Here is a 53,975-nt window from a genome sequence, read left to right as displayed (position 1 = left end):
CGATCGCCCAGACGCCGGGCGCCGAGGTCTTCCAATGGTCGGTGGCGATGAAGCCGCGCTGATCAGGGGTGATCCCGACGGTCTCCAGGCCCAGGCCGTTGGTGTAGGGCCGCCGGCCGATGGCCAGCAGCACGTAGTCGGCGTCGAGCGTCTCGGCCGCGCCGCCGGCGACCGGCTCCATGGTCAGGGTGACGCCCTTCTTGCTGGTCGTGGCGCCGGTGACCTTGGTGCCAAGCCTGAAGCTCATGCCCTGCTTGGTCAGCTCCTTCTGGAAGGCCTTGGCGACCTCGGCGTCCATCCCGGGCGAGATGCGGTCGAGGAACTCGACGACGGTGACCTCGGCGCCGAGACGGCGCCACACTGAGCCCAACTCCAGGCCGATGATGCCGGCGCCGATCACCACCAGCGACTTCGGCACTTCCGGCAGCGACAGCGCGCCGGTGGAATCGACGATGCGCTCCTGGTCGACCTCGACGCCCGGCAGGCCGGCCGGCTCGGAGCCCGTGGCGATGACGATGTTCTTGGCGGCGAGCTGGGTCACCTGGCCGTCTTCGGCGGTCACCTCGACCTGGCCGGGGCCGGCGATGCGGCCCGCGCCCTTCACCCAGGTCACCTTGTTCTTCTTGAAGAGGAACTCGATGCCCTTGGTCAGCGCGGTCACCGACTCGGCCTTCTGCTTCATCATCTGCACGAGGTTCAGCTTCGGCGTGACCTCGATGCCGAGATGGGCGAACTCGTGGTTGGCCGCCGCGTAGAGCTCGGAGGCGTGCAGCAAGGCCTTGGACGGCATGCAGCCGACGTTCAGGCAGGTGCCCCCCAGGGTGACCCGCTTTTCGACGACCGCCGCCTTCAGGCCCAGTTGGCCGGCGCGGATCGCGGCGTTGTAGCCGCCGGGCCCGCCACCGATGATGACGACGTCGTAGGAAGTGGGTTCAGACATGGTCGAACTTGCTCAGCTTGAATGGGCGCGCAGAGGCGACGCCAGATAGCGGACGCCCCTCCCGGCGGACCGGAAGGGGCGGAGGACTACGCGGATCAGATGTCCAGCAGCAGGCGCTGCGGATCTTCGATGGCGTCCTTGACGCGGACCAGGAAGGTCACCGCGCCCTGGCCGTCGACGATGCGGTGATCGTAGCTCAGCGCGAGGTACATCATCGGCCGGATCACCACCTGGCCGTTCACCGCCACCGGACGCTCCTGGATCTTGTGCATGCCCAGGATGCCCGACTGCGGGGCGTTCAGGATCGGCGTCGACATCAGCGAGCCGTAGACCCCGCCGTTCGAGATGGTGAAGGTCCCGCCCTGCAGGTCCTCCAGCGCCAGTTGGCCGTCGCGGGCCTTCTTGCCGAGGGCGCCGATGCCCTTCTCCACGCCGGCGAGGCTGAGCAGGTCGGCGTCACGCAGCACCGGCGTGACCAGGCCCTTCTCGGTGCCGACCGCGACGCTGATGTCGTAGTGGTTCTTGTAGATCAGGTCGACGCCGTCGATCTCGGCGTTGACCTCCGGCACCTGCTTCAGCGCGTGGACCACGGCCTTCACGAAGAAGCCCATGAAGCCGAGCTTCACGCCGTGGCGCTTTTCGAAGGCGTCCTTGTGCTGGTTCCGCAGCGCCATCACCGCGCTCATGTCCACCTCGTTGAAGGTGGTGAGCATGGCCGCGGCGTTCTGCGCCTCCTTCAGGCGGCGCGCGATGGTCTGGCGCAGGCGGGTCATCCGCACGCGCTCTTCGCGCTCGTGGACCGAGCGCGACGCCTGCGGCGCGGCGGCCGGCGCCGGGGCGCTGGCGCGGGATTCCAGCGCGGCCAGGGCGTCGCCCTTGGTGATCCGGCCGTCCTTACCGGAGCCGGCGATGGCGCCCGCGTCGAGGCGGTTCTCGGCGACCACACGCTGGGCCGAGGGGGCCAGCACCGGCTCGGCCTTGGCCGGAGCGGCGGCGGCCGGCGCCGGGGCGGCGGCAGGCGCGGGGCCGGCGCGGCGGCCGGCTTGGCGGGGGCCGCAGCGGCCACGCCGCCTTCGGTCACCCGGCCGAGCACCGCGCCCGGGGTCACCGTCGCGCCTTCGTCGGCGGCGATCTCGGCGAGCACGCCGTCGGCCGGCGCGGCGACCTCGAGGCTGACCTTGTCAGTCTCCAGCTCGACCAGGACTTCGTCCTTCTTCACCGCATCGCCGGCTTTTTTCGTCCACCGCGCCACGGTGGCTTCGGTGACGGACTCGCCCAGGGCAGGAGTCATGATGTCGGCCATGGGAAAGGGGCTCCTTAAGCTCTCGGTCGGCGTAGGTTCAGCGGGATCGTTTAGGCGAAGGCTTCCTTGAGGAAGGCTTCGAGTTCTTTCAGATGTCGGCTCATCAGGCCCGCGGCCGTCGAGGCCGAGGCCGGGCGGCCGACGTAGCGGGCGCGCTTGGCGGCGATGTTCAGCCGCTCCAGCGTGAGCTCCAGCCACGGGTCGACGAAGGTCCAACCGCCCATGTTCTTCGGCTCTTCCTGGACCCACACCAGCTCAGCGTTCTTGAACCGCTTCAGCTCCTTGGAGAGCGACTTCAGCGGCCACGGATAGAACTGCTCGAGGCGCATGATGTAGACGTCGTCGCGGCGGATCTCGGCGCGGCGCTCGACGAGGTCGAAGTAGACCTTGCCCGAGCAAAGCAGCACGCGCTTGATCTCGGCGTCCGGCTTCAGGGTGACGCCGCCGACGTCGCAGCCGGCTTCGGCCCCGTCCGGCATCACGCGGTGGAAGCTCGAGCCCTCGGCCAGGTCGGACAGGTTCGACACCGCCCGCTTGTGCCGCAGCAGGCTCTTCGGCGTCATGACGATCAGCGGCTTGCGGAACTCGCGCAGCAGCTGCCGGCGCAGGGCGTGGAAGTAGTTCGCCGGCGTGGTCGGATTGATCACCTGCACGTTGTCTTCGGCGCAGCTTTGCAGGAAGCGCTCAAGACGCGCCGAGGAGTGCTCGGGACCCTGGCCTTCGTAGCCGTGCGGCAGCAGCATCACCAGGCCGCTCATCCGCAGCCACTTGCGTTCGCCGGACGAGATGAACTGGTCGATCACCACCTGGGCGCCGTTCACGAAGTCGCCGAACTGCGCTTCCCACATGGTCAGGGTGTTCGGGTCGGTGAGCGAGAAGCCGTACTCGAAGCCCAGCACCGCCTCTTCCGACAGCGCCGAGTCCAGCACCTCGAAGTGCGCCTGGTTCGGACCCAGGTTGCGCAGCGAGAAGTAGGTTTCCTCAGAGGCCTGGTCGACGACGCCGGCGTGCCGCTGGGTGAAGGTGCCGCGCACGCTGTCCTGGCCGGACAGACGCACCGGATAGCCCTGGTCGAGCAAGGTGGCGAAGGCCAGCGCCTCGCCGGTCGCCCAGTCGAGGCCGGCGCCCGACTCGATCGCGTCGCGGCGGGCGTGGATCACCCGCTCGACGGTCTTATGAACGGTGATCCGCTCGGGGATGCTGGTGATCTTGCGGCCGAGGTCGAGCAGCTTGGTCTTCGGCACGCCGGTCACCCGGCGCTCGTCGCCTTCCGGCAGCCGCAGGCCCGCCCACTTGCCGTCCAGCCAGTCGGCCTTGTTCGGCTTGTAGGACTTGCCGGCGTCGAACTCGCGGTCGAGGAAGGCCGCGAACTCGGCGACCCAGCCGTCGACTTCGCCCTGGGTCGCCACGCCTTCGGCGACCAGACGGGTCGCGTAGAGCTCGCGCACCGAGGGGTGGCCCTTGATCTTCTGGTACATCAAGGGCTGCGTCATCGTCGGATCGTCGCCCTCGTTGTGGCCGAACCGGCGGTAGCAGAACATGTCGATGACCACGTCCTTGCCGAACAGCATCCGGTATTCGGTGGCCACCTTGGCGGCGTAGGTGACGGCTTCCGGATCGTCGCCGTTCACGTGGAACACCGGCGCCTCGACCATCAGCGCGACGTCGGTCGGATAGGGCGAGGAGCGGGAGTTCTTCGGGCTGGTGGTGAAGCCGATCTGGTTGTTCACCACGAAGTGCATGGTGCCGCCGACGCCGTAGCCCTTCAGGCCGGACAGCGCGAAGCACTCGGCGACCACGCCCTGGCCGGCGAACGCGGCGTCGCCGTGCAGCAGCAGCGGCAGCACGTGGCTGCGGCCGGCGGTCGGCGTCTCGCGCAGGGTGAAGGCCTGCTTGGCCCGAGCCTTGCCGATCACCACCGGATTGACGATCTCGAGGTGCGACGGGTTGGCGGTCAGCGACAGGTGGACGGTGTTGCCGTCGAACTCACGGTCCGACGAGGCGCCCAGGTGATACTTGACGTCGCCGGAGCCTTCGACGTCGGAGGGCAGCGACGAGCCGCCCTGGAATTCGTGGAAGATGACCTGGTAGGGCTTGCCCATCACCGCGGCCAGGACGTTCAGGCGGCCGCGGTGCGGCATGCCGACCACGATGTCCTGCACGCCCATCGCGCCGCCGCGCTTGATGATCTGCTCGAGCGCCGGGACCATCGACTCGCCGCCGTCGAGGCCGAAGCGCTTGGTGCCGGGGAAGCGACGGTGGAGGAAGCGCTCGAAGCCCTCGGCCTCGATCAGCTTCTTGAGGATCGCCACCTTCCCGTCCTTGGTGAAGGTGATCTCCTTGTCGCGGCCCTCGATCCGCTCCTGCAGCCAGGCCTTCTCCTTGGGATCGGAGATGTGCATGTACTGCACGCCGATGTTGCCGCAGTAGGTGCGGCGCAGGATCTCGAGGATCTCGCGCAGCGTCGCGGTCTCGAGGCCCAGCACATAGTCGAGGAAGATCGGCCGGTCGAAGTCGCTTTCGGCGAAGCCGTAGGTCGCCGGATCCAGTTCGGAGGCGTCGCCCGGGGTGGTGGCGATGCCGAGCGGGTCGAGATTGGCCTTCAGATGCCCGCGCATCCGGTAGGCGCGGATCATCATGATCGCGCGCAGCGAATCCAGGGTGGCGGCGCGCACGGCGTCGCCGGAGATTTCAGGCTGGCGTTCGGCGATCTTGGCGCCGACCTTGGCCTGCACCGCCGGCCACAGGCCGTCCAGGGCGGACAGCCATTCGGGCCGGGGCTGCGGCACGCCGGGCTTGTGCCAGGCGGGGTCGGCGACGGCGCGCTTCACCTCGTCGGCGCGGTCGCCGAGAGTCGAGAAGAAGGCGCGCCAGGACGGCTCGACCGAATTGGGATCGGCCGCCCACTTCGCATACAGGTCCTCTACGAAGGCCGCATTGCCGCCGTAGAGGAATGAGGTCTCAGCGAGAACCTCGTTGATCAGACCTGCGTCGTCCGCCATCTCGTCCGCCTTCCGGAGGCCGGCCGCGGACTTCTGATGAAAGGAGCCGAGGCGCGGACCGCCCTTACGCTAATTTGCCGTCTCAGGCGCCTTTCAGCACCTCAAGCAGGGTTTCGCCCAGCTTCGCGGGGGACGGAGACACGCGGATGCCCGCCGCTTCCATCGCCGCGATCTTGTCTTCAGCCCCGCCCTTGCCGCCGGAGATGATCGCCCCGGCGTGGCCCATATGGCGGCCCGGAGGCGCCGTACGGCCCGCAATGAAGCCCACCATAGGCTTCTTGATGGGTGAATTCTTGATGAATTCAGCCGCTGCTTCTTCCGCCGAGCCGCCGATTTCACCGATCATGATGATCGACTCGGTCTCGGGGTCGTCCAGGAACATCTGCAGCACGTCGACGAACTCGGTGCCCTTCACCGGGTCGCCGCCGATGCCGACCGCCGTGGTCTGGCCGAGGCCGACGTTGGTGGTCTGGAAGACCGCCTCGTAGGTAAGCGTCCCGGAGCGCGAAACAACGCCCACCGAGCCGCGCTTGAAGATGTTGCCCGGCATGATGCCGATCTTGCACTCGCCCGGCGTCAGCACGCCCGGGCAGTTCGGACCGATCAGCCGCGACTTGGAGCCCGACAGCGAGCGCTTCACCTTGACCATGTCGGCCACCGGGATGCCCTCGGTGATGCAGATGATCAGCGGGATCTCGGCGTCGATGGCTTCGAGGATGGCGTCGGCCGCGAACGGCGGCGGCACGTAGATCACGCTGGCGTCGGCGCCGGTTTCCCGGGCGGCTTCGCCCACCGTGTTGAACACCGGCAGGCCGATGTGCTTGGTCCCGCCTTTGCCGGGCGAGGTGCCGCCGACCATCTTGGTGCCGTAAGCGATCGCCTGTTCCGAGTGGAACGTGCCCTGCGAGCCGGTGATGCCCTGGCAGATGACGCGAGTGTCTTTACCGATCAGAACTGACATTAGGCGGCCCCCTGCACGGCCTTGACGATCTTTTCCGCGCCGTCGGAGAGATCGTTGGCGGCGATCACGTTCAGGCCGCTCTTGTTGATGATTTCCTTGCCGAGCTCGGCGTTGGTGCCTTCGAGGCGCACCACCAGCGGCACCTTCAGGCCGGTCTCCTTGACCGCGGCGATGACGCCCTCGGCCAGGATGTCGCAGCGGGCGATGCCGCCGAAGATGTTGACCAGGATGCCCTTCACGTTCGGGTCGGCGGTAATGATCTTGAACGCCGCCGTCACCTTCTCCTTCGTCGCGCCGCCGCCGACATCGAGGAAGTTCGCCGGCGCAGCGCCGTAGAGCTTGATGATGTCCATGGTGGCCATCGCCAGGCCGGCGCCGTTGACCATGCAGCCGATGGTGCCGTCGAGGGCGATGTAGGAGAGGTCGTGCTTGGAGGCCTCGATCTCCTTCGGGTCCTCTTCGCTCTCGTCGCGCAGCGCCTTGATGTCCGGGTGGCGGTAGAGGGCGTTGGGGTCGAACGACACCTTGGCGTCGAGCACCCGCAGCTGCTCGTCAGCGGTGACGATCAGCGGGTTGATCTCGAGCATGGCCATGTCCTTGGCCAGGAAGGCTTCGTAGAGCTGGTTGAGCAGCTTGGTCGCCTGCTTCGCCAGATCGCCCTTCAGGCCGAGCGCCTGACCGAGCGCCAGGCCGTGGTGCGGCCACACGCCCGTCGCCGGGTCGATCGTGAAGGTGATGATCTTCTCGGGCGTCGCATGGGCGACGTCCTCGATGTCCATGCCGCCTTCGGTCGAGGCGACGACCGAGACCCGGCTCGAGTCGCGGTCAACCAGCAGCGACAGGTAGAATTCCTTGGCGATCGCGGCGCCTTCCTCGACGTAGAGGCGGTTCACCTGCTTGCCGGCGGGACCGGTCTGGTGGGTGACCAGCACGCGGCCGAGCATCTCGGCGGCGTTGGTCTTGACATCTTCCACCGACTTCAGGACCCGAACGCCGCCCTTGGCGTCGGGGCCGAGGCCCTCGAACTTGCCCTTGCCGCGCCCACCGGCGTGGATCTGGGACTTAACGACAAACACCGGCCCACCGAGTTGCTCGGCTGCCTTGACGGCGTCTTCCACGGAGAACGCGGGATAACCGCGCGGAACGGCTACGCCGAACTCTTTGAGGACGGCTTTGGCTTGGTGTTCGTGAATGTTCATGAGGTCGCGGGCACTTGCCTATTGACATCGCCGGGTCGGCGAGTGGCGGGCGTTATAGGCGCCATGCCTGAGGCTGGCAACCGCGCGAGCGGCGGTTTTTGCCCCTCCCGGCAAGCTATTTGTGCGCTGCGGCGATGAGCTCTGCAGATGCATCGCCTCATCTTGCCGCGCTTCTGGGCGCCGGCCGTTTTTCGCGGTCCTTTTGCGCACTTAGCGGGCGCCTGGTCACTCCGCGGCCCCCACCGCCGCGGTGGCCCGCCGATCCAGTTTTCCCCAGCCGACCCGCGCCCCGTCGACCGCCGCGCGGATCGCCTTGACGACCACGAAGTACATCAGCTGGCGGTAGCCGAACCGCTGCACCGGCATCCACACGAGGTCGCCCCACGGGGCCCGCCGCTCCAGCGCCATGCCGAGCGCCCCTGCGGAGAGGTCGAGGAAAATGAAGGCGGCCCAGTAGAACAGCGGCCGCATCAGATCGTCCGACGACCACTCGATCGGATGGAAAGCCCAGCCGTACAGCGCCGACAGCGCGCTCCAGATGATCGCCAGGTCGACCAGCGGGGCCAGCGCGGCGAGGAAGATCTGGAACAGCCAGATCTGTGGAAGCGCCACAAAACCAAGCACCGGGCGGCGCGGGTCGAACAGCGCCGCGCGATGCTTCCATAGGCACTGGAGGGTGCCGAACGACCAGCGGAAGCGCTGTTTCAGCAGTCCGGCGACGGTCTCCGGGGCCTCGGTATAGGCCCCCGCCTCGGGGTCGAATTCGACCGTCCAGCCGGCCCGCTGGACGGCGATCGTCAGGTCCTGATCCTCCGCCAGGGTGTCCGCCGGATAGGCCGCCCAGCACCGCCAGAGCGGTGCTGCGCCAGGCGCCGACCGCGCCCGGAACCACCGTCACCGCGCCCAATGCGGCCAGCGCCCGCTGCTCCAGGTTCTGGGTGGTGACATACTCCAGCGCCTGCCAGCGGGTGATCAGGTTGCCGCGGTTGCCGACCACCGCGGCCCCGGCGACCGCGCCGACCTGCGGGTCGGCGAACCAGCGGACCAGCTTGGGAATGGTGCACGGCGGGAACAGGGTGTCGGCGTCGAGCGCGACGATCACCTCGCCGCGCGCCTCGGCCAGGCCGCGGTTCAGCGCCCGGGCCTTGCCGCCGTTCTCGAACCGCCGCAGCCGCACCCGCGGCTCGCCGGCGAAGGCCTCGGCGACGACCCGCGAGGTGTCGTCGGCCGAGCCGTCGTCGAGCACCAGCACCTCCAGGTTCGGCCAGTCCGAGGCGAGGATCTGGCGCACCGAAGGCCCCGAGCGCGACGATCGTGTGGGCCGGGTCGAGCTGCTCGAAGTCGCGCGACAGCCAGGTCTCGAACCAGTCCCGACCGGCGGGCGGGCCGGGATCGCCGCCGCCGTAGTGCTGGTCGTAGGCCATCACCACCACGGCGTCGGCGGCGGCCTGGATGCGCCGCAGCGGCCAGCCGCCCTCGAACGGCACGGTCACCCACCTTCCAACCGCTGGCTTGCAGCGCCGCGCGCGCCCGCGCCAGGAAGGCCGGATAGCGCTGCACCGAGGCCGGCGAGAGGCTCTCCAGGTCGAAGACGTAGCCGGCGAAGCCGCGCTTCTGCGCCTGCGCCGCCAGGGTGGCGATCAGCCGCTGCTGCGCCGCCGGGCCGGCGAGCAGGGCGTCGGCGGCCGCGCCGTCCCAGACCCCGTCGCGCGCATTGAACACCCCCGGCATGATCGACGGCGGGCGCTTGGCGGCGGCGATCGTCGCCCGGGCCTGCGGATCGGCGGTGATGCTCACCCGGCCGCCGCCGCCGCCCAGCTGCACCCACTGCGGCGAGACCACGTCGAGCTGGTCGATATGGTCGGCGAGCGACTCGCGCGAACTCTCGTCCCAGGAGACGTAGAAGCCGACCGACAGCGGCTTGGCGACGCCGCTGGCCACTGGCGAATGCGGATGCGGCGCCTTCGTCCAGGCCTGCCGGCCCTTGAGGCGATGGGCGGTCTCGGCGTGCAGCGCCTGCAGCGTCTGCGGGTCTTTCAGGGCGACCGTCGGCAGCCGCGGGGCGATCGCCAGGGTGGTGAAAAAGGCGGCGACCAGCAGCGCGCCCAAGGAGATCAGCACCCCGGTCAGCAGCCGCATCCGGCGCGCCCGCCGCCCCGTCGGGTCGTGGAAAACCAGCTCGTGCATCGGTCTTCGCTCGAAAGTCTCGCGGACGGCTGTAGCGCGTCGATCCGGGCGGAAGAGTGTCCGACGTCCGCCGGGCTCGGCGCCTGCGGCGGCCTGGACGGCTGCAGCAACGGCGAAGCTCTGGCGTTTTTGCCAAGATTGTGCCTCAATTGCGGCGGGAGAGCGTGCGGCGGGGCAGGTTCGGTCAGGGCGTGGCCGGACTCACTCTGTCGCGCGTCGAGGGGCCTCGCTGTCGTTGGGACCCCGCAAATGCCGTTCGATCCGTCGAAGGACCACGCCGCCGACCTGCTGGTCAGCCGGCCGCCGCGCATCTCGCCGCCGCTGATGGCCGCGGGCGTCGTCGGCGCCTGCGTGCTGGGCGCCGGCCTCGGGCTGTGGGCCCGGCCGTCCAGCCTCGACGGCGCTCCGCCGCCGCGTCCGGCCGCCGCCGCGCCGGCGCGGCCGCCCGCCCCGCGGCAGATCGAGATCCGCGTCGACCGGCCGCCCGCGCCCGCCGCCGCGCCGACGCCCGAAGCCCAACCCCAGCCCGAAGCTGCGGCGCCCCGCACCGAAGTCGCCGCGCCGGCCCGAAGCGAAACCGCACCGGCCGGACCGGCCGCAGAGCCCGAGCTGATCGCGCCGAAGCCGCGTCCCGACGGCCTGGTGAAAGTCCGCGCCGTCGCCCCGACACGGCTGGTCGACGCCGCGCCGCCGAAACCGGCGCCGGACGCGCGCAAGGCGGCTGCGGCGGCCGCACGCAAGAAGGCCGAGGCCGAGCGCGCCGCCCGCGAGGCGCGCGCCGAGGCCCAGGCGGAGGCCGAAGCTGCGGCCGCCGCCGCGCGCAAGCGCCGGCTGGAGAAGGCCCGCCTCGCCGCCGCCGAGGCCGAGGCGCACGAGAAGGCCCAGCAGACGGCGCGCGCCAAGACCGAACGTCGCCTCACCGAGAAGCGGGCCGCAGAGAAGGCGGAGATGAAGCTCGCGGAGAAGAAGGCCGCCGAGAGGAAGGTCGCCGAGAGGAAGGCCGCCGAGCGGCGGCTGGCCGAGCAGGCGGCAGAGGAGAAGGCGGCTGCGGAGAAGGCGCAGAAGCGGCGGCTGGCCGCGCAGCAGGCGGAGAAGCCGGTCCGCGCGGCCGCAGCGCCGGTGCAGACCGCCAAGGCCGCGCCGCGCTGCGCCTCGTCCGATCCCGGCGCGGCGCTCGCCTGTTCCGACCCGGCGCTGGGCGCCGCCGAGCGCCGGCTGAGCCGCGCCTACCGCCAGGCCGAGGACGCCGGCGTGCCGCCCGATCGGCTGGAGCGCCAGCAGCGCCGCTGGCTGCAGGCCCGCGCCAACGCCGCACGCCAGGCGCCCTGGGCGGTGCACGACATCTACCTCGCCCGCATCGCCGAGCTCGAGGACCAGGCACGCGCGGCCGAGCAGGACGACCGCGAGGACTATTGATTTCATCGCAGGCCCGGTCGTCGCAACCGTCGCAGCCGCTCGCGGATTAATCCCGCGAGGACGCGGCTGACGAGGCCTGCTCGATGCCGATCGACCGGAGCGCAGCTCGGGAAGAAGCCCTCTACGCCGGCTTGGCGGAAGACGCCCCGCGACCCTGGCCGCCGCGGCGCGCAGGGCGGTCGCGGCGCCGTCCCTGGCGGCGTGACATGATCGTTGGCGGCGTGGTGCTGACGCTGGGCCTGGGCATCCTGGCCGGCGCCCTGTCCCAGCCCGGGTTGACCGGCGCACGGCCCATCGCCCTTCCCGCGCTGCCCAGCCTGCCCGAGCTGCCCGCCCTGCCCGACCTCGCCGCCCTGACGCGCGCGCCGCCGCCGCCGCAGAGGGTCGCGACCCCCGCGCCGGCCGCGCCGCACCTGCCTGCGCCCCTGCAATCCGTCCTGCCGGCGTCGATCCCGGTGACCTCGGTGCTGCCCCAGGCGCCGCCCGACGCCGCCCCGGCCCCGGCCCCGCTCCCGGCCGCAGCTGCAGCCGCGCCGCCCGCCCCCAGCCGGATGCGGGTTGCGGTCGCCCCGACCCCACGACCGGCGCCCCTGCCCGAGACCGGCGGCCGACTGACCCTGCCGCCGGAGATGACCACACCGACCCCGGCGCCGACGGCGCCGCTGGCGGCGCCCGCGCAAGCCCCCGCAGCGCAGGTCACCGCCAGCTTCGACTGCGCCGCGGCGGGGCCCGGGGCGGCTGAGCAGATGGTCTGTTCGGATCCGGAGCTGGCGGCGGCGGACCGCGAATTGGCGAACGCCTATGGCCGCGCCAGGCGGTCCGGCGCCGTCGACCCTGCGGAGCTCGATCTCGACCAGCGGGATTGGGCGGCGCTGCGCGAGGACGCTGCGCGCTATTCGCGGCGGGCGCTGGTCTCGGTCTACGCCCACCGCATCGACGTGCTGAACGAGATCGCCGACGACGGCGCGCACGACGACGACCAGCACTAAGCCGGCCGGCAAAGAAAAGGGGCGCTCGCGGCCTGCGAACGCCCCTTCGATAGCGGCCCTCGGGTGAACCGAAGGCGTCGCGCCAGGCCTTAGCCCAGCATGTCCTTCACGGTGTCGCGCTCGCCGACCAGCTCGTCGTTGGTAATGGCGATCTTCGACTTGGCGAACTCGTCCATCTCGTAGCCGGTCAGGACTTCGTACGCGCCCGGGGTGGTGGTCTTCACCGGCATGCCGGCCCAGACGCCTTCCGAGAAGCCGTAGCGGCCTTCCGAGTTGACGGCCAGCGAGTGGATCGCGCCCGGGGTGGCCAGGTCGCGGACGTGGTCGATCGCGGCGTTGGCCGCCGAGGCCGCCGAGCTCAGGCCGCGGGCTTCGATGATCGCTGCGCCGCGCTTGCCGACGGTCGGCAGGTACTCGTTCTTCAGCCAGGCCTCGTCGCCGATCACCTCGGCGGCCGGCTTGCCGCCGATCTTGGCGTGGGTGAAATCGGCGAACATCGTCGGCGAGTGGTTGCCGTAGATGAACAGCTCGCTGACGTCGTTGATCGATACGCCGGCCTTCTTCGCCAGCTGGGCGCGGCCACGGTTTTCGTCGAGGCGCACCATGGCGGTGAAGCGGTCCGGCGTCAGGCGCTTGGCCTGGCTGGCGGCGATCATCACGTTGGTGTTGCAGGGGTTGCCGACCACGGCGACGCGGGCGTCGTCGGCGGCCACGGCGTCGATCGCCTTGCCCTGGGCGATGAAGATCTTGCCGTTGTCTTTCAGCAGGTCGGCGCGTTCCATGCCCGGGCCGCGCGGCTTGGAGCCGACCAGCAGCGACCAGTTGGCGTCCTTGAAGGCGACGTTGGCGTCGTCGGTGAGGACCATGTCCTGCAGCAGCGGGAAGGCGCAGTCTTCCAGCTCCATGGCCACGCCCTTCAGCGCCTTCTGGGCGCCTTCGGTCGGGATCTCGAGCAGTTGCAGGATGACCGGCTGGTCGGCGCCGAGCATGGCGCCGGACGCGATCCGGAAGAGAAGGGCGTAGCCGATGTTGCCGGCGGCGCCGGTGACCGCGACGCGGATCGGCTGCTTGGTCGCCATGGGTCTGCTCCAGTAGCTTAGAATGAGGTGGCCGCCGATGCGGTCGGCGGGTCACCTAGCTCACGTAAAGCCGTGCTGCAATGCCGCATGCGGGTGATTCGCAAGCGCTCGCCGCCCGGATTCAACGTTGGTGAGACCCGCTCATGTTCCAGCTCGATCCCGCCTTTTCCGCCACCTCGCAGCTGCTGGGCGAGCTGGCGCTCTGTCAGGCGCGGCTGCAGACCGACGCGCGCTTTCCCTGGATCGTGCTGCTGCCGCGCCGAGACGGCGCGCGCGAGCTGGAGGACCTGACGGCCGAACAGCGGAGCCTGCTGATGGACGAGATCCTCACCGCCGGCGACGCGGTCCGGGCCATCGGCGCGGCGCTTGGCCGGCCGGTCGCCAAGCTCAACGTCGGCCAGCTCGGCAACGTCACGCCGCAGTTGCACATCCACGTGATCGGCCGCCGGCCAGACGACGCGGCCTGGCCCGGGCCGGTGTGGGGACAGGGATCCGCCGAGGCCTATGCGGTCGATGCGCTGGAGGCCGCGCTGGCGGCGGGACGCCAGGCGCTGGGGCTCTGACCGAGATGCTCCCGCTCAGGGGGAGCCGTCGCGAAGCGACTGAGGGGGTTTCCGCTCAGACGCTGATCAAGCCGAACACCGGCCTTCTGAGCGGAAACCCCCTCCGGCCCTATCGGGCCACCTCCCCCTGAGGGGGAGGATCTAGCGCCGGCCCCTTCGGATTGCGCCGCAGCGTCACCGGGGTGCGCGCGCCGCCCTGCACCAGGTTGCCCCGCAGGTCGGGCCCGAGGGTGACGTCCACCCGCCGCTGGCCGCTCGGCCGGAAGCTCAGCACGAAGCCCGAGGCGTCGCGGCGCACCACGTCCAGCAGGCCCGAGCCCTGCGGATCGCCCTCGCGCTTAAGGTCGCGCCAGGCGCCTTCGACGTGGTTGCGCTTGTCGACCAGCTCGATGGCGTAGAGGTCGCCGCCGCTCGCGGCGGCCAGCGTCCAGCCGCCGTCGAGCGGGCCCTGGAAATCCTCCGCCGCCTCGGCCGAGGCGCGCAGCCGCGCGTCATAGGCCTGCTGCTGCGAGCTCTTCGGCGGCTCCGGCAGCGGCCCGGGGTCCTCGACCCGCGGCCCGGCGGGGCCACGGGCGGCGCAGCCGCCGACCACGAGAACCAGTCCGATCACCGCCAGCGCGCGTCTCATCCAGTCACCCTTGCAAGGCGGCGATCGCCTCCGAAACCGCGATCAACCGCTCGGCTTCGGCAAGATGCAGCCGTTCGACCATCTTGCCTTCCACCTTCAGAACGCCCTTCCCGGCGTTTTCGGGCGCCGCGAAGGCGTCAACGACGGTGCGCGCCCAGGCCACCGCCTCGGCGGCGGGGGTGAAGGCGCGGTTGGCGATCTCCAGGTGGGTGGGGTGGATCAGGCTCTTGCCGTCCATGCCGAAGTCCAGCCCCTGCTCGCATTCGGCCTGCAGGCCGTCGAGGTTGGGGATGTCGTTGTAGACCCCGTCGAGGATCGCCAGGCCGCGCGAATGGGCGGCCATCACCGCCAGCGACAGGGCCGGCGCCAGCGGCGCGCGGTCGGGCCGGGCGCGGCAGCGCATCTCCTTCACCAGGTCGTTGGCGCCGACGATCCAGACGTCGTTCTTCGCCGCCTCGGCGGCCCGGGCCAGGGCGTCGAGCTGGAAGACGGCGGCGCAGGTCTCGATCATCGCCCACAGCCGGGTCTTGCCGCCCAGCGGGGCGGCGTAGTGCGCCAGGTCCTCGGGAGTCGAGACCTTCGGCGCCAGCACCGCGTCGGCGCCGGCGGCGGCCGCCGCGCCGAGGTCGGCCGCGCCCCACGGCGTGTCCCGGCCGTTGACGCGGATCACCACCTCGCGGCCGCCGAAGCCGCCGGCCCTGACCGCCTCGACCGCCAGCTGGCGGGCTTCGACCTTGGCGTCCGGGGCGACGGCGTCCTCCAGGTCAAGGATCACCACGTCGCAGGGCAGGCTTTTGGCCTTCTCGATCGCGCGGGCGTTCGAGGCCGGCATGTACAGCGCGCTGCGGCGGGGACGGTTGGCGGTCATGGGGCTTTCGCGCTCCTGCGAGACATGGCGGACGTCCCGTCTAAGCGGTTAGAATGGATCTATGAACACCCGTTATGACGCCGGCGCGAAGAACGTTCTGGGCCGCGAACTGCAATCATGCTCGACCGAGCCGGTGACCGGCTTCTTCCGCAACGGCTGCTGCGAGACCAACCACGCCGACCAGGGCATGCACACGGTCTGCGCGGTGATGACGGCGGAGTTCCTCGCCTACTCTCGCTCGGTCGGCAACGACCTGTCGACGCCGATGCCCGAATACAACTTCCCCGGCCTCAAGCCCGGCGACCGCTGGTGCCTGTGCGCGCCGCGCTGGAAGGAGGCGCTGGACGCCGGCGCCGCGCCGAAGGTGGTGCTGGAAGCCACCCACGAGGAGACCCTGGCGATCGTCACCCTCGGCATCCTCAAGGACCACGCGGTCGAGGCGTGAGCCCCTCCCTCCCCATTAAGGGAGGGACTTACAGGGCGTACTCCGCCTCCAGCCGGTACTGCGCGCCGTCGCTGGCGAGGAAGCTGGAATAGAGGCCGAAGCGGTCGACCCAGATCGGCGGCGATTTCAGCAGGTTGTTGGCCTGGATCCAGTGGGCGACCCTGTCGGGCTCGGCCCGGCGCAGGTAGGCCAGCGTGACATGCGGCCGGAAGTTGCGGGTCTCCGGCTTCAGGCCGGCCCGGCGCGCGGCGGACTCGCAGCCCTTGGCCAGCCGTTTGAGCGGCTCGCTCTCGGCGATCCCGGCCCAGACGGCGTTGATGTCCGCGCCCTCGCCGAACGCCCCGGCGCCCTCGAGCATGATCGCGAATGGGGCGCCGCCGACGGTGGACAGCTCGGCGTCGAGGTCGCGGGCGACGTCCTCGCGCACCTCGCCGAAGAACCGCAGCGTCAGATGCATCTGCTCGGCGGTGCGCCAGCGGGCGCCGTTCAGGCCGGTCTGGCGGCGGGCGAGCGCCTGGGCGATCTCGGCGGGGACGGCGACGGCGGCGAAGAGGCGGATCATGGTCCTAAGACTAACGCGCAGCGGCGCTGCGCGCCCACCCAAGCCACGCCGTGCATTCGCGCCGGCGCCGCCAGCGGCGAGTGGTCCGGCGAAAGCGCAGCCGCCAAACGGCGCAGGTTAAATCGCGTTAATGTGTAGGCTCTTGCTTCGCCTCACGCAGAACACGATATTCGCGTTGCGTCCGACCTGGGCGCTTGACCAAGGGCTCGTCTCAATGAGCGACTTCAACCGCGGCTACACGCGCTCGATCCCCGCCGATCGCGCCGACATGTCGGTGGACGCGGGTCTTCGCAGCTTCATGCTCGGCGTTTACAACAAGATGGCGCTGGGCCTCCTGTTGTCCGCCGGCTTGGCCTGGCTGACCGCCGACTTCGCGCCGGTGACGCAGCTGCTTTATGTGACCACGCCGGACGGCCGCCTGGCCGGCTTCACCCTGCTGGGCACCATCGTCCGCTTCGCGCCCCTGGCGGTGCTGCTGGGCGCGATGTTCATGCGCAACCCGAGCCCGCGCGCGGCCGGGATCATCTACTGGTCGGTCGTGACCGCGATCGGCGCCGGCCTCGGCGTCTGGCTGCTGGCCTACACTGGCTCCTCGGTGGCGATGACCTTCCTGATCACCGCGACGGCGTTCGGCGGCCTCAGCCTGTTCGGCTACACCACCAAGAAGGACCTGTCGGGCTTCGGCACCTTCCTGATCATGGGCCTGTGGGGCCTGATCATCGCCTCGCTGGTCGGCATGTTCTGGAACCCGCCGGGCTTCAGCTTCATCATCAGCGCGCTCGGCGTGCTGATCTTCTCGGGCCTGATCGCCTACGACACCCAGAACCTGAAGATGACCTACTACCAGCTGGGCGGCGACCAGAACTCGATGGCGGTGGCGACCAACTACGGCGCGCTGAGCCTGTACATCAACTTCATCAACCTCTTCCAATTCCTGATGGCGTTCCTCGGCAACCGCCGCTAACCGCACCAGGATCTCCGAGAGACCGGAAGCCCCGGCGGGAAACCGCCGGGGTTTTTGTTTGCGCCCCAGCCAACGCCCCCTCCGTCTCGCGCCTGCGGCGCGATCCACCTCCCCCGCTTCCCAGGGGAGGAGCGGGCGCACGCTGCTCCCCCGCGTGCGGGGGAGCTGTCAGCGAAGCTGACTGAGGGGGCGTTCTGCAGCGGCTAGTCCACGACCTTGAAGCGGCCCTTGTCGAAAAACCGCAGCACCTGCTCCAGCTCGTGGCCGCGCTTCAGGATCATCTCGCCGTGACCGATCACCGCCCAAGCGCCCTGTTTGCGAGCCAGCGCCGGGCGCTTCTCGATGCGATAGAGGGGCGCTTCGGAGGCGCGGCGGAAGACGGAGAAGACCGCGGCGTCGTGCAGCCCGTCGATGGCGTAGTCGCGCCATTCCCCCGCCGCCACCATCCGTCCGTAGAGGCGAAGCAGCCGCTCCAGCTCGCGGCGCTCGAAGAAAGTACGCGCCCCGCCGGGCGCGGCGTAGGACGGGTCGAAAGCCATCGACCACCAGCCTAAACCGAAAATCGGTCGGATGGCGAGCGCGGCGCGCGGGCCACACTATGAACCCGACGTAATTTTGCGCCCTGAAATCACCTTATTTCGGGCACCTGCGGGACAGAACCCAGGTGTTTTATGACCAGTGTCGGTTGGCCGCGCGCGTCGGTCCCGGATCCTGAACAGCCCCCCCAGCCCCCCAGGATCGATGAGCTGGTCAGCCGACACACAGATCCCCCTCTACTTGAGCCCGCGTGGACCTCTCCAGCCACGCGGGCTCTTGTATGTCTGGGACGGACTTGCACGGGGCGGGCTTGTCGGCCTGAGGATGCAGCTCAGCTTTTGCGAGCGACGCCGAGCACCCGGCCGCCGCGGGCGCCCTGGACGATCACCACCGTGACCAGCCCGCTCTCCGCGGCCTTCGGCAGGCGATAGGCCTGGGCGCGGCCGCGCCAGGGGCCCAGCCGCTTCATCTCGCGCACGACGTTCTTCTGCACGACGGTCTGGCCGCGGTTGTCGCCGCTCTTCACGGCGACCTCCTGCTCGCGCGGGTCGTAGCGCACCATCCAGACCTCGGCCCCGCCGCGCGGCGGACGGCCGGTGCCGACGTCGACGCGGCGCGGCCCCATAAAGCGGATCTGCGGGGGATCAGCCGGCGCCTTGGCCGCGTCGCGCACCAGCTTGTCGACCTTCTCCGGACGCAGGCCTGGCGCCTGGGCGCGGCCGTCGACGATCACCTGTGGGGTGTAGGGCTCGTTCAACGCCAGGCGCGCGACATAGGCCTTCTGCCGCTCGGCGTACTCCGGCCTAGCGAAGGTGTCGGGCCAGCCGAGGTAGTCCCAATAATCGACCGGGAAGGTGAGCAGCAGCACGCCCGGCCGCTCGGCCAGCTTCGCGGCGTAGCTGTTGGCCTCGGTGCACGAGGCGCAGCCCTGCGCGGTGTACAGCTCCACCACCACTGGCGGTTTCGCTGCGGCGACCGCCGGCAGGGCGAACAAGATCAAACTGAAGAGCGCGCCCTTCCGCATCGTGGCGAGGCTTAAGCGCAGTTCCCCGCGCTGTAAATCACAAGAAGGCGTGAGCGTAATCGCTCCTCCCCCGTAACACGGGGGAGGTGGATCGGCGCGCAAGCGCCGAGACGGAGGGGGCGCTCTACGCTAGCTTCACCAAACGCGCGCAACCAGCCGCACCCGTCGTCTTGCGAGAGACCTCCGAAGCCGCCTGAGCCTTCCCGAGAAGCTGCTCTGGCGGCGGCTGAAAACGAGCGGCTTCGTCGATGGCCCGCGGTTTCGCCGACAGCATCCGGTTTCTGGATTTCTACTGCACGCAGGCGCGGCTCTGCATCGAGATCGATGGGGCGGCGCGATCGATATCTCAATGATCTAGGGGTCGCCGTGGCCCGGATTTCAGCGAGACGCGTCCTCGAGGACCCGGACGCAGTCGCGATGTGGATGCAGCAGCTGGCGGAAGACCGGATCGGGGCACTGGCCGCTGCGGAGCGCCCCCTCAGTCAGCTTCGCTGACAGCTCCCCCGCACGCAGGGGAGCAGCGAGGCCGCGCCCCTCCACGGAGGGCGCAGCCGGTAGAAAAAACGGAGGAGGCGTCGCCGCCCCCTCCGCCTCAGATCAGCCCTGGCTCGCGAGGTTGCGCAGAACGTAGTTCAGGACCCCGCCGTTCTTGAAGTACTCAAGCTCGGTCGGGGTATCGATCCGGCAACGGACCGGGAAGCGGGCGATGCGGCCGTCGGTCGGACGGTACATCTCGACGATCAGCTGCTTGCGCGGCGCGAGATCGGTCAGGCCACGGATGGTGACGATCTCTTCGCCGTTCAGGCCCAGCTTGTGCCAGCCTTCCTGGGTGAACTGCAGCGGCAGCACGCCCATGCCGACTAGGTTCGAGCGGTGGATGCGCTCGAAGCTTTCGGCGACGACCGCGCGGACGCCCAGCAGCTTGGTGCCCTTGGCCGCCCAGTCACGCGACGAACCGGTGCCGTATTCCTTGCCCGCGAAGACCACCAGCGGACGGCCTTCGGCCTGGTAGCGCATGGCCGCGTCGTAGATCGACATGGTCTCACCGGACGGGAAGTGCTTGGTCACGCCGCCTTCGATCTCCGGCGTGATCTTGTTGCGGATGCGGATGTTGGCGAACGTGCCGCGCATCATCACTTCGTGGTTGCCGCGGCGCGCGCCGTAGGAGTTGAACTCCGAGGTCGGCACCTGATGCGCGCTCAGGTAGACGCCCGCCGGCGAGCTGGCCTTGATCGAACCGGCCGGCGAGATGTGGTCGGTGGTGATCGAGTCGCCGAACACGCCGAGGACGCGGGCCTCGACGATGTCCGTCACCGGCGCCGGCTCCATCTGCATGTCCTGGAAGTAGGGCGGGTTCTGCACGTAGGTGGAGCCCGTGTCCCAGGTGTAGGTCTGGCCACCGGCGACCTTGATGCCCTGCCAGTTCTTGTCGCCCTTGAAGACGTCGGCGTAACGGGTGGCGAACATCTTGTTCGTCACGTGCTTGCGCTGGAGGGTGGCGACCTCTTCGCTCGTCGGCCAGATGTCCTTCAGGTAGACCGGCGCGCCGTCCTTGCCGGTCCCGATCGGGTCGTTGGCGAGGTCGATCTGCATCGAGCCGGCCAGGGCGTAGGCGACCACCAGCGGCGGCGAGGCCAGGTAGTTGGCGCGCACGTCCGGATTCACGCGGCCTTCGAAGTTACGGTTGCCCGAAAGGACGCTGACCGCGACCAGGTCGTTCTTCTGCACCGCGTCGGAGATCGCTTCCGGCAGCGGGCCGGAGTTGCCGATGCAGGTGGTGCAGCCGTAGCCGACCAGGTTGAAGCCGAGCGCGTCCAGCGACTTCGTCAGGCCGGCGGCCTTCAGATAGTCGGTGACGACCTGCGACCCGGGGGCCAGCGACGGCTTCACCCACGGCTTCACGGTCAGGCCCTTCTCGACCGCCTTCTTGGCGACCAGGCCCGCGGCGATCAGCACGCTCGGGTTGGAGGTGTTGGTGCACGAGGTGATCGCGGCGATCACCACGTCGCCGTTGCCGACGTCGAACTTCGCGCCTTCGACCGGATAGCGTTGGGTCGCGGTGTCGGCCTTGCCGAAGTCGCCGGCCAGGGCGGCCTTGAACTCGGCCGCGGCGTTCGACAGCAGCACCCGGTCCTGCGGACGCTTCGGGCCGGCCAGCGACGGCTGCACCGAGCCGATGTCGAGCTCGAGGGTGTCGGTGAACACCGGTTCCGGATCGGTCGGCTCGCGCCACAGACCCTGTTCCTTGGCGTAGGCCTCGACCAGGGCGACGCGGTCGGCGTCACGGCCGGTGGCGCTCAGGAAGTCGATGGTCGCGCGGGTGACCGGGAAGAAGCCGCAGGTGGCGCCGTATTCCGGAGCCATGTTGGCGATGGTCGCCTGGTCTTCCAGGGTGAGGTTGGCGAGGCCTTCGCCGTAGAACTCGACGAACTTGCCGACCACGCCCTTCTTGCGCAGCATCTGGGTGACGGTGAGCACCAGGTCGGTCGCGGTCGCGCCTTCCGGCAGCTTGCCGTCGAGGCGGAAGCCGATGACTTCCGGGATCAGCATCGGGATCGGCTGGCCGAGCATGGCTGCTTCGGCTTCGATGCCGCCGACGCCCCAGCCCAGCACCGCCAGGCCGTTGATCATGGTGGTGTGGCTGTCGGTGCCGACCACGGTGTCCGGGTAGGCGACGGTCTGGCCTTCGTCGTCATTGGTCCAGACGGTCTGCGCCAGGTACTCGAGGTTGACCTGGTGGCAGATGCCGGTGCCCGGGGGCACGACGCGGAAGTTGTTGAAGGCCGAGGAGCCCCAGCGCAGGAAGCGGTAGCGCTCGATGTTGCGCTCGTACTCGCGCTCGACGTTCTCGCCGAAGGCCTTGGAGGTGCCGAAGTTGTCGACCATCACCGAGTGGTCGATGACCAGGTCGACGGGGTTCAGCGGGTTGATCTTTTCCGGGTTGGCGTTCAGCGCCACCATGGCGTCGCGCATCGCGGCCAGGTCGACGACCGCCGGCACGCCGGTGAAGTCCTGCATCAGCACCCGCGCCGGGCGGAAGCTGATCTCGTGCTCGACCGCGCCCTTGTTCTCGACCCAGGCGGCGATCGCCTTCAGGTCTTCCGGGTTGACGGTGTCGCCATCTTCGTTGCGCAGCAGGTTCTCCAGCAGAACCTTCATAGAGATCGGCAGGCGGGAGATGCCCGAAAGTCCGGCTTCCTCCGCCGCGCGAAGGCTGTAGTAAGCGTAAGTCTTATCGCCCACCGCGAGTTCGCGGCGGGTTTTCAGGCTGTCGTTAGACGCCATAACGAGGGATCCTCTCTCTGTTCCCAGCCGCCCAAAGACACCCTCGGGGATCGCGCGCTTCAGAAGGCGGACACACAGGTTCCGCCCCCGCGCGGCGTACGTCCCCCAGGGCGACGACGGCCGGGCGCTTCATAGACCCCGGATCTCCCCCCGTCCATGCACGCGCGTTCCTTAGCTGCGCCAGGGACCGGATATGGCGGTGATCGGGCAGCTGCGCCTGGCGGACGTCGCCATCCGCCGCGGCGGCCGGCAGCTGTTCGAAGGCGTCTCGCTGGGGCTCGCGCCGGGCGAGGCCTGCGCGCTGACCGGACCGAACGGCGTCGGCAAGACCAGCCTGTTGCGGGCGGTCGCCGGCCTGGTGCGGCTGGAGGCCGGCGAGATCGCCTTCGGCGACGCCGACCCGGCCGAGGCGCGCGCCGCAGGCCTGCATTTTCAGGGCTACCAGGACGGGCTGAAGCCGGCGCGCACGGCGCGCGAGGAGCTGGCCTTCTGGGCCCGCTGGGACGGCGCGCCCGAGGGCGGCGCCGCCAAGGCCGCCCAGGCGCTGGAGCTGGAGACCCTGCTCGACCTGGAGATCCGCCGGCTGTCGGCCGGCCAGCGGCGCCGGTTGGCGCTCGCCCGGCTGCTCGCCGCCCCGCGGCCGCTGTGGCTGCTCGACGAGCCGCTCAGCCCGCTCGACGCCGGCTGGCGCGCCTGCTTCGGCGAGCTGATGGCCGCCCACCTCGACGGCGGCGGCCTGATCCTGGCCGCGGTCCACGACCCGCTGCCGGTTCCGGCCAAGACGCTGGAGCTGGCATGACCATGGCCGCCGTCCTGCTCCGCCGCGGAAGCGGCGGCCCCCTCCACCGCTTCGCGGTCCCCCTCCCCCAACGGGGGAGGAGAGGCGCCGCTGCAGCTTCGTTCTCCTCCCCCGTTGGGGGAGGGGGACCCCGAAGGGGTGGAGGGGGCTCGCAGCCGACGCGGCGCCTGAAGGCGCGCCCATGAGCCGCTTCACCGCCCTGCTCGCCCGCGAGACGACGCTGGCCTGGGGCCGCGGCGGCGGGCCGCTGGTCAGCGTCGGCTTCTACGCCGGGGTCGCCACCCTGATGCCGCTGGCGATCGGCCCGGAGGCGCAGCGGCTGGCCGCTGTCGCCGCCGGCGTCGCCTGGGTGGCGCTGGCGCTGGCCTCGCTGCTGTCGCTCGAGCGGCTGTTCGAGCGGGACTACGAGGACGGGGCGCTCGACCTGCTGGTGCTGTCGCCGGTGCCGCTGGAGCTGACCTGCGCCGCCAAATGCCTCGGCCAGTGGCTGGCGGCGGGCGCGCCGCTGGCGCTGGCCGCGCCGGTGGCGGCGCTGGGGCTGGGCGCGCGGGTCGAGCTGGCGCCGCTGATCTTCGCCTGTGCGCTGGCCGGCGGCCTGGCGTTCGCCTTCGTCGGCGGGATCGGCGCGGCGCTCAGCCTGGGCGCGCGGCGCGGCGGCCTGCTGACCGCGGTGATCGTCCTGCCGCTGTTCGTGCCGCCGGTTATCTTCGGCGGCGGCGCGCTCGACGCCCTGGCCGGCGGCCTGCCGTGGCAGGCCGGCTTCGCGCTGCTTTGCGCCTACGCCGCGGCCGCGGTCGCGCTCGGTCCGCTGGCGATGGCGGCGGCCTGCCGGAACGCCCTGTCCTAGCCCCGACCCCAGTGGTTTGGCCTGGGACAAGCCGGGCCGTGACGAAATTGGGGCGGTTGGCGACGGAAGGTCGCCGGCCTCGCGTGAAAGCTCGCGAGGGACAGCGCACGAGGACCTTTCGATGAAACTCTCCACCCTGGCGCTCGCAGGCGCGATCGCGCTGACGGCGACCGCCGCGAGCCTCGCCCAACCAGCGCCGACGCCCGGCCCGGCGCCCGCCGACGGCCGGGGATGGCAGCGCCCCGACCCGGCGCAGATGGCTCAGCAGCGCAGCGAGCGGCTGCGCGCGGTGCTGCAGCTGCGTCCCGACCAAGAGCCGGCGCTGCGCAGCTTCGTCGACGCCATGCGGCCGGATCCGGCGCAGATGGAGCGTCGCCGCGCCGAGCGGACCTCGGCCGACACCCTGACCACGCCGCAGCGGCTCGACCGCATGCAGGCGCGGATGGCCGAGCGGCAGGCTCAGTTCGCCCGCCGGGCGGAGGCGACCAAGCGCTTCTACGCCCAGCTGTCCCCGGCCCAGCAGCGCGCCTTCGACGCCCTGCATGAGGAGCGCGGCGGCCACGGCGGCGGCCATGGGCGTGGCGGTCACGGGCATGGCGACGGTCCGGGCAAGCGCTTCGGCTAGCTTGACGGCGGGCGCCCTTGCCGCCTCCGCTGCGGGGAGCTAAGCCCGCAGCATGATCCCGGCGCCCGCCTTCCTCGCCAACCCCGAGCGGTTCATGGCGTTTTCGCGCTGGGCCGCGCCGTTGCTGGGCGCGCTCGCCGTCGCCCTGGCGCTGGCCGGCCTGTGGTTCGGCCTGACCGCGCCGGAGGACTACCAGCAGGGCGCCACCGTCAAGATCATGTTCATCCATGTGCCGGCGGCGATCATGGCGATGTTCGTCTACGTCTGCCTCGGCGTCGCCAGCCTGCTGGCGCTTGTGTTCCGCCATGCACTGGCCGACGCCGCCGCCCAGGCCTGCGCGCCGATCGGCGCGGCGCTGACCTTCCTGGCGCTGGTCACCGGCTCGCTGTGGGGCCGGCCGATGTGGGGCGCCTGGTGGGTGTGGGACGCCCGGCTCACCTCGGTGCTGGTGCTGTTCCTGTTCTACATCGCCTATCTGGCGCTGCGGGCCTCGATCGACGACGAGACCAAGGGCGCGCGGGCCGCCGCGATCCTGGCGCTGGTCGGCCTGGTCAACCTGCCGATCGTCCACTTCAGCGTCTACTGGTGGAACACCCTGCACCAGGGTTCGACGATGATGACCAAGGGCGCGCTGGCGCCGGTCTACGCCGCTCCGCTGTGGCTGATGAACCTGGCCTATCTGACCGGCTTCGGCGCGCTGTGGCTGGTGCGGATCCGCGGCGAGGTCTGGCGCCGCCGGGCCGAGGTCGCGGCCGTCCGCGCGGCGAGAGCCTGACCCCGATGCCCGACCTCGATTTCGGCAAGTACGCCGCCTACATCTGGCCGGCCTATCTGATCACCGCGGCGGTCTTCGCCGGCCTGATCGTCAGCGCGCTGGGCTACGCCCGGCGCTGGCGCCGTCGCGCCGAGGAGCTGCAACGCAAGTGACCCGCTGGCTGACCCTGCTGCCGCTGGTGGTGCTGATCGGCCTGGGTGCGCTGTTCGCCTTCTATGGCCTCAAGCACGACCCGCAGGTGCAGCCGAAGGCCCTGGTCGGCCGGCCGATGCCGGACCTCGCCCTGCCGGCGCTGGAGGATGGCAAGCCGGTGCAGCTGCGCGAGCTGACCGCGAAGGGCCCGGTGATGGTCAACTTCTACGCCTCCTGGTGCGCGCCCTGCGAGGTCGAGGCCCCGCAGCTCAACGCGCTCGCCGCCCAGGGCGTCCGCATCGTCGGCGTCTCCTACAAGGACGCGCCGTCGAAGACCCAGGTCTTCCTCGCCCGGGTCGGCGACCCCTACGTGCAGCGGCTGGTCGACCACGACGGCCGCGCGGGGATCGAGTTCGGCGTCACCGGCGTGCCGGAGACCTTCCTGGTCGGCCGCGACGGGGTGATCCTCGACAAGCACACCGGCCCGATCACCCAACTCGACGTCGACAAGCTGGCGGCGCGGCTGCGTTAACCTTTCGCTAACCATAGCGGCTCAGACGGTAAGCCTAGGTTAACCATGATCGGGGCCGCCGGTGACCGCCATCCGCCCGAACCTTCCGTCGCTCGGCCACCCGGCCGCCACGCCGCAGCCGGCCGGCGCCCGGTCGGCCGCCCGCGCCTTCTTCGACCTCGCTGCCGGCAATCCGCCGGCTGCCAGCTCCGCCGCGGCGAGCGCCGCCGCCCCTGTACAAAAGCGGGTTCAGGCCCCTGTCGAGCCGCCCGCGCGCCCGCTGCGTCCGGGCTCGCTGCTCGACATCCGGGTCTAATCTGCGGCCAAAGCGTAGCTAATGCGCGGCTAACGCGTTCAAATTTAACTTTCTTTAACGCGGAACGCTGTTCCATGGGCGGGAGTTAGCCTGCCCGTGATCCATAGGTGGTTCCCATGAGCAGCCGCACTGCGCGGATCGAAGCGGAAGCCGCGGCCTTGTGGCGTGAGCTTTGCGACGAAGCGCCCCCGGCCGAGGCTGAGGGCGGCGAGATGCTCGAACTCATGCTGCGCCGACTGCCGCCGGTCTCGTACGATCGGCTGAACTCGCCGTTCTTGAGCCGCTCCGCGGTGAGCTGGCCGAAGCGGGCTGGCCGCGCCGGCTGAGACCGGGCCTCAGGCCGCTTCCTTCTTCGCCTTCTTCTTCTTCTTCTTCAGCAGCGCCTCGACCGAGACCACCTCGGCACCCTCCGACTTGGCCCCGGCGACCGGCTTGGTTTCCGCCTTGCCGCGCTTGCGCGCCTGCGCCTCGGCCCCGGCGATCAGGTCCTGCAGCAGGCCGACGAACGCCTGGCGCCGGCCGCCGCCGGAGATCAGCTTCAGCAGCCGGGCGTCGGCCGCGGCCATCTTCGGCCGCGCCGCCTCCAGCGTCGCCCGTCCGGCGTCGGTCAGGCTGACCGCATTGGCGCGGGCGTCGAACGGCGAGCGGCGGCGCTCCAGCAGCCCCTTGGCGATCAGCCGGGCGGCCATCTCGGCCATGGTCGAGCGGTCGATGCCGGTGAGCCGGACCAGGTCCGTCTGGGTCGCGCCGTCATGCTCGGCGACGGCGGCCAGCACCGCGAACTGGCGCTGGGTGATCGCGCCCGCCCCCATTTCCTCGGCGTAGACGTCGAGCGCGAGTTGCACCGCGCGATGCAGCAGGTGGCTGGGCGAGCGCTCGAGCGCGGATGCGTCCTTCGCCGACTTGCTCTTTGCCATGCGTCGCCGTCCTCTGCTGACGCCCGCCAAGGTAGTGGTTCAATGCGTCTGTTTGACGACAGATGATCTCCGCGCCGCAACGTAAGCGGCGCGGCGCCTATTCCACAGGCGGCGGCGGCAGCTCGGCGCCCTTGACGTACTTCATCAGGAACGGCGCCTGGGTCAGGCTGAACACCAGGGTGACCAGCATCAGGCCCGGGAAGCGGAACAGCACCCAGGTCGCCTCGGTCTGGGTGCGCCAGACGAATTCGTTCAGCCCGGCCAGGGCGGCGAAGAAGACGCCGTAGCGCAGGGTCAGCTTGCGCCAGGCCGCCTCCGGCATCTCGAAGGCGTCGCCCAACAGCAGCTTCAGCGGGTGCTTGCGCAGCACCAAGCCGCCGAACATCAGCCCGGCGAACGCCAGGTTCATCACCGTCGGCTTCATCTTCAGGAAGCGGGCGTCGTGGAAGATCAGCGTCAGCCCGCCGAACAGCAGCGCCGCGCCGCCGGCCAGCGCCGGGAACGGCGCGATCCGCCGCTCGACGGCGAAGCCGACGATCAGCGCGACGGCCGAGCCGGCGACCAGCGCCCAGGTCGCCTGCTGCAGGTCGCGGCCGGTGGCGAAATAGCCGATCAGGAAGGCGACCAGCGCGAAGTAGTCGACGAAATAGGTGATCCAGCTGCGACTTTGCGCGGTCATTGCGCCGGCTCCTCGAGCCCGACCAGCGAGCGGGCGAATGCGTGGGCGTCGAACGGCTGCAGGTCGTCGATCCCCTCGCCCACCCCGATCAGTTTGATCGGCGAGTCCGAGGCCTGGGCGACCGGCACCAGCACCCCGCCGCGCGCGGTGCCGTCCAGCTTGGTCATGACGATGCCAGAGACGCCGATCTGGTTGCCGAAGATGTTCTCCTGGGCCAGCGCGTTGCGGCCGACCGTGGCGTCGAGCACCAGCAGGGTCTCGTGCGGCGCGTCCGGATCGAGCTTCTTCACCACACGGATGATCTTCAAGAGCTCGTCCATCAGCCCTTGCTTGTTCTGCAGCCGGCCGGCGGTGTCGACCAGCACCACGTCGTAGCCCTCGGCCTGGCCGCGGGCGACCGCGTCATACGCCAGGCCCGCCGCGTCCGAGCCGGTCGGGCGCGACATGAAGTCGGCGCCGGCGCGGTCGGCCCAGACCTTCAGCTGCTCGACGGCGGCGGCGCGGAAGGTATCGCCGGCGGCGATCAGCACCTTGGCCCCGCGGCCGGTCAGGTCGGCGGCGATCTTGCCGAGCGTGGTGGTCTTGCCCGAGCCGTTCACGCCGATGAACAGCACGATGTAGGGCTTGGTCCCGCCAAGCGGCTCGAAGTCGCCCTGGCGCAGCGCCAGCTCGTCGCCGATCGCCTGGGCCAGCGACTCCTTGATCTCCTGCTCGTCGACGCTCTTGCCGAACTTCTCGGCGGCGAAGCGTTCGGTGATCCGCGCGGCGGAGTGCGGGCCGAGGTCGGCCTCGATCAGCATCTCCTCCAGCTCGTCCAGCTTGGCCTGGTCGAGCGGGATCTTCTGGGTGAAGACGCTGGTGATCTGCTCGCCCATCTGCTTGGACGAGCGCGACAGCCCTTGCGTGAGCCGCTGAAACCAGCCGCGTTTGGGTTCGGTCATGGGGGCGTTCTAGCGCTTCCTCATCAACTGTCATCCCGGAAGCCGCGAAGCGGCTGTCCGGGACCCATGAACACCCGATCCCGCAAGCGCGTCGCGATCATCGAGCCGCGCCGGCCAGCGCCGTGTTCATGGGTCCCGGTCTTCGCTGCGCGAAACCGGGATGACAGATGGGCGGTCACGGCCACTGCGCCGTGTCGTGGTCGGGGTGCTGGAAGGAGACGACGCCGGCGTCGTGCGCCGCGCTCGCAGCGCTGTCGCCCGCCGGCAGGTTGGCGACGCCGGCGGCCCAGGCCGGCTGCGCCGCGGCGCGCAGCTGGACTTGCGGCGCAACCGCATCGGGCGTGTCGAAGGCGCAGATCGCCAGGTCGATCTTGGCCGCGTCCCACTCGAAGGTCAGCGGCGTGCCGCAGGCGTTGCAGAAGCCGCGCGACACCTTGTTGGAGCTCTGGAAGCGGCTGCGCGCGCCGCGGGTCCAGACCAGTTGCTCGGCGCGCACCGTGACCAGGGCGGCGTAAGGGGCGGCGAAGGCCTTCTGGCACATCCGGCAGCTGCAGAGGCTGGCGCGGCCGAGCTCGCCCTCGACGCGGAAGCGTACGGCGCCGCACTGACAGCCGCCGGTGAGGCTCACTCCGCCGCCTCGCGCAGCGCCAGACGGGCCAGCGCCCGCTTGCCGTCGTGGCCGGTCACCTCCAGCGCGACCAGCGCGCCGGGTTGGGCCTCGCCGTCGAAGGCGATCTCGGTGAAGTCCTCGGCGCGGGCAACGCCGGCGCGCTCGACCAGCGCCGTCAGGGAGCGGCCGACCTGGCGCGCGAGGTGCCGCTCCAGCGCCGCCTCGCCGGCGGCGCGCAGCCGCGCGGCGCGGTCCTTGACCACCGCGCGCGGCAGCTGCGGCATGCGCGCGGCTGGGGTGCCTGGGCGGGGGCTGAACGGAAAGACGTGCAGGAAGGCAAGTTCCGCCTGTTCGACCAGCGCCAGGGTGTTGGCGAACATCGCCTCGTCCTCGGTCGGGAAGCCGGCGATCAGGTCGGCGCCGAAGGCGGTGTCCGGCCGCACGGCGCGCACCTCGGCGGCAAGTTTCAGCGCGTCGGCGCGGCTGTGCCGGCGCTTCATCCGCTTCAGGATCATGTCGTCGCCGGCCTGCAGCGACAGGTGCAGATAGGGCATCAGCCGCGGCTCTTCGCCCAGGCAGCGCAGCAGGTCGGGATCGATCTCGGCGGCGTCGATCGACGAGAGCCTCAGCCGGGGCAGCTCGGGGACCAGCTTGAGGATTCGCGCGACCAGCTGGCCGAGCGTCGGCTGGCCCGGCAGGTCGGCGCCCCAGCTGGTGATGTCGACGCCGGTCAGCACCACCTCGCGATAGCCCTGGGCGGTCAGCCGACGGACCTGCTCGACCACCTCGCCGGCGGCCGCCGAGCGCGAGTTCCCGCGGCCGTAGGGGATGATGCAGAAGGTGCAGCGGTGGTCGCAGCCGTTCTGCACCTCGACATAGGCCCGCGCCCGGTCCTTCAGCCCGTCGATCAGATGACCGGCGGTCTCGCGCACGCTCATGATGTCGTTGACCCGCACGCGGCCGGCCTCCGGCGTCGCGGCGTAGGCGCCGGCCTGGCTCTTCTCGGCGTTGCCCAGCACCAGGTCGACCTCGGCCATGCCGGCGAAGGCGGCGGGGTCGATCTGCGCGGCGCAGCCGGTGACGATCAACCGGGCGTCCGGCCGCTCGCGCCGGGCCTTGCGGATCGCCTGGCGGGCCTGGCGGACGGCCTCGTTGGTCACCGCACAGGTGTTGAACACCACCGCGTCGGCAAGCCCGTCCTCGGCCGCGCGCTTGCGGATGACCTCGCTCTCGTAGGCGTTCAGCCGACAGCCGAAGGTGACGATGCGGACGCCGTCCGCCTCGTCTTCCCGGACCGGCGCGTCGGCGACGGATCCGGTTTCCGGCCCATGGCTGTGCTCGGTCACTTGAGCTCGCCCGCGAAGTCGACGGCCGCCGGGCCGGTCATGATCACGTGGCCGTCGTCGCGCAACTCGATGAGAAGCTCGCCGCCGTCCAGCTCGAGGGTCGCGGCCCGGTCGACGAGGTCGCGGCGCGCCGCGGCGACGAAGGCCGCGCAGGCGCCGGTGCCGCAGGCCTTGGTCAGGCCCGCGCCGCGCTCCCAGACGCGCAGGCGGATGCGGTCGCGGTCGATCACCTGGGCGAAGCCGACATTGACCTGCTCGGGAAACAGCGGATGCCGCTCGACCACCGGGCCGGCCTCGGTGACCGGGGCGGTCGCGATGTCGGGGACGAAGAAGACCACGTGCGGATTGCCCATCGACACGCAGCCGGGGGCCGCGTCGAGCGCCGGATGGTCGAACAGCTTCACGTCCAGCGCGCGGGTGTCATGCTCTGCGGCCAGCGGGATCTGCGCCCAGTCGAGGCGCGGCTCGCCCATGTCGACGCTGACCAGCCGCTCGCCGGCGCGGCTGGCGTAGAGCCGGCCGGCCTTGGTCTCCAGCACGACCGCGTCCTTGCCGCTGGACTGCATCAGCAGCCAGCCGACGCAGCGCGTGGCGTTGCCGCAGGCTGAGACCTCCTCGCCGTCGGCGTTCCAGAAGCGCACCCGCGCGTCCACGCCGTCGGCCTCGGCGTCCGGCGGCTGGATCGCGACCAGCTGGTCGCAGCCGACGCCGGTCGTCCGGTCGGCGATGGCGCGCACCTCCGCCGCCGTCGGATCGAAGGGCGCGGTGCGGGCCTCGACGACGACAAAGTCGTTGCCGAGCCCGTTCATCTTGAGGAACGGACGGCTCATGGTCGCGGACATATAGGCGAGAACCGCGCCGAAGGCACGCCGCGCGGGGGTCGCGGCCTCAGGCGGCGGAGCGGGCGGCGGCGAAGTCCCGCTCGGCGGCCGCGGCGCCGAGCGTGGCGTTGATCACCGCCACCAGCTGCGGCAGCTGAATCGGCTTGGGGGCCAGGCCGTCCATGCCGACCCCCAGGTAGTCGGCGGCCTGCGGCGCGGTGGCGTCGGCGGTCACGGCGATGATCGGAGTCCGCGGCCGTCCCGTCGCTGCCTCCTCGGTGCGGATCGCGCGGGTGGCCGCGACCCCGTCCACCCCCGGCATGCGGATGTCCATCAGCACCAGGTCCCAGGGCGCTTCGCGCCAGGCGGCGATTACCTCGGCGCCGTCGCCGACGATGTGCACCGCGACGCCGAGCTGCTCCAGCAGCGTCTTCAGCACCAGGCGGTTGGTCGGATTGTCCTCCGCCGCCAGCACCCGCAGCCGCTCGCCGGCCCGCCACAGCTCGGCCGCGAGCGGAACCGTCAGCGCCGCCGGCTCGACGACGTCTTCAGCTTCCGGCAGGGCGAGACGCGCGGTGAAGACCGAGCCCTCGCCGAGCTTCGAGCGCACCGTCACGTCCCCGCCCATCAGTTGCGCGAGGCCGCGGGCGATCCCCAGGCCGAGCCCGGAGCCGTCCTGCCGCCGACCGGCCGAGGCGTCGCTGGCGTCGAACGGTTCGAACAGCCCGTCGATCCGTTCGGCGCTCATTCCGGGACCGCTGTCGGCGACCTCGAAGGTCAGCCCGCCGGCGTCGCCGCGGATCGTCACCGTCACCGCCCCGGCGGGGGTGAACTTGATCGCGTTGCCGACCAGGTTGTGCAGCACCTGGCGCACGCGCGTGGCGTCGCCGAGCCGCGCGGTCGTCGCGGCGGAAGCGTAGTCCACCCCGAACGCCAGGCCCTTGGCTTCGGCCAGCGGCCCGAAGACGGTGCAGGTCTGGCCCCCCAGCGCGGCGACGTCGATCGGCTGGCGATCGAGCTTCAGCCGGGCGGTGTCGATCTGGGCGATGTCCAGCACGTCGTTGAGCAGCAGCAGCAGGCTCTCGCCCGAGCGGCGGAGCACGCCGAGCCGCTCGCGTTGGTCGGGGCTCAGGTCCTCGGCGGCCATCGCCTGGGCCATGCCCAGCACCCCGTTCAGCGGCGTGCGCAGCTCGTGGCTCATCACCGCCAGGAAGTCGCTTTTGGCGGCGCTGGCGATTTCGGCCCGTCGCCGCTCGCCGCGGGCCGCGCGCAGGGCGCGCTCGAGCTTGCGCGCGCTGCCGATGCTGCGCCGGCCGGCCGCCGCCAGGTGCGCGACGAACAAGGTGGCGGCGAAGGCGGTCATGCCCATCACGCCGCGCTCGGCTTCGGGAGCGGTGGCGATCGAGATCAGCGGCAGGAGCTGCAGCATGACCATGAACGGCGCGGCGCCGACCCACAGCAGCCGGGCGTTGGCGCCCGCCTGCAGGGCGACGTGCAGCGCGCCGCCGGCCATGATGATCACCGCGAACAGCCGCCCGCCCCAGCCGCAGAGGAACCAGAACAGGGCGCCTGCGCAGGCGAAGATGGTGGCGCTGAGCGCAACGCAGGCGAGTATCGCCAGTCGGCGCCGCGGCGAAGGGATGAAGCTCCGGTCGCGCAGCACCGGCCGGGCGACGACGTAGGTGGTGACCTGCGCCGCAGCCGAGGCGACGAGCCAGATCAACGGCCAGGCTGCGCCCTTCTCGGCGATCACCCCGGCGAGCGCGATGAACACCGCGAACACCAGCCGCATACGAATGTCGCCGGCGCGTATCGCCGCGACCTCATGCCAGCCGCCGGATGAGCTGCTCCCCATATTGGGTAGGCTGCAACCCCAGGAGTTAATTAAGGCTGATGACGTCCGGAGCCCGACGTCAGGCGGCGCGCAGGGTTTCCGCCAGCAACTTGCCTTCAACGCCGCGGTTGGAGCCGGCGCGCCAGGCGACGACGATCTCCCGGCTCGGGTGCTCGGCATCGATCGGACGCACCGTAATCGGCGCGGCCCGCGCCAGGCCGGCGTCCACCGCCATCGCCGGCAGGAAAGTCACGCCCAGGCCGGAGCCGACCATTTGCACCAGGGTCGGCAGCGAGGTGGCCGCGAAGCTCTCTTCCTCGGCGGCCTTCGGCGGCTTCAGGCCGCAGGCGGCGAGCGCGTGCTCGCGCAGGCAATGGCCGTCCTCCAGCAGGATCAGGCCCTCGCGCTCCATCGCCTCCGGCGAGGCCGACTCCTGGCGCGCGAGCGGGTGCGAGGACGGCACCGCGGCCATCAACTCGTCCTCGCCGACGTGCGCCCAGTTGAGCCCGGCCATGTCGTAGGGCAGCGCGATCAACGCCGCGTCCAGCTGGCCGGCCTTCAGCGAGGCGATCAGCCGCTGGGTCAGGTCCTCGCGCAGGAACAGGCGCAGCTTGGGAAACTGGTCGCGCAGCAGCGGCAGGGCGCGCGGCAGCAGGAACGGGGCGATGGTCGGAATGACGCCCAGACGGAACCGCCCGGTCAGCGGCTGGCCGGCGTTCTTCGCCGCCTCGACCAGTTCCTCCGCCTCGTTGAGGATGACGGTGGCCCGGCGCAGCGCCTCCTCGCCGACCGAGGTCAGGATCACGCCGGAGCGCGCCCGGTCGACCACCGGAGCGCCGAGCGTCCGCTCCAGTTCCTGGATGCCGGCCGACAGGGTCGGCTGGGTGACGTGCGCCGCCTCGGCCGCGCGGCCGAAGCTGCCCTGCTCGGCGAGCAGCTTGAGGTACTGGAGCTGGCGCAGTGTTGGAAGCATCAGCCAATATAGGATCGATCTATCGATCCGCCAAAAACAATCGAGCGCTTTTTCGCGCCCGATTAAGGTGTCCGGAGGGCTGTCAACAATCTGTGATAAAATCCCTGCGCGGCTTACGCCTCGCCGGCCAGCCCCAGGATCGTCGCCCATTCCTCCGCACGCACCGGCGCGACCGACAGCCGCGACTGGCGCACCATCGCCATCTCGGCGAGCTTCGGCTCGGTCTTCATCTCGGCCAGGGTGACCGGGCGCTTCAGCGGCCGCACGGGCGCCAGCTCGACGGCGACGAAGCGGCCGGAGGGATCGGACGCGTCGAGAAACGCCTCCTTCGCCACCTTGGCCACGCCGACCACCGCGAGGCCCTCCTGCGAGTGGTAGAAGAACACCTCGTCGCCGACCTTCATGGCCTTGAGATGCAGGGCCGCGGCGTTGTTGCGCACGCCATCCCAGACGGTGCGGCCGTCGCGCTCCAGATCGGCGTAGGCGTACGTCCCCGGTTCGGACTTCACCAACCAGTAGGCCATCGGCTTCTCCTGCCCTCGACGGCCGGATAGCACCGCCTTCCGGCCCGCCGTTCAAGCGCGGGATGAGGTCAGGCCGCCTCGAAGGTCAGGGGCGCGCCCCAGAAGGTCTCGACCAGGCTGTGCTGAGCGCCCGGCTTGCCGGTGGTCAGGAAGCGGCGCGACCCGCCGGCGCCCGGCTCGATCTCCGGATGCCGCTCGAGGTAGCCGGCCAGCGCCGCGGCGGTGGAGTCCGGCTGGTGGATCAGCGGCGTGCCCGGCGGCAGGGCGGCGCGGAACATGTCGGCGACGATCTCGTAGTGGGTGCAGCCGAGGATCGCCCGGTCCGGCGCGCGGCCGATCCGCGTCGCCAACGCCTTGGCGTGGGCCTCGACGCACTGGGCCAGCTCGACCGCGCCGGCGCCGCTCTCGATCAGCCGCGCCAGCTCCGGGCAGGGCTCGGAGAAGACGGCGACGTCCTGCCGGCGCTTGTCGATCTCGATCTCATAGACCCGGCTACTGCAAGTCGCCGGGGTGCAGAAGACGCCGAGGACGTCGAGCTTCTCGACCTTGTCGCCGCGACGCTCGGCCTCGTGCTCCCAAGGCAGGCCGGTCGCCGCCTCGATGGTCGGCACGATGATCCCCAGCACGTTGACCGGCCGGCCGAGCTCGCGCCGGTAGCCGGGCAGCCAGGTCTGCTGCAGCCGGCGAAGCGCCACCGCCGCAGCGGTGTTGCAGGCCAGCACCACGAGATTGCAGCCCAGGTCGAACAGCCGCTCGCAGCCGGCCCGAGTGAGATCCACGATCTCCTCCCCGGGCCGCCCGCCGTAGGGGGCGTTCGCCTGGTCGGCGAGGTAGACGAAATCGGCGGTCGGGAACCGCTCGACCAGACGGTGATGGACGGTCAGCCCGCCCACGCCGGAATCGAAGACGCCAATGGCCATGCCCTGGTGTTAGCTGCGCCGCGCGGCCACGCCTAGGCGCCGCGGCGGCGCAGCCCTTCATTCCCTGTGAAGCCGCACCCACTGCCCGCTCATCCCCGCGAAAGCGGGGACCCAGGCTTTTTGAACCACGAAGGACACAAAAGGCGCGAAAGCGGTTCAGCTCGAACCACCCCCAGCTCCGGCGTCGTCGGTCGAACCCTTCGTGTTTTTCGTGTCTTTCGTGGTTCGCTTAGCTCCCTAGAGCACCGCGCCCCAGGCGGCCGAACGCGGGTGCAGCACTTCGGCGGCGAACTCGATCACCGCCCGCACCCCGGGCAGCCGCCCGCGCCCGGCGGTGAAGACCATGTGCAGGATGCCCTGGCGGGCCGCCCAGTCGGGCAGCAGGCGCACCAGCCGGCCGTCGGCCAGCGGCTCGCGGCAGGTCCACTCCGGCAGCATGGCGACGCCGACGCCCTGCAGCACCGCCTCGTGCAGGATCGGAAAGGCGCTGGCCGACAGCCGCGGCTCGTGCTGCACCACCGTCTCCTCGCCCGCGGCGTTCACCAGGGTCCAGCGGTCGAGCCCCGGCCGGTCGCCGTGGCCGAGCGTCGGGAACCTCGGCAGCTCGCCCGGCGTGGCCGGTTCGCCATGGGCGGCGATCAGCGCCGGACTGGCGACCAGCATCAACCCCGAGCGGGCGATGGTGCGGACCTGCAGGTCGGGATCGGTGTCCAGCCGGTCGCGCACCCGGATCGCAATGTCGACGCCTTCCTCGATCAGGTCGACGCGGCGGTTGCCGACCATCACCTGCACCCGCAGCTGCGGATGGCGCGCGAGGAAGGCCGGCAGCGCCGCGCCCAGCACCCGGTCGGCGTCCAGAGGGCAGCTGATCCGCACCAGTCCCTGCGGCTCGGCCTTCAAGCGCGAGACCACCTGCTCGATGGCCTCGGCCTCGCCGAGCGCGGCGCGCGCGTGGCGATAGACGTCCTGGCCGACGTCGGTGACCTTGAAGCGCCGGGTCGAGCGCTCGATCAGTTGGACCCCGAGCTGGGCTTCCAGCGCCGCGACCCGGCGGCTGATCCGCGACTTCGGCACGCCGGTGGCGCGGGCCGCGGCCGAGAAGCCGCCGTTGGCGACGACCGCGGCGAAGAAGCTGAGGTCGTTGAGGTCTCGCATCGCGCACCGTTCCGAAAACGCAACAAAGCGTCCTGGCTTAGCTCACTACCCGCTTCATTGTCGCAGCTCTAGGTGTGGAGCCGTCATTTCGATCCCACCTGAGGGGAACACCATGAAGCTGCTCCACATCGACGCCGGCATCACCGGGGACGCCTCGGTCAGCCGCCAACTCTCCGCCGCGATCGTCCAGGCGGTGCGCGACCTGAACCCAGGCGCGCAGGTCGCCCGCCGCGACCTCGACGCCGAGCCGATCCCGCACCTCGACAGCCGCAATCTCGGCGAGCTGGCGACCGACGACGGCGCGATCCTGCGCGAGTTCCTCGACGCCGACGTCGTGGTGATCGGCGCGCCGATGTACAATTTCGGCATCCCCTCGCAGCTGAAGGCCTGGTTCGACCGCGTGCTCGTGGCCGGCAAGACCTTCCGCTACACCGCCAATGGGCCGGAGGGCCTGGCCGGCGGCAAGCGGGTGATCATCGCCTCGGCCCGCGGCGGCCTCTACGCCCCGGGCACGCCGCAAGCGGCGATCGACTTCCACGAGCCGCACCTGCGGGCGCTGTTCCGCATGATCGGCATCGACGAGGTGACCATCGTCCGCGCCGAAGGCGTCGCCATAAGTCCCGATCACCGCGCCGCGGCGCTCGAGGCGGCCCTGGCGGCGCTCCCGGACGTGGCGGCGGAGTTCACCCAGGCCGTCGCCGCCTGACGGCGACGGTCGATCCGCAGCGGCTTTCAGGCGTTTGGCCCAGGTCGGGCGCGGGGCGCATGTGCCCCGCGCCCTCGACCTTGGTCCGGGAGCCCGAGCCGTGAAGCAGGTGGCCGTCCTGGTAGGCTCGCTGCGCCGCGAGTCCATCAACCGCAAGTTCGCCGACAGCGTCGCGCGCCTCGCCGCCGACCGCTTGCGCTTCGTGTTCAGCGAGATCGGCGACCTGCCGCTCTACAACGAGGATCTCTGGGAAAACCCGCCTGAGCCGGTGCTGCGGATGAAGCGCGAGCTCGCCGCCGCCGACGGGGTGCTGTTCGTCACCCCGGAGTACAACCGCTACTTCTCGCCGGCGATCAAGAACGCCATCGACTGGGGCACGCGCCCCTGGGGCGACAATTCCTGGGAAGCCAAGCCCGCGGCGATCATCGGGACCTCGCCCGGCGCGCTCGGCACCGGCGCGGCGCAGAACTCGCTGAAGGCCCTGCTCACCGTCTGCGACATGGTGCTGATGGGCCAGCCGGAGGTGTACTTCGTCTACAAGCCGGAGTTGTTCGACGCCGCCGGCGACGTCGCCGACGAGAAGACCCGCGCCTTCCTCAACCGCTGGATCGACCGCTTCACGCTGTGGGTCGAGCTGACCTCGGAAGCCCGCACCGACGCCCAGGCGGGGCCGTAGTCTCGCTCACACTGTCGCGTCATCCCGGCCGGAGCGCAGCGCAGAGCCGGGGACCCAGGAGCCGTGCGCCCTGGGTCCCGGATCGGCCTTGCAGGCCGTCCGGGATGACGATGATGAGTTACAGCCCCAACCGCCGCGCCCGCGAGGCGATGGTCAGCGCCAGTCGCTCGGCGATCAGATGGTCGGGCGAGCCGGTGGTCTTGCAGGCGCGATCGGCGGCCAGCACCTCCGGCTGGATCCGGTCGAGCTCCTCGAGGCTCCAGCTGCGCGCCTGGCGCAGGAACTCGCGCTCCTGCTTCCAGAAGACGCCGGAGGCCTTGGCCGCCTCCTGCAGGCCGGCGCCGCTCTTGTGCAGGGTCAGCACCCGGCGGAGCTTGCCGAGGTACTGGCCGATGGCGCGCACCGCGGCCGGCCCGGCCTCGCCTTCCTGGCGGGCGCGGCGGATGCCGGCCTGGGCCTCGGCGAGACGGCCGCCGAAGGCGTCGGCGGCGGCGTCCGACAGCGAGGCTTCCGGCTCGACGCCGAGGAAGGCCTCGAGATCGGCCGGCGTCGCGGTCATGCCGCTGCCCGGGCCGAGGTAGAGGGCGAGCCGCTCGATCTCCTGCCGGGCGACGCCGCGCTCCTTCGGCATGCGGGCGACGAACAGCGCCAGCGCATCGGCGTTGAGCGAGAGGTTGTCGCGGCCCAGGGTCTCGCGCACCAGCCGGGCGACGTCGCCGGGTTCGTCCTCGTAACAGGGGATCACCGCCGCGCCGGCGGCCTTCTCGGCCGCCTTGCGCAGGCCGGATTCGCGGCCGAGCGCGCCGGCCTCGATCAGGAAGAAGGCGTCCGGGTTGAGCTCGCCGGCCGCGTGCCGCACCAGCGCCTCGGCGGCGACCTTGTCGGCGCTGGCCTTTTCGCCGCCGAAGCGCAGCCGCACCAGCCGGCGGCCGCCCATCAGCGACTGCGACGCCAGCTCGCCCTCCAGCCGGGCGGGATCCTCGCCAAGGTCGCCGTCGGTCAGCTGGGCGACGTCGAACGGATCGTCCGGCCGCTCGACCAGCTTGCCAGCCAGCTGGTTGGCGCGGTCGCGCACCACGCCCATGTCGCGGCCGTAGATCAGGGCGGCGCGGATCTGCGGGTCCGGCCGGCCGAGGAAGCGCTCGATATCCGGGCGTTTCGAGAGGATCACGGACGGATCCTTATTACGACGCAGACCCCGCGGCGAGCCAGGCGGCGAGTTCGAGCTCGATGCGGCGGGCGGCTTCCTGGGCGGCGCGGTCCTGGGCGTCCTGTTGGGCGGAGATCGCCGAATAGGGCTGGTCGGCGGAGTCGTAGGTCAGCTCCACCCGCACACGGCCGCGCTTGGCCACCGCGCCGGACGGCACGGTGCTGACCACATAGTCGGCGATCAGCACGTATTCGTAGCGAGTGGCGACGTTGTCGATCCGCACGCCGCGCGGGTAGCGGTTCTCGCTCAGCGACAGGTTCATTCGGTAGCTGGGCGCCTGGCTGCGGTTGACCCCGAGCGCATCGTCGAGGTGCTCGCGGATCAGGAAGCCGGCGCGTCCGTTCGGAGCGACGACGTCGACCGACGCCAGGCTGGAGACCACGCCGGGCTGGCCGTAGAGCGGCGCGAAGCCGCAGCCCGACAGGCCGGCCGTCGCGGCGAGCAGCAGCCCCGCCGCCAGAATCTTAGACTGCCTCAGCACAACCAGCCCCCCGTTCGCCGCCTCAGGGTCATCCCGTCAGGCGGCCACGATGTTGACGATGCGATCCTTGACCACGATCACCTTGCGGATCGTCAGACCCTCAAGGCGCCGCGCGATCTCGGGATCGTCAAGCACGATCTTCTCGACGTCGGCCGGTTCGGCGCCGGCCGGGGCGGTGATCTCGCCGCGGCGCTTGCCGTTGACCTGCACCGGCAGAACCTTGACCGCATCCTCGGTCAGCGCCGGGTCGAACTCCGGCCAGGCCGCCTCGACGACCATCCCTGCGCCGCCGATCCGCGTCCAGCATTCTTCGGCCAGGTGCGGCACGAACGGGCCGATCAGCCGCGCGAACGCCGACAGCGCCTCGCTCCGGGCCGCCAGCAGCGCCGGCGAGGCGCCCTGAGCCGGATGGGCCTTCAGGATGTTGAGGAACTCGTACAGCCGGGCGATGCCGGAGTTGAAGCGGAAGCTCTCGATCGCCTCGGTGACCTGCTTGACCAGCTTGTGCGTCGCGCGCCGCAGGGCGGTCGCCGCCTCCTCGTCGCCGGCCGCGGCCGCAGCGTCGGCCGGCTGGCTGTCGAACTCCTCCCAGACGCGGTTGACGAACCGCCAGGCGCCCTGCACCCCGCCGCTGGTCCACTGGGTGTCGCGTTCGGGCGGGCTGTCGGAAAGCACGAACAGCCGCGCGGCGTCGACGCCGTAGACCTCGAAGATCTCGCCGGGCGCGACGGTGTTCTTCTTGGACTTCGACATCTTCTCGACGTCGCCGATGACCAGCGGCTCGCCGGTGGCGACCAAGGTCGCGCGGCGCTGATTGCCTTCGGCCGCCAGGTCGACGTCGCCCGGCTCGACCCATTCGCCGCTCTGCTTGCGATAGGTCTCGTGGGTGACCATGCCCTGGGTGAACAGGCCGGCGAACGGCTCGCGCACCGACAGCATGCCTTCATCTGCCAGCGCCTTGGTGATGAACCGGGCGTAGAGCAGGTGCAGCACGGCGTGTTCGATGCCGCCGATGTACTGGTCGACCGACATCCAGTAGTCGGCCGCCGCCTTGTCGATCGGATCGGCCGCATCCGGGTTGGCGAAGCGGGCGAAGTACCAAGAGCTGTCGACGAAGGTGTCGAGCGTGTCGGTCTCGCGCGTCGCCGGCCCGCCGCAGGTCGGGCAGGTGGTGTGCTTCCAGGTCGGATGGCGGTCGAGCGCGTTGCCCGGCTTGCCGAACTCCATGTCGTCGGGCAGCGCCACCGGCAGGGCGGTGCGCGGCAGCGCCACGACGCCGTGGGTCGGGCAGTGCACCACCGGAATCGGGCAACCCCAGCCGCGCTGGCGGGCGACGCCCCAGTCGCGCAAGCGGTAGACCTTGGCGCCCTTGCCGAGACCGAGCTCCTCGATCCGCTGGGTCGCCTTGGCCTTCGCCGCCTCGACCTCGAGCCCGTTCAGGAACTCGGAATTGAACAGCGTCCCGGGGCCGGTATAGGCCTCGTCCTCGATCGTGAAGGTCGCCGGATCGGCGCCCGGCGGCAGCACCACCGGCTTCACCGGCAGGCCGTACTTGCGCGAGAAGTCCAGGTCGCGCTGGTCGTGCGCCGGGCAGGCGAAGACCGCGCCGGTGCCGTAGTCCATCAGGATGAAGTTGGCGATCCAGACCGGCAGCTGCCAGTTCGGATCGAACGGATGCTGCACGCGCAGCCCGGTGTCGTAGCCGATCTTCTCCGCCGTCTCGATCTCGGCTTCGGAGGCTCCGCCCTTGCGGCACTCGGCGACGAAGGCCGCGACCTTCGGATCGGCGGCGGCCAGCTGCTCGGCCAGCGGGTGGTCGGCGGCGATGCCGACGAAGCTGGCGCCGAACAGGGTGTCGGGCCGGGTCGTGTAGACCTCGACGTCGCTATGGCCGCTCGGCGCGGCGCCGGCGAACGGGAACCTCAGGCGCGCCCCGGTGGAGCGCCCGATCCAGTTCTCCTGCATGGTCCGGACTTTTTCCGGCCAACGATCGAGCGTCGCCAGATCGTCGACCAGCTGGTCGGCGTAGTCGGTGATGCGCAGGAACCACTGGTTCAGCTTGCGCTTCTCAACCACCGCGCCGGAGCGCCAGCCGCGGCCGTCGACCACCTGCTCGTTGGCCAGCACCGTCTGGTCGACCGGGTCCCAGTTGACCGTGGCTTCCTTCCGGTAGACCAGGCCGCGCTTGTAGAGCTCGAGGAACCAGGCCTGCTGCTGGCCATAGTAGGCCACGTCGCAGGTGGCGAACTCGCGCGTCCAGTCGATCGACAGGCCGAGCTCTTTCAGCTCGTCGCGCATCCGCGCGATGTTGTCGTAGGTCCAGGCCTTGGGGTCGACGCCGCGCTCCATGGCGGCGTTCTCGGCCGGCAGGCCGAAGGCGTCCCAGCCCATCGGGTGCAGCACGGAGAAGCCGCGGGCGCGCTTGAAGCGGGCGATGACGTCGCCCAGCGAGTAGTTGCGCACGTGGCCCATGTGCAGGCGTCCCGACGGGTACGGGAACATCTCCAGCACATAGTACTTCGGCTTCGACGGGTCCTGGATCGCGCGGAAGGACTGGGCCTCGGCCCAGGCCTCGCGCCACTTCGGTTCGGTCTCTTTGGGATTGTAGCGGGCCATGGCAGGCGGCCTTTGGACTGGAGCAGGGTTCCGGTCAACGGGCCTTCGCGCAAAGCCGCGCCGACTTATCGAACGTGTCGCGGGTGTTTAGCCGCGGACGTTCGACAGTCGAAGCTGGCGGGCGCGCGTCAGGATGGCGTTCTCGATGTCGGTCTCGGTCTGAGCCGCCGTCGGCGAATCCACCCAGGCGCCGCCCGGGTCGCGCGTCTGCTTGAACACCGAGACCTTCAGGCCATCGGCGCGCAGCCGCGAATCCAGAATGTAGACGGTCGCCTTGAAGCGCTCGTCCGGCTTCTCCGGGTTGGAGTACCAATCGGTGATCACCGTGCCGCCGTACGGATCGGCCGAAGCCAGCGGCATGAAGGCCAGGGTGTCGAGGGTCGCGCGCCACAGGTAGCCGTTGACGCCGATGGAGCCCGGTGCGGTCGCCGCCGGCGGCGGATCCTTCTTGCCGACGACGGGAACGTGCGAACAGCCGGCCAGGCCCGCAAGCGCCAGCGCCGTGGCGCCGACCGAAACGCGCCGCATCCAAACTCCGCGCACAAACGGCATATCCATGCGTCTCCCAGTGATTTGTGGGCGCGATTCCGCGCGCTACGGCGTCGCCCCGCGCCGGGCCCTCTATAACAACGCCGCTGTCGACGCCAAACAGGAATCGCGTGGCCCGTCCGCAACAGCGACGAAGGAACTCACGGCGACTGATCAAGAGTCATCATGGAGTCGGTTGACCCCGGCTTGGGCTGGTCTCTAATCGAACCTCGACCATTCGCAAAACCGTCACCGCGGGATGCGAATGGGGGGTGTAGGGGTTATATGTTTGTCATGTCGGGCCGCCGGATCAGCCTGTTGATCGCCGCCACCGCGCTGCTCAGCGCGGCCACCGGCGTCGCGCACGCCGCCGACAAAGCTGACAAGGCCGAGAAGGCCAAACCGCCCCAAGTCGATCTCACCGTCCGCAGCGACACCACCTCGTCGATCCCCAACGCCGGCATGCGCTCGCTGAAGTGGGACGCCCGCAAGGGCCGCTGGGGCGTGACGCTGAACATGGAGCAGTCGGAAGTGCGGCCGCAGTCGCTGAACGACGTCCAGGCCGGCGCCTACTACCACATCACTCCCAGCCTGCGCGTCGGCGGCGCGGTCGCCCTGCGCGACGAGCAGGTGACCCCGGGCCCCAAGAAGATCGGCGCGGAAGAGAGCCAGCCGCGGGTGCGGCTGGAGTCGTCCTTCAAGTTCTAAGGCCGGCGCAGCCCTCGCCGGCTACCGCTCCCCAGCCCTGAACCCTTCGACCGCGGCGAGCCCCGCCAGCGGCAGATCCCGCAACCGTCCCGCCGTCGCGTCGTTGACGCCGCCCAGCGCATAGACCGGCAATCCGGCCGCGCGGACGAGCTGCGCCAGCCGCAACGGCCCGAGAGGCGCCCCGGCCGAGGGGCTGCGGCTGGGAAACACCGCCGAGACCACGGCGGCGTCCGCGCCCGCCGCCCGCGCGGCCCGCGCCGCCGTCGGCGAGTGCGCCGCGGCGGTGACCAGCCAGGCCGGTCGCGCGGCCTTCAGCGCCCGCGCGCGGCCCGCCGCCCGCTCCGGCAGATGCACCCCGTCAGCGCCGATCCGCGCCGCAAGGGCTGCGTCCGCGCCGATCAGCAGCCGGCCGCGCCGCGCGTGGACCCGCTTGAGCAGCCGCCGGGCCACGGTTTCGGCGTCGGCGGCCCCGAAGGCGCGGAACACCAGCGCCGCCCCAGGCGGCAAGACCGCGGCCAGGGCGTCGAGATCCGGCGTGCGCGCGGGGTCGGTGAACACCAGCAACTGCGGCAGCGCCCGCCGCGCCGGCCCCTTCCTATCGGGCGTCGGGCGCTTTAAGAGCCCGGCCGTCCGCCGCAAGGTCCAGAACCCGCCCATGGCCGCCCCACTTTCCGATCCCGCATCCGCCTACCACGAGGTCGTGGCCCGGATCGCGCGCGCCGCGCAAGCCTCCGGCCGCGACCCCGCCGCCGTCGCCCTGGTGGCGGTCTCCAAGCAGCAGCCGTGGGAGGCGGTCGCCCCGGTGCTGGCGGCCGGCCAGACAGCCTTCGGCGAAAACCGGGTGCAGGAGGCGATGGCGCGCTGGGACGGCCGCGCCGAGGGCCTGACGCTGCACCTGATCGGGCCGCTGCAGAGCAACAAGGCGCGGGAAGCCGTCGCCTTCTTCGACGTCGTCGAGAGCCTAGACCGCGAGAAGCTGGCCCGCGCCCTGGCCGACGAGGTGCAGAAGCAGGGCCGCCGCCCGCGGATCTATGTGCAGGTCAACACCGGCGAGGAAGAGCAGAAGGCCGGGATCGCGCCCGGCGCGGCCGACGCCTTCATCACCGCCTGCCGCGACGTCTACGGCTTGCCCCCGGAAGGGCTGATGTGCATCCCGCCGCTCGACGAGCCGCCGGGACCGCACTTCGCCCTGCTGGCCAAGATCGCCGCCCGCAACGGCCTGAGCGGCCTGTCGATGGGCATGAGCGGCGACTTCGAAACCGCGATCGCCTTCGGCGCGACCAGCGTCCGGGTGGGCTCGGCGGTATTCGGCCAGCGCGACTAGGCAGACTACCCGTCGTGGACGTGACGGGCGACGCGTAGCGGCGCGCCCTCCGGCACGTAGCGGAGCCACCCGCCGGGCGGCAGTTCCTGCAGGACGTTGAGCGCGACCTCCACGCCCATCGCGCTCAGCACCTTCTGCTGCGCCATGGCGTCGTGCAGGCGGCGGCCGCGCCCGGAGCGCGCGCCTTGCTGGCGTGTGTTCATCTGAACCATCGACCGTCTCCCCAAGCGGAGCGGTTGGGCGCAAGAAACCGTCCGCCGGCGGATAGCAGACCGCCCGGTCGTTGTCGGCTCCTCCCCGCCCCGCCGCCGCCCATGACCCAAGCGACGCGTGGACTGCCAGCAACGACCCCGGTCCTTAGACGCCAAGGTCTGTCACCGACCTTTCTATCATCTGCTAAGAAATCGAGAGGCGTCAAACAACCCAAGGGAGGCGCCGACGCGAAAACTTGCTTTACTTAAGCGAGCATCGCCGGCTCTCAGCCGCGAATCTCGACGGCGTCGCCGGGCTGGGCCTGGCGCAGCAGCGCCTCCAGATCGGCGCGATGCACCGCCACGCAACCGTGGGTCGGCGCATAGTCGGGCTTGGCGAGATGCAGGAAGATCGCCGAGCCGAGGCCCGCGACCGGCGGGTCGTCGTTGTGCCCCAGCACGACCACCAGGTCGTAGAGATGATCGTCGCGCCACATCCGCTCGGCGCTGGCCGGATAGGGCAGCTGGACCGGTCGGTTGTAGGCCGGGTCCTCGGGCGCGTCGCACCAGCCGTCGTCCGGCGCGATGGCGGCCAACGGCAGGGCGGTTTCCGGCGCCGGACCGCGATCGGGACGGTAGAGGACGCGACGAATCGGCCAGACGCCGGCCGGCGACGCGCCGTCGCCCTCGCGCTTGGCGGCCGCCGCAACCACGCCGGCCGGGCCGAGCGCGCAGCGCACCTTGGCCCCGCCGAGATCCAGCCATCCGTCGGCTGTGGCCAAGTAGATCACGCTTGCACCTCAAATCTTTTTGCGCGCGGCGGGCGATACGGTGCATGGTTGACGGCATGGCTCAACGCAAGACCCTCCTCATCGTCGATGATGACGCGGACCTGCGCGGCGCAGTTGCAGAACAGCTCGAAGCCGAAGGGTACGCCACCCTGGAGGCGCCTACCGCTGGCGACGGCGTGCGCGCAGCCCAGGAACAGAAGCCGGATCTGATCCTGCTTGACGTCGACCTCCCCGACAAAGACGGACGCGAGGCTTGCCGCGAGATGCGGCGGCTGGGCGTCCCCGCTCCGATCATCATGCTCACCGCCGCGGCGGCTGACGAGGATACGGTCGAAGGCCTCGACGCCGGGGCCAACGACTACGTCACCAAGCCCTACAAGTTCGCCGTGCTGCTGGCCCGCATCCGCGCCCAGCTGCGCAGCCACGAGCATTCCGAAGGCGCGGTGTTCCGGCTCGGGGCCTATGAGTTCCGGCCGGCGAACAAGATCCTGGTCGACGCCCAGCAGCGCAAGATCCGGCTGACCGAGAAAGAGACCAACATCCTGAAGTACCTCTACCGCGCCGGCGAAAAGCCGGTCAGCCGCGAGGAGCTTCTGGCCGAGGTCTGGGGCTACAACGCCGGGGTCACCACCCACACGCTGGAGACCCACGTCTACCGGCTGCGGCAGAAGATCGAGGCCGACCCGGCCAACGCCCGGCTGCTGCTGACCGAAGCCGGCGGCTACCGGCTGGCGCCTTAGCACCAGAAAAATGCGCGTCATCCCGGAAAGCCGCGAAAGCGGCTTATCCGGGACCCATGCACGCGGCGACGCCAAACGACCTGCGGCGGCGACGCGTCGAGCCATCACGCCGCCCGGTGTTCCTGGGTCCCGGCTCTCCGCTTCGCTGCGGCCGGGATGACAGTGATTTGCTGGACTACAGCCCCAGATCCGCCGTCACCGGCGCGTGGTCGCTCGGGCGCTCCCAGGCGCGGACGTCGTCGTGCACCCGGCTGGCGGCCGCGCCCTGGCGGAAGGCCGCCTCGCGCAAGCCCGGCGTGACCAGGATGTGGTCGAGCCGCAGGCCGCGGTTGGACTTGCGGAAGTCCTGGGCGCGATAGCTCCACCAGGAGGCCATCTTCTCCGGCGCCGGCGTGGCGGCGCGCGGCAGGTCGATGAAGTCCAGCGCGCCGAGCATCTTGCCGAACGCCTCGATCTCGACCGGGGTGTGGCTGACCACCTTCGACATGTACTTGTGGTTCCACACGTCGAACTCGCCCGGCGCGACGTTGAGATCGCCGACCACCGCCAGCGGCGCCTTCGGATCGCGGCGCGACAGCTCGTCGGTGAGCTTCTCGAAGAAGTCGAGCTTGTGGTCGAACTTCGCGTTCACCTCGCGGTCGGGCTCATCGCCGCCGGCTGGCACATAGAAGTTGTGGATTTCGACGCCGGCGACCGTCGCGCCGACGCAGCGGGCGTGGCCCTCGCGGCAGACCTCCAGCGGCTTGGCCTCCTCGAGCGGCAGGCGCGAGGCGATAGCCACCCCGTGCCAGCCCTTCTGGCCGGCGATCTTCAGGTGCGGCAGGCCCATCTCGACGAAGGCCTCGCGCGGGAACTCGCCCTCGCGGCACTTGATCTCCTGCAGGCAGAGCACGTCAGGCGCCTGCTCGGCGACGAACTTGGCGACCTGCTCGTGGCGCAGGCGGACGGAGTTGATGTTCCAGGTGCAAAGGCGGAGCCGCATGCGGCTCACTTAAGCTGCGCGCCCGCGGTCGCCAAGGCGGCAAAAAAACGCCCGGGCACTGGAGAAAGCCCGGGCGTTAGTCGTCTCTCATGCCGCCGCCGGGAGGGGATAGTTCCGGCTCGGCTCGCCGTCGCGAAACGCGCCGACGAGATGATGTAAGGTGGCCACATATGGCCAAAAAGTCAATGGATACCGACGTTCTCACTTGATCGTGTTGTTTGTGTCACATCTTGCCCCGACCCAGGCCTTGCCTCGGATCGCGCAGGGAGAACAGCCGCGAATCGAGGCCGGACACCGGGGCGAGGTCGAGCAGCTGCACGCGCGTGACCCGCCGCTGAGCGTCGGTCACCGCCCAGCCGACCAGCGTCAGCGGATCGTTCCGGAAGGTCAGCGCGATCTGCCCGGCGGTCTGCTTACGGCCGTCGCGGGCGCTGATGGTGAAGCCGTCGGCGGCGCGGGTCACGCCGGTGACCTGCACGCCGCGATCGAAGCGGATGTTCTTGGCCAGGAACAGCGACAGCGGGGTGGCCACCAGCGGGTACTTGTCGAAGGTCTTCAGCCGGCTGTCGGCCACCGACACGTTGCCGCCGTCGGACACCACCAGCAGGCCGGACGGCGGGTCGTAGGCGAAGCGCGCCTTGCCGGGCCGCTTCAGGTAGACGACGCCGCGGCTGACCTGGCCGCCCGGAGCGGTCTGGACGAACCGCGCCTTGGCCTCGGTCAGCCCCTCGAGGTAGGCGACCGCCTTGTCGACCAGCGCCTTGTCGGCCGGCGCCAGGGCGGGCGCCTGCGGTTGGGCGAGAGCCGGCCCGGCGACGGCTCCGGCGGCGATCGCCAGAACGAAGCTGCGGCGGGACGTGGACATCGGAAACTCCATCTCAACGACAACCCTAGCCTGCCGCCGGGGCGGCATTAGGGCTGCATCACGGCGGCTGCTGCAACGCTGAAGCTTGGCCGGTTGTTCCCAGCACTCCGTCATCCCCGCCGAAGCGCAGCGAAGAGCCGGGACCCAGGGCGGCGCGCACAGCTCCTGGGTCCCGGATCGGCCTTCCAGGCCGTCCGGGATGACGAGCTTGTGCGCAGCGCTGCTTGCGGGCGCCCTAGGGCGCGGCGCTGACCAGGATCTCGCGCTTGCCGGCGTGGTTGGCGGGGCCGACGACGCCTTCCTGCTCCATCCGCTCGATCAGCGAGGCGGCGCGGTTGTAGCCGATCTGCAGCCGGCGCTGGATGTAGCTGGTCGAGGCCTTGCCGTCGCGGGTGACGATCGCCACCGCCCGGTCGTAGAGGTCGTTGCCTTCGCCGTCGCCGCCGAAGCCGCCACCCATGTCGCCGGCCTCGCCGTCTTCGTCGCCGCCGGCGGTGACCTCCTCGAGGTACTGCGGCTGGCCCTGCTCGCGCAGGAACCGGGCGACCGCCTCGACCTCGCCGTCGGAGACGAACGGGCCGTGCAGGCGGGTCACGCGGCCGCCGCCGGCCATGTAGAGCATGTCACCCTGGCCCAGCAGCTGCTCGGCCCCCTGCTCGCCCAGGATGGTGCGGCTGTCGATCTTCGAGGTGACCTGGAAGGAGATCCGGGTCGGGAAGTTGGCCTTGATGGTGCCGGTGATGACGTCCACCGACGGCCGCTGGGTGGCCATGATCACGTGGATGCCGGCGGCGCGGGCCATCTGCGCCAGCCGCTGGACCGCGCCTTCGATGTCCTTGCCGGCGACCATCATCAGGTCGGCGACCTCGTCGATGATCACGACCAGGTAGGGCATCGCCTCAGGCTTGATCTTCTCGCTCTCGTAGATCGGCCGGCCGCCGTCGTCGAAGCCGGTCTGCACGGTCCGCTCGAAGTGCTCGCCCTTGTCCGCCGCCTCCTTGGCGCGTTCGTTGTAGGAGGCGATGTTGCGCACGCCGATCTTGGACATCCGCCGGTAGCGGTCCTCCATCTCGCGCACCGCCCACTTCAGGGCGACGATCGCCTTCTTCGGGTCGGTGACGACCGGGGCCAGCAGGTGCGGGATGCCGTCGTAGACCGACAGCTCGAGCATCTTCGGGTCGATCATGATCATCCGGCACTGCTCGGGCGGCAGGCGGTAGAGGATCGACAGGATCATCGCGTTGACGCCGACCGACTTGCCCGAGCCGGTGGTCCCGGCGATCAGCAGGTGGGGCATCTTCGCCAGGTCGGCGATGTAGCTCTCGCCGCCGATCGTCTCGCCGAGCGCCATCGGCAGCACCTGGCTGCCGCGCTCGTATTCCGGCGAATTCAGCAGGTCGCGCAGGTAGACGGTCTCGCGCTTCTGGTTCGGCAGCTCGATGCCGATGGCGTTGCGGCCCTGCACCACCGAGACGCGGCAGGCGGCGACGCTCATCGAGCGGGCGATGTCGTCGGACAGCGCCACCACCCGGGCCGACTTCACGCCGGCGGCCGGCACCAGCTCGTACAGGGTGACGACCGGGCCAGGGCGGATCTGGTCGACCTGGCCGCGGACGCCGAACTCGGCCAGCACGTTCTCCAGCAGCTGGGCGTTCTGGCGCAGCGCGGCCTCGTCGAACGCCGCGGCGCGCGGCTTCGGCTTGGCCAGCATGCCGAGCTCCGGCAGCATGAAGCCGTCGGTCTGCGGCTTGGCGAATTCGAAGGTCGCCTGGGCCTCGCGCTGCTCGCGCGGGCTCTCCTTCGGCGGCGCCTTGGGCGGCTTGACCTTGAGCTGCGGCGCCGCGCCCTCGCGCTCGACCGAAGCGGCCGCCGGCTCGGCGCCCTCGACGGCGGCCGGCGCGGCCGCAGCGGCGGCTTCGGCCTGCTTGCGCTTGGCGACCCGGGCGGCGCGCGCCGAATTCTCCGGCGGCGGGGCGATCTCGGGCTTGGGCTGCAGCCGCTGGGCGATCCAGTCGCCGAAGCCGCGCAGCTCGGCGCGCGACAGGCCGAGGCCGTAGCCGACGCCCAGCACCGCCAGCGGCAGCAGGAACAGGGCCGCAAACACGCTCGGTCCCGGCAGATGGGCGAAGGCGAAGACGCTGGCGAAGGCGTGCAGCAGGCCGTCGCCCCAGAAGCCGCCCAGGCCGCGGGCCAGCGGCCAGGCGGCCGGCGGGGTCGGCGCGGCCAGCACCCCGGCCAGCACGATCACCCCGGCCAGCCCGGCGCCGGCGCGCAGCCGCAGGTGCAGGCGGCTGGTGTCCGGGTTGGCGGCGGCGGCGCGCGACAGGCCAAGCACCACCAGCAGCAGCGCCGCGACCCCGGCGGCCAGTCCCAGCGACTGCACGCCCATGTCGGCCAGCACCGCCCCCGGCCCGCCGAGCGCGTTCTCGGTCGCCCCGCCGCTGGCGGCGTTCAGGCTCGGGTCGGCGGCGTTGTAGGTGGCGACGGCGACCGCCAGCGCGACGCCGAACGCCGCCACAGCCCCGCCGCGCAGCCGCGCAGCGCTGGGGTGCGCCCAGGCAAGCCCTGCGATGTGCCAGACGAGCTCCATGCCCGTCTTCCGCGCCGCCCGCGCCATGCGAAGTCGCTCCATCCGTGAGACGAAGCTCCTGATTGCCGCAAGACGGTTAAGAGCCGTTTACTTTCCGCACCGAAAGCTGCGGCGGGATGCCGCTGCCGGCTAGAACCAGGTGCCGACGTTGACCGACCAGACCCAGCCGGTGCCGCCGACGACATAGGGCACCGCCGTGTAGCCGACCGCCGAGCGGTCCATGTACAGGCCCTCGATGTTCACCCGCACCTGTTTGCGTTCGAACGGGAAGTAGGTCAGCCCGAAGCCGAGGTCCCAGGGCTCGCCGTACTCGCCGAAGACCTTCGAGCCCATGACGTAGGCCTGCACGAGCTGCGGCTTCAGCATGGTCGACGCCAGGATCTGGAAGCCGTGGTCGTACAGATGCGTCACCGGCACATTGCCGACGACCTCCAAGTCTTTGATCCATCGGAAGTAGTACTCGCCATCGAGCGACCAGCCCCGGTATTTCACCCCGGCGTCCAGATCCAGCATCTGGTAGGTGGCCTTGGTGATCTGGCCGCCGGTGCCGAACGCGTTAGGCGTGAAGATCACCGTGCCGTCGGACAGGCGGATCTGGCTGTTCTCGATCGAGGTCGTCCTGGGCTGGCTTTGCGCGTCCTCACGGCTGTGGGTGAAATGGACCCCGAACAAGGTCGCGACGTCTTCGTGATGTTCGAAGTCACCGAAGCCAAACCCCGGCCCGAACTCCCCGGTGGTCGGCATCCAATAAAGGGTTCCGGAATAGGTATCCAAGCCGAAGGCCATCTGGCTGGCGCTGACGCCTAGCTGGCTCAGGTTGTCGGTCATGGCGACGTTGTAGAAGAACCTGTACGGCAGCTTTCCGGTGGCCTGGATCCCCGAGGTATAAGATCCTCTGAAGAATTCATCCGCCAAGCCACGGTGGTCGATCATAAGCCAGTTCGGGAATGACTGCGCAGTCGTCCGGGTCGACGGAATTGAGAAAATTCCGGCCCACAATCTGAAGTAGTCACTAAACGTGTAGTTTATATTTCCGCCAACAACGACCTGAGCGGGATCCCCCTGGCTTACATTTTGGGTCCAAGCGTAGAAGGTGTAGCGGAACCGCGGGTCGAACAACCATCCGCGGAACTGGAGCTGAAGCCTGTTCAGCTGGATGTCTTGCCGCTTGTCGACCTGAATAGTTCGCCCAAACGAGTCGGTATAATGCTCCTTCAGCCCGCCCTGGTTGAGGTAGCGCACGTATCCATTGACGCCGAGCGCCAACCCCCCGTTTTCGCCCTCGACGAGGACGAGGCCCGTGCCTTGTTTGTAGGGCCCTTCTTCCTCTTGGGGGGCGGAGCCGCCGCTGTCCTCCTCGGCGGCCGGCGGCGGCGGAGCGATCCGGACGATCTCCTCCTTGCGCGGCGCCACGCCGAGCTCGGTCTCCAACGCCGCGATCCGCGCGTCGAAGTCGGCCATCTGCTTCTGCACGCTCTGCTGCATCTGCTGCAGATCCTGCCGCGAGCGGACAAGCTCCTGCAGCTGTCGCTCGACGCCCGGCCGCGGCTGGGGATCGGCCGGCGCCGTCGGAACCGCCTGCGCCTGCGCCAGTCCGGGCGCCAGCAACAGCGCAGGAAGAAGCAAGCGGCAGCAGCCGATCCGGACCATGTCCGCCTCTCCCTTCCGCTTCGCAAGTGCGAGATGAAGGAGAGCAAGCTCGGCTGGAGAAGCGCCCTGTCTTTTGCGCGTTTCGACTACTGTTTCGCGAACTGCGTCAGCAGCGAGCGCGCACCGCTGGCAGTCGGCGCCGCCGCGGGAAGCAGCTCTTCGGTCGGCCGGTAGACCACGACGCCCTGGCCGACCGCCCCGGGCTCGACGTCGTGCCAACCAGCGACCGATCGGCGAACATCCTCAAGGCCGGCCGCCCAGGCCTCCTCGATCGTCGCGCGGGAGAACTCGAAGTCCTTCACCGCGCCCGAGCGGGACGGGCGCTTGTTGATCAGCCGGACGATCATCCAGCTCCGCTCGTCGCAGAGGCCGGCCAGCCGCTGGGCGTCCGGATCCGAGCGCAGCTCCGGCGGCAGCTTGTCCAGCAACCGGCGGAGGGCGGCGGCGATCTCGCCGAGCTCCTGCAGGCGGTCGACGTTGAACCGGGTCCGGCTCGCATACTGGATGTCCTTCGCCCGCTCGGTCACCTGGCCGAGATTCTGCGGCAGCGCGCCCTGGGCGATGAAGTTGTCGACCTGGATGATGCGGGCGGTGGTCAGCGGCTTCTGGTCCGCCACGTAGGTGATCGGCGTGTTGGTGACGACCCCGCCGTCCCAGTAGTGCGCGCCGTCGATTGTCACCGGCGGGAAGCCGGGCGGCAGCGCGCCGCTGGCCCGGACATGCTCGGCGTTGATGACCGTCGATTCGGTGTCGAAATAGACCGAAGCGCCCTTGCACACGTCCACCGCGCCGAGCGACAGGCGCACCGGGCCGCGGTTGATCAGATCGAAGTCGACCAGTTCCTCCAGCGTGCTGCGCAGCGGCGCGGTGTCGTACATGCTGAGCGCGCCCTCGGCCCCGTCGGCGGCGAACCACGGCGGCGGAAACCGCGGCGTGAAGAAGTCGGGGATGCCTTTGGCCATCGCCGCCATCGCCGCCATGTAGTTGGCGGCCGGGCGCATCGGGTCGAGCCAGGCCGGCAGCGGCGGGCCGACGTCGACCGACATCCGCCGCCAGAACTCGCGCAGCCGCTCGATCCGCCGCTCGGGCGGGTTGCCGGCGATCAGCGAGGCGTTGATCGCCCCGATCGAGATGCCGACGACCCAGGTCGGCGCGATGCCGGCCTCGACCAGCCCCTCGTAGACCCCGGCCTGATAGGCTCCCAGCGCGCCGCCGCCCTGCAGCAGCAGGATCTCGTGAT

Annotated in this window: 55 protein-coding genes and 2 pseudogenes (2 of these 57 cut by a window edge); 19 read left to right on the top strand and 38 right to left on the bottom strand. The window is 70.5% G+C overall.

All coding sequences use genetic code 11. The annotated features are described in order from the left end of the window. From lpdA to ACSQ14_RS01635, 8 genes and pseudogenes are all read right to left on the bottom strand, one after another. Positions 1-940 carry the 5' portion of a dihydrolipoyl dehydrogenase gene (lpdA, locus tag ACSQ14_RS01670; RefSeq protein ID WP_436009073.1) on the bottom strand. It extends 467 nt beyond the left edge of the window, so the window shows 940 of its 1,407 coding nt (coding positions 1-940); the start codon lies at positions 938-940; the stop codon falls past the left edge of the window. A gap of 95 nt (positions 941-1,035) precedes the next feature. Then, a pseudogene (odhB, locus tag ACSQ14_RS01665) lies at positions 1,036-2,243 on the bottom strand (2-oxoglutarate dehydrogenase complex dihydrolipoyllysine-residue succinyltransferase). 50 nt (positions 2,244-2,293) lie between these two features. Beyond that, positions 2,294-5,245: a 2-oxoglutarate dehydrogenase E1 component gene (locus ACSQ14_RS01660; RefSeq protein ID WP_436009071.1), complete on the bottom strand. Its 2,952-nt coding sequence runs from the start codon at positions 5,243-5,245 to the stop codon at positions 2,294-2,296. Between the two features lie 82 nt (positions 5,246-5,327). Further along, positions 5,328-6,206 carry a succinate--CoA ligase subunit alpha gene (gene sucD, locus ACSQ14_RS01655; protein ID WP_436009069.1) on the bottom strand — a complete coding sequence of 293 codons (879 nt, stop codon included), beginning with the start codon at positions 6,204-6,206 and terminating at the stop codon, positions 5,328-5,330. Continuing rightward, positions 6,206-7,405 carry an ADP-forming succinate--CoA ligase subunit beta gene (gene sucC, locus ACSQ14_RS01650; protein ID WP_436009067.1) on the bottom strand — a complete coding sequence of 400 codons (1,200 nt, stop codon included), beginning with the start codon at positions 7,403-7,405 and terminating at the stop codon, positions 6,206-6,208. Before sucC ends, sucD begins: the two co-directional genes overlap by 1 nt. Positions 7,406-7,630: 225 nt before the next feature. After that, on the bottom strand, positions 7,631-8,200 hold the full coding sequence (locus tag ACSQ14_RS01645) for a glycosyltransferase (RefSeq protein ID WP_436015329.1): 570 nt from the start codon (positions 8,198-8,200) through the stop codon (positions 7,631-7,633). A 91-nt stretch (positions 8,201-8,291) separates the two neighbouring features. Further along, positions 8,292-8,651, bottom strand: a pseudogene (locus tag ACSQ14_RS01640) (glycosyltransferase family 2 protein); the annotation flags it as partial. Further along, positions 8,537-9,592, bottom strand: a complete 1,056-nt coding sequence (locus ACSQ14_RS01635) for a hypothetical protein (protein WP_436009065.1) — start codon at positions 9,590-9,592, stop codon at positions 8,537-8,539. The gene ACSQ14_RS01635 and the pseudogene ACSQ14_RS01640, both read right to left, overlap by 115 nt. Before the next feature lie 249 nt (positions 9,593-9,841). Between ACSQ14_RS01635 and ACSQ14_RS01630 the strand changes: the two genes are divergently transcribed. Further along, positions 9,842-11,008 (top strand): hypothetical protein, encoded by a 1,167-nt coding sequence (locus ACSQ14_RS01630; RefSeq protein WP_436009063.1) that lies wholly within the window; start codon positions 9,842-9,844, stop codon positions 11,006-11,008. Between the two features lie 206 nt (positions 11,009-11,214). After that, positions 11,215-11,997: a lysozyme inhibitor LprI family protein gene (locus ACSQ14_RS01625; protein WP_436009061.1), complete on the top strand. Its 783-nt coding sequence runs from the start codon at positions 11,215-11,217 to the stop codon at positions 11,995-11,997. 89 nt (positions 11,998-12,086) lie between these two features. Here the strand turns inward: ACSQ14_RS01625 and ACSQ14_RS01620 are convergent, their stop codons facing one another. Beyond that, positions 12,087-13,076: a malate dehydrogenase gene (locus ACSQ14_RS01620; protein WP_436009059.1), complete on the bottom strand. Its 990-nt coding sequence runs from the start codon at positions 13,074-13,076 to the stop codon at positions 12,087-12,089. 143 nt (positions 13,077-13,219) lie between these two features. On the opposite strand from ACSQ14_RS01620, the gene ACSQ14_RS01615 reads away from it, so the two are divergent. Next, positions 13,220-13,639 (top strand): HIT domain-containing protein, encoded by a 420-nt coding sequence (locus ACSQ14_RS01615; protein ID WP_436009057.1) that lies wholly within the window; start codon positions 13,220-13,222, stop codon positions 13,637-13,639. A gap of 109 nt (positions 13,640-13,748) precedes the next feature. Here the strand turns inward: ACSQ14_RS01615 and ACSQ14_RS01610 are convergent, their stop codons facing one another. Both ACSQ14_RS01610 and ACSQ14_RS01605 read right to left on the bottom strand, forming a co-directional pair. Continuing rightward, the gene (locus ACSQ14_RS01610; RefSeq protein WP_436009055.1) at positions 13,749-14,267 is read right to left on the bottom strand and encodes a hypothetical protein; all 519 of its coding nucleotides are present in this window, start codon (positions 14,265-14,267) and stop codon (positions 13,749-13,751) included. 4 nt (positions 14,268-14,271) lie between these two features. Next, positions 14,272-15,135 (bottom strand): HpcH/HpaI aldolase/citrate lyase family protein, encoded by an 864-nt coding sequence (locus tag ACSQ14_RS01605; protein WP_436009053.1) that lies wholly within the window; start codon positions 15,133-15,135, stop codon positions 14,272-14,274. A gap of 61 nt (positions 15,136-15,196) precedes the next feature. Between ACSQ14_RS01605 and ACSQ14_RS01600 the strand changes: the two genes are divergently transcribed. Next, entirely contained in the window at positions 15,197-15,580 is a 384-nt protein-coding gene (locus tag ACSQ14_RS01600; RefSeq protein ID WP_436009051.1) for a DUF2237 family protein, read from the top strand. 28 nt (positions 15,581-15,608) lie between these two features. Here ACSQ14_RS01600 and thpR read toward each other — a convergent pair whose 3' ends face one another. Next, positions 15,609-16,142 (bottom strand): RNA 2',3'-cyclic phosphodiesterase, encoded by a 534-nt coding sequence (gene thpR, locus ACSQ14_RS01595; RefSeq protein ID WP_436009049.1) that lies wholly within the window; start codon positions 16,140-16,142, stop codon positions 15,609-15,611. A gap of 214 nt (positions 16,143-16,356) precedes the next feature. On the opposite strand from thpR, the gene ACSQ14_RS01590 reads away from it, so the two are divergent. Then, a complete protein-coding gene (locus tag ACSQ14_RS01590) occupies positions 16,357-17,106 on the top strand; it encodes a Bax inhibitor-1/YccA family protein (protein ID WP_436009047.1) in 750 nt (249 codons plus the stop codon). Positions 17,107-17,309: 203 nt separating this feature from the next. Here ACSQ14_RS01590 and ACSQ14_RS01585 read toward each other — a convergent pair whose 3' ends face one another. Beyond that, the gene (locus tag ACSQ14_RS01585; RefSeq protein WP_436009045.1) at positions 17,310-17,645 is read right to left on the bottom strand and encodes a DUF2794 domain-containing protein; all 336 of its coding nucleotides are present in this window, start codon (positions 17,643-17,645) and stop codon (positions 17,310-17,312) included. Between the two features lie 329 nt (positions 17,646-17,974). Continuing rightward, a complete protein-coding gene (locus ACSQ14_RS01580; RefSeq protein ID WP_436009043.1) occupies positions 17,975-18,643 on the bottom strand; it encodes a DUF1223 domain-containing protein in 669 nt (222 codons plus the stop codon). Positions 18,644-18,860: 217 nt separating this feature from the next. On the opposite strand from ACSQ14_RS01580, the gene ACSQ14_RS01575 reads away from it, so the two are divergent. Beyond that, positions 18,861-19,025 (top strand): hypothetical protein, encoded by a 165-nt coding sequence (locus ACSQ14_RS01575; RefSeq protein ID WP_436015327.1) that lies wholly within the window; start codon positions 18,861-18,863, stop codon positions 19,023-19,025. Between the two features lie 239 nt (positions 19,026-19,264). Here ACSQ14_RS01575 and acnA read toward each other — a convergent pair whose 3' ends face one another. Continuing rightward, positions 19,265-21,952: an aconitate hydratase AcnA gene (acnA, locus tag ACSQ14_RS01570; RefSeq protein ID WP_436009041.1), complete on the bottom strand. Its 2,688-nt coding sequence runs from the start codon at positions 21,950-21,952 to the stop codon at positions 19,265-19,267. 199 nt (positions 21,953-22,151) lie between these two features. On the opposite strand from acnA, the gene ccmA reads away from it, so the two are divergent. The 8 genes from ccmA to ACSQ14_RS01530 all read left to right on the top strand — a co-directional run bounded on the left by ccmA (position 22,152) and on the right by ACSQ14_RS01530 (position 26,283). Continuing rightward, positions 22,152-22,751 carry a heme ABC exporter ATP-binding protein CcmA gene (gene ccmA / locus ACSQ14_RS01565; RefSeq protein WP_436015325.1) on the top strand — a complete coding sequence of 200 codons (600 nt, stop codon included), beginning with the start codon at positions 22,152-22,154 and terminating at the stop codon, positions 22,749-22,751. Between the two features lie 181 nt (positions 22,752-22,932). After that, complete coding sequence (ccmB, locus tag ACSQ14_RS01560; RefSeq protein WP_436009039.1) at positions 22,933-23,598, top strand: heme exporter protein CcmB; 666 nt, start codon at positions 22,933-22,935, stop codon at positions 23,596-23,598. 121 nt (positions 23,599-23,719) lie between these two features. Further along, positions 23,720-24,223 (top strand): Spy/CpxP family protein refolding chaperone, encoded by a 504-nt coding sequence (locus ACSQ14_RS01555; protein WP_436009037.1) that lies wholly within the window; start codon positions 23,720-23,722, stop codon positions 24,221-24,223. Positions 24,224-24,275: 52 nt separating this feature from the next. Then, positions 24,276-24,998, top strand: coding sequence for a heme ABC transporter permease CcmC (ccmC, locus tag ACSQ14_RS01550; RefSeq protein WP_436009035.1), 723 nt, complete (start codon positions 24,276-24,278; stop codon positions 24,996-24,998). A 5-nt stretch (positions 24,999-25,003) separates the two neighbouring features. Beyond that, positions 25,004-25,150, top strand: a complete 147-nt coding sequence (gene ccmD, locus ACSQ14_RS01545; protein ID WP_436009033.1) for a heme exporter protein CcmD — start codon at positions 25,004-25,006, stop codon at positions 25,148-25,150. Continuing rightward, entirely contained in the window at positions 25,147-25,662 is a 516-nt protein-coding gene (locus ACSQ14_RS01540; RefSeq protein ID WP_436009031.1) for a DsbE family thiol:disulfide interchange protein, read from the top strand. The genes ccmD and ACSQ14_RS01540 overlap by 4 nt, the downstream gene beginning before the upstream one ends. Before the next feature lie 61 nt (positions 25,663-25,723). Further along, positions 25,724-25,957: a hypothetical protein gene (locus ACSQ14_RS01535; protein ID WP_436009029.1), complete on the top strand. Its 234-nt coding sequence runs from the start codon at positions 25,724-25,726 to the stop codon at positions 25,955-25,957. A gap of 116 nt (positions 25,958-26,073) precedes the next feature. Further along, complete coding sequence (locus ACSQ14_RS01530; protein WP_436009028.1) at positions 26,074-26,283, top strand: hypothetical protein; 210 nt, start codon at positions 26,074-26,076, stop codon at positions 26,281-26,283. A 9-nt stretch (positions 26,284-26,292) separates the two neighbouring features. On the opposite strand, the gene ACSQ14_RS01525 is transcribed toward ACSQ14_RS01530, so the two are convergent. The 11 genes from ACSQ14_RS01525 to ACSQ14_RS01475 all read right to left on the bottom strand — a co-directional run bounded on the left by ACSQ14_RS01525 (position 26,293) and on the right by ACSQ14_RS01475 (position 36,677). After that, complete coding sequence (locus ACSQ14_RS01525) at positions 26,293-26,874, bottom strand: MarR family winged helix-turn-helix transcriptional regulator (RefSeq protein WP_436009026.1); 582 nt, start codon at positions 26,872-26,874, stop codon at positions 26,293-26,295. A 97-nt stretch (positions 26,875-26,971) separates the two neighbouring features. Beyond that, on the bottom strand, positions 26,972-27,553 hold the full coding sequence (locus ACSQ14_RS01520; RefSeq protein ID WP_436009024.1) for an inner membrane-spanning protein YciB: 582 nt from the start codon (positions 27,551-27,553) through the stop codon (positions 26,972-26,974). Further along, positions 27,550-28,494, bottom strand: coding sequence for a signal recognition particle-docking protein FtsY (gene ftsY, locus ACSQ14_RS01515; RefSeq protein ID WP_436009022.1), 945 nt, complete (start codon positions 28,492-28,494; stop codon positions 27,550-27,552). The genes ACSQ14_RS01520 and ftsY overlap by 4 nt, the downstream gene beginning before the upstream one ends. 175 nt (positions 28,495-28,669) lie before the next feature. Beyond that, positions 28,670-29,122: a GFA family protein gene (locus tag ACSQ14_RS01510; RefSeq protein WP_436009020.1), complete on the bottom strand. Its 453-nt coding sequence runs from the start codon at positions 29,120-29,122 to the stop codon at positions 28,670-28,672. Beyond that, complete coding sequence (gene mtaB / locus ACSQ14_RS01505; protein ID WP_436015323.1) at positions 29,119-30,369, bottom strand: tRNA (N(6)-L-threonylcarbamoyladenosine(37)-C(2))-methylthiotransferase MtaB; 1,251 nt, start codon at positions 30,367-30,369, stop codon at positions 29,119-29,121. Before mtaB ends, ACSQ14_RS01510 begins: the two co-directional genes overlap by 4 nt. A gap of 77 nt (positions 30,370-30,446) precedes the next feature. After that, positions 30,447-31,280 carry a diaminopimelate epimerase gene (dapF, locus tag ACSQ14_RS01500; RefSeq protein WP_436009018.1) on the bottom strand — a complete coding sequence of 278 codons (834 nt, stop codon included), beginning with the start codon at positions 31,278-31,280 and terminating at the stop codon, positions 30,447-30,449. A 58-nt stretch (positions 31,281-31,338) separates the two neighbouring features. Further along, on the bottom strand, positions 31,339-33,126 hold the full coding sequence (locus ACSQ14_RS01495) for an ATP-binding protein (protein WP_436009015.1): 1,788 nt from the start codon (positions 33,124-33,126) through the stop codon (positions 31,339-31,341). A 58-nt stretch (positions 33,127-33,184) separates the two neighbouring features. Beyond that, complete coding sequence (locus ACSQ14_RS01490; protein ID WP_436015321.1) at positions 33,185-34,081, bottom strand: hydrogen peroxide-inducible genes activator; 897 nt, start codon at positions 34,079-34,081, stop codon at positions 33,185-33,187. Positions 34,082-34,191: 110 nt separating this feature from the next. Next, the gene (locus tag ACSQ14_RS01485; protein ID WP_436009013.1) at positions 34,192-34,602 is read right to left on the bottom strand and encodes an EVE domain-containing protein; all 411 of its coding nucleotides are present in this window, start codon (positions 34,600-34,602) and stop codon (positions 34,192-34,194) included. A 68-nt stretch (positions 34,603-34,670) separates the two neighbouring features. Beyond that, positions 34,671-35,522, bottom strand: a complete 852-nt coding sequence (locus ACSQ14_RS01480) for a glutamate racemase (protein ID WP_436009011.1) — start codon at positions 35,520-35,522, stop codon at positions 34,671-34,673. A gap of 237 nt (positions 35,523-35,759) precedes the next feature. Further along, on the bottom strand, positions 35,760-36,677 hold the full coding sequence (locus tag ACSQ14_RS01475) for a LysR substrate-binding domain-containing protein (RefSeq protein WP_436009009.1): 918 nt from the start codon (positions 36,675-36,677) through the stop codon (positions 35,760-35,762). Between the two features lie 112 nt (positions 36,678-36,789). Here ACSQ14_RS01475 and ACSQ14_RS01470 point away from each other — a divergent pair, with 112 nt between their 5' ends. After that, complete coding sequence (locus ACSQ14_RS01470) at positions 36,790-37,383, top strand: FMN-dependent NADH-azoreductase (RefSeq protein WP_436009007.1); 594 nt, start codon at positions 36,790-36,792, stop codon at positions 37,381-37,383. Between the two features lie 100 nt (positions 37,384-37,483). Continuing rightward, positions 37,484-38,059 (top strand): NADPH-dependent FMN reductase, encoded by a 576-nt coding sequence (locus ACSQ14_RS01465; RefSeq protein ID WP_436009005.1) that lies wholly within the window; start codon positions 37,484-37,486, stop codon positions 38,057-38,059. 118 nt (positions 38,060-38,177) lie between these two features. Here the strand turns inward: ACSQ14_RS01465 and holA are convergent, their stop codons facing one another. The 4 genes from holA to ACSQ14_RS01445 form a co-directional block, all read right to left on the bottom strand. Further along, on the bottom strand, positions 38,178-39,230 hold the full coding sequence (holA, locus tag ACSQ14_RS01460) for a DNA polymerase III subunit delta (RefSeq protein ID WP_436009003.1): 1,053 nt from the start codon (positions 39,228-39,230) through the stop codon (positions 38,178-38,180). 13 nt (positions 39,231-39,243) lie between these two features. Continuing rightward, positions 39,244-39,750 (bottom strand): LPS assembly lipoprotein LptE, encoded by a 507-nt coding sequence (gene lptE, locus ACSQ14_RS01455; RefSeq protein WP_436009001.1) that lies wholly within the window; start codon positions 39,748-39,750, stop codon positions 39,244-39,246. A gap of 36 nt (positions 39,751-39,786) precedes the next feature. Beyond that, positions 39,787-42,366, bottom strand: a complete 2,580-nt coding sequence (gene leuS, locus ACSQ14_RS01450; protein ID WP_436008999.1) for a leucine--tRNA ligase — start codon at positions 42,364-42,366, stop codon at positions 39,787-39,789. Between the two features lie 87 nt (positions 42,367-42,453). Further along, positions 42,454-42,894, bottom strand: coding sequence for a DUF3576 domain-containing protein (locus ACSQ14_RS01445; RefSeq protein WP_436008998.1), 441 nt, complete (start codon positions 42,892-42,894; stop codon positions 42,454-42,456). Between the two features lie 285 nt (positions 42,895-43,179). Between ACSQ14_RS01445 and ACSQ14_RS01440 the strand changes: the two genes are divergently transcribed. Beyond that, the gene (locus ACSQ14_RS01440) at positions 43,180-43,602 is read left to right on the top strand and encodes an NtrZ family periplasmic regulatory protein (RefSeq protein ID WP_436008996.1); all 423 of its coding nucleotides are present in this window, start codon (positions 43,180-43,182) and stop codon (positions 43,600-43,602) included. Positions 43,603-43,623: 21 nt separating this feature from the next. On the opposite strand, the gene ACSQ14_RS01435 is transcribed toward ACSQ14_RS01440, so the two are convergent. Beyond that, positions 43,624-44,259 carry a thiamine phosphate synthase gene (locus tag ACSQ14_RS01435; RefSeq protein ID WP_436008994.1) on the bottom strand — a complete coding sequence of 212 codons (636 nt, stop codon included), beginning with the start codon at positions 44,257-44,259 and terminating at the stop codon, positions 43,624-43,626. On the opposite strand from ACSQ14_RS01435, the gene ACSQ14_RS01430 reads away from it, so the two are divergent. Continuing rightward, entirely contained in the window at positions 44,258-44,926 is a 669-nt protein-coding gene (locus ACSQ14_RS01430) for a YggS family pyridoxal phosphate-dependent enzyme (RefSeq protein WP_436008992.1), read from the top strand. The two genes, ACSQ14_RS01435 and ACSQ14_RS01430, sit on opposite strands and share 2 nt — an antisense overlap. Before the next feature lie 5 nt (positions 44,927-44,931). Here ACSQ14_RS01430 and ACSQ14_RS01425 read toward each other — a convergent pair whose 3' ends face one another. Together ACSQ14_RS01425 and ACSQ14_RS01420 are read right to left on the bottom strand one after the other, a co-directional pair. Further along, a complete protein-coding gene (locus ACSQ14_RS01425) occupies positions 44,932-45,138 on the bottom strand; it encodes a hypothetical protein (protein WP_436008990.1) in 207 nt (68 codons plus the stop codon). Positions 45,139-45,404: 266 nt separating this feature from the next. After that, entirely contained in the window at positions 45,405-45,908 is a 504-nt protein-coding gene (locus tag ACSQ14_RS01420; protein ID WP_436008988.1) for a L,D-transpeptidase family protein, read from the bottom strand. A 56-nt stretch (positions 45,909-45,964) separates the two neighbouring features. Here ACSQ14_RS01420 and ACSQ14_RS01415 point away from each other — a divergent pair, with 56 nt between their 5' ends. Next, positions 45,965-46,648 carry a response regulator transcription factor gene (locus ACSQ14_RS01415; protein ID WP_436008986.1) on the top strand — a complete coding sequence of 228 codons (684 nt, stop codon included), beginning with the start codon at positions 45,965-45,967 and terminating at the stop codon, positions 46,646-46,648. A 175-nt stretch (positions 46,649-46,823) separates the two neighbouring features. Here the strand turns inward: ACSQ14_RS01415 and xth are convergent, their stop codons facing one another. The 5 genes from xth to ACSQ14_RS01390 form a co-directional block, all read right to left on the bottom strand. Then, on the bottom strand, positions 46,824-47,630 hold the full coding sequence (xth, locus tag ACSQ14_RS01410) for an exodeoxyribonuclease III (RefSeq protein WP_436008984.1): 807 nt from the start codon (positions 47,628-47,630) through the stop codon (positions 46,824-46,826). Between the two features lie 223 nt (positions 47,631-47,853). Then, positions 47,854-48,495, bottom strand: a complete 642-nt coding sequence (locus tag ACSQ14_RS01405) for a LolA family protein (RefSeq protein ID WP_436008982.1) — start codon at positions 48,493-48,495, stop codon at positions 47,854-47,856. Positions 48,496-48,730: 235 nt separating this feature from the next. After that, positions 48,731-51,112, bottom strand: a complete 2,382-nt coding sequence (locus tag ACSQ14_RS01400) for a DNA translocase FtsK 4TM domain-containing protein (protein ID WP_436015319.1) — start codon at positions 51,110-51,112, stop codon at positions 48,731-48,733. A 102-nt stretch (positions 51,113-51,214) separates the two neighbouring features. Continuing rightward, complete coding sequence (locus ACSQ14_RS01395; protein WP_436008980.1) at positions 51,215-52,735, bottom strand: hypothetical protein; 1,521 nt, start codon at positions 52,733-52,735, stop codon at positions 51,215-51,217. 86 nt (positions 52,736-52,821) lie between these two features. Then, a protein-coding gene (locus ACSQ14_RS01390; protein WP_436008978.1) for a patatin-like phospholipase family protein crosses the window boundary here: on the bottom strand, positions 52,822-53,975 show its 3' portion. The gene runs 19 nt beyond the window's last position; 1,154 of the gene's 1,173 nt are visible here — the last part of the coding sequence; the start codon falls outside the window, past its right edge — the gene reads right to left on this strand; it ends in the stop codon at positions 52,822-52,824.

This window comes from Phenylobacterium sp. LjRoot219, assembly GCF_964252995.1.
Taxonomy (GTDB): Bacteria; Pseudomonadota; Alphaproteobacteria; order Caulobacterales; family Caulobacteraceae; genus Phenylobacterium.
This window is presented reverse-complemented; position numbering and strand designations above follow the sequence as displayed.

Excerpts from the sequence above, each read along its gene's own strand:
- ACSQ14_RS01660 (WP_436009071.1), bottom strand. The coding sequence starts at position 5,245 with ATGGCGGACGACGCAGGTCTGATCAACGAGGTTCTCGCTGAGACCTCA.
- sucD (WP_436009069.1), bottom strand. The coding sequence starts at position 6,206 with ATGTCAGTTCTGATCGGTAAAGACACTCGCGTCATCTGCCAGGGCATC.
- sucC (WP_436009067.1), bottom strand. The coding sequence starts at position 7,405 with ATGAACATTCACGAACACCAAGCCAAAGCCGTCCTCAAAGAGTTCGGC.
- ACSQ14_RS01635 (WP_436009065.1), bottom strand. The coding sequence starts at position 9,592 with ATGCACGAGCTGGTTTTCCACGACCCGACGGGGCGGCGGGCGCGCCGG.
- ACSQ14_RS01630 (WP_436009063.1), top strand. The coding sequence starts at position 9,842 with ATGCCGTTCGATCCGTCGAAGGACCACGCCGCCGACCTGCTGGTCAGC.
- ACSQ14_RS01625 (WP_436009061.1), top strand. The coding sequence starts at position 11,215 with ATGATCGTTGGCGGCGTGGTGCTGACGCTGGGCCTGGGCATCCTGGCC.
- ACSQ14_RS01620 (WP_436009059.1), bottom strand. The coding sequence starts at position 13,076 with ATGGCGACCAAGCAGCCGATCCGCGTCGCGGTCACCGGCGCCGCCGGC.
- ACSQ14_RS01615 (WP_436009057.1), top strand. The coding sequence starts at position 13,220 with ATGTTCCAGCTCGATCCCGCCTTTTCCGCCACCTCGCAGCTGCTGGGC.
- ACSQ14_RS01610 (WP_436009055.1), bottom strand. The coding sequence starts at position 14,267 with ATGAGACGCGCGCTGGCGGTGATCGGACTGGTTCTCGTGGTCGGCGGC.
- ACSQ14_RS01605 (WP_436009053.1), bottom strand. The coding sequence starts at position 15,135 with ATGACCGCCAACCGTCCCCGCCGCAGCGCGCTGTACATGCCGGCCTCG.
- ACSQ14_RS01600 (WP_436009051.1), top strand. The coding sequence starts at position 15,197 with ATGAACACCCGTTATGACGCCGGCGCGAAGAACGTTCTGGGCCGCGAA.
- thpR (WP_436009049.1), bottom strand. The coding sequence starts at position 16,142 with ATGATCCGCCTCTTCGCCGCCGTCGCCGTCCCCGCCGAGATCGCCCAG.
- ACSQ14_RS01590 (WP_436009047.1), top strand. The coding sequence starts at position 16,357 with ATGAGCGACTTCAACCGCGGCTACACGCGCTCGATCCCCGCCGATCGC.
- ACSQ14_RS01585 (WP_436009045.1), bottom strand. The coding sequence starts at position 17,645 with ATGGCTTTCGACCCGTCCTACGCCGCGCCCGGCGGGGCGCGTACTTTC.
- acnA (WP_436009041.1), bottom strand. The coding sequence starts at position 21,952 with ATGGCGTCTAACGACAGCCTGAAAACCCGCCGCGAACTCGCGGTGGGC.
- ccmB (WP_436009039.1), top strand. The coding sequence starts at position 22,933 with ATGAGCCGCTTCACCGCCCTGCTCGCCCGCGAGACGACGCTGGCCTGG.
- ACSQ14_RS01555 (WP_436009037.1), top strand. The coding sequence starts at position 23,720 with ATGAAACTCTCCACCCTGGCGCTCGCAGGCGCGATCGCGCTGACGGCG.
- ccmC (WP_436009035.1), top strand. The coding sequence starts at position 24,276 with ATGATCCCGGCGCCCGCCTTCCTCGCCAACCCCGAGCGGTTCATGGCG.
- ccmD (WP_436009033.1), top strand. The coding sequence starts at position 25,004 with ATGCCCGACCTCGATTTCGGCAAGTACGCCGCCTACATCTGGCCGGCC.
- ACSQ14_RS01530 (WP_436009028.1), top strand. The coding sequence starts at position 26,074 with ATGAGCAGCCGCACTGCGCGGATCGAAGCGGAAGCCGCGGCCTTGTGG.
- ACSQ14_RS01525 (WP_436009026.1), bottom strand. The coding sequence starts at position 26,874 with ATGGCAAAGAGCAAGTCGGCGAAGGACGCATCCGCGCTCGAGCGCTCG.
- ACSQ14_RS01520 (WP_436009024.1), bottom strand. The coding sequence starts at position 27,553 with ATGACCGCGCAAAGTCGCAGCTGGATCACCTATTTCGTCGACTACTTC.
- ftsY (WP_436009022.1), bottom strand. The coding sequence starts at position 28,494 with ATGACCGAACCCAAACGCGGCTGGTTTCAGCGGCTCACGCAAGGGCTG.
- dapF (WP_436009018.1), bottom strand. The coding sequence starts at position 31,280 with ATGAGCCGTCCGTTCCTCAAGATGAACGGGCTCGGCAACGACTTTGTC.
- ACSQ14_RS01495 (WP_436009015.1), bottom strand. The coding sequence starts at position 33,126 with ATGGGGAGCAGCTCATCCGGCGGCTGGCATGAGGTCGCGGCGATACGC.
- ACSQ14_RS01485 (WP_436009013.1), bottom strand. The coding sequence starts at position 34,602 with ATGGCCTACTGGTTGGTGAAGTCCGAACCGGGGACGTACGCCTACGCC.
- ACSQ14_RS01480 (WP_436009011.1), bottom strand. The coding sequence starts at position 35,522 with ATGGCCATTGGCGTCTTCGATTCCGGCGTGGGCGGGCTGACCGTCCAT.
- ACSQ14_RS01475 (WP_436009009.1), bottom strand. The coding sequence starts at position 36,677 with ATGCGAGACCTCAACGACCTCAGCTTCTTCGCCGCGGTCGTCGCCAAC.
- ACSQ14_RS01470 (WP_436009007.1), top strand. The coding sequence starts at position 36,790 with ATGAAGCTGCTCCACATCGACGCCGGCATCACCGGGGACGCCTCGGTC.
- leuS (WP_436008999.1), bottom strand. The coding sequence starts at position 42,366 with ATGGCCCGCTACAATCCCAAAGAGACCGAACCGAAGTGGCGCGAGGCC.
- ACSQ14_RS01445 (WP_436008998.1), bottom strand. The coding sequence starts at position 42,894 with ATGCGGCGCGTTTCGGTCGGCGCCACGGCGCTGGCGCTTGCGGGCCTG.
- ACSQ14_RS01440 (WP_436008996.1), top strand. The coding sequence starts at position 43,180 with ATGTTTGTCATGTCGGGCCGCCGGATCAGCCTGTTGATCGCCGCCACC.
- ACSQ14_RS01430 (WP_436008992.1), top strand. The coding sequence starts at position 44,258 with ATGGCCGCCCCACTTTCCGATCCCGCATCCGCCTACCACGAGGTCGTG.
- ACSQ14_RS01435 (WP_436008994.1), bottom strand. The coding sequence starts at position 44,259 with ATGGGCGGGTTCTGGACCTTGCGGCGGACGGCCGGGCTCTTAAAGCGC.
- ACSQ14_RS01425 (WP_436008990.1), bottom strand. The coding sequence starts at position 45,138 with ATGGTTCAGATGAACACACGCCAGCAAGGCGCGCGCTCCGGGCGCGGC.
- ACSQ14_RS01415 (WP_436008986.1), top strand. The coding sequence starts at position 45,965 with ATGGCTCAACGCAAGACCCTCCTCATCGTCGATGATGACGCGGACCTG.
- xth (WP_436008984.1), bottom strand. The coding sequence starts at position 47,630 with ATGCGGCTCCGCCTTTGCACCTGGAACATCAACTCCGTCCGCCTGCGC.
- ACSQ14_RS01405 (WP_436008982.1), bottom strand. The coding sequence starts at position 48,495 with ATGTCCACGTCCCGCCGCAGCTTCGTTCTGGCGATCGCCGCCGGAGCC.
- ACSQ14_RS01400 (WP_436015319.1), bottom strand. The coding sequence starts at position 51,112 with ATGGCGCGGGCGGCGCGGAAGACGGGCATGGAGCTCGTCTGGCACATC.
- ACSQ14_RS01395 (WP_436008980.1), bottom strand. The coding sequence starts at position 52,735 with ATGGTCCGGATCGGCTGCTGCCGCTTGCTTCTTCCTGCGCTGTTGCTG.